This is a genomic window from Allobosea sp. LC85 (genome assembly GCF_000735605.1).
GTDB lineage: Bacteria > Pseudomonadota > Alphaproteobacteria > Rhizobiales > Beijerinckiaceae > Allobosea.
The window spans coordinates 1-55,486 of sequence record NZ_JPKG01000053.1 but is presented as its reverse complement, the minus strand read 5'-3'; the positions used below and the strand labels follow the sequence as shown (position 1 = coordinate 55,486).

Genomic DNA, 55,486 nt, shown 5'->3' with positions numbered 1-55,486 from the left:
CGGCAATCGCGGCTCACGAGAGCTTCATTCTGACCCTCAAGACACCGCTCTGGAGCGGCTATCTCGATCTGGCCAAGGAGAGCTGAGCCGCTTGGGCGGCTCAGCTTCGGGCTGGCTAGAGCATCGGACCGAAAAGTGGAATCCGGTTTTCGGAAAAATCCGATGCTCAAACAAAGAGCTAGATCGCCGCTTCTGCGTCCGAACGGACGCACGGCGATCTAGCCGCGGCGGCGATTGGCGCGCCGCGACATCATGTTGAGGCCTTCGATCAGTGCCGAGAAGGCCATGGCAGCGTAGATGTAGCCCTTCGGGATATGGGCGCCGAAACCCTCGCCGATCAGCGTGCCGCCGATCATCAGCAGGAAGCCGAGCGCCAGCATCACGATCGTCGGATTCTTCTCGATGAACTTCGCCAGCGGGTCGGCGGCAAGCAGCATCACCAGTACGGCGACGATCACCGCAATCATCATCACCGGCACATGCTCGGTCATGCCGACGGCCGTGATGATGCTGTCGATCGAGAAGACGAGATCAAGCAGCAGGATCTGGAAGATCGCGGCGCCGAAGGTCACGGTTGCCGCGCGGCCGCCGTCGAACACATCGGGCCCGTGATTGACGTCGACCTTGTGATGGATCTCGGTCGTTGCCTTCCAGACCAGGAAGAGGCCGCCGGCGATCAGGATGAAATCGCGCCAGGAGAAGGCCTTGCCGAAGAGCGAGAGGATCGGCTCCGTCAATTGCACGATGAAGGCGACGGTGCCGAGCAGGGCAAGCCGCATGAACAGCGCGAGCCCGATGCCGATCTTGCGGCCGAGCGAGCGTTGTTCCTCAGGCAGCTTGTTGGTCAGGATCGAGATGAAGATCAGATTGTCGATGCCGAGGACAACCTCCATGGCGATCAGTGCCCCGAGAGCCGCCCAGACGGCGGGGTCGGCAGCAAGCGTCATCAGATGGTCCATCGGGTCTCCATATAACAAAATGCGGACGCCGGATTGGCGCCCGCTTCAATGAATGTCGGAGATGGAGGTCGCCCTGCCGATGCGCAAGGCATGGCGAAATGCGCGCGATTATTGATTGAAATGCAAGAAAGGGCCCGTGAGGGCCCTTTCGATGTGGTCGGCTTCAGAGGCGGCAGGCTCGCTCAGGCGTTGGGCGCCTGCTGCTGCTGGGCCTGAAGCTCCTGCATGCGCTGCTGATAGAGCATCGCAAAATCGATCTGCGGAACATAGAAGGGCGGGAAGCCGCCGGTCTGGACCGCCTCCGCGATGATCTGCCGGGCGAACGGGAACAGCAGCCGTGCACAGTCGATCACCAGAACGGGGTGAATATGCTCCTGCGGGATGTTCTGCAGCCGGAACACGCCGGCATAGCTGAGATCGAACGCAAACAGCGTCTCGTTGTTCAGGACCGCCTTGCCCTCGAGCTGGAGCACGGTCTCGTAATCGGTCTCTGACAGCGCGGTGGTCGAGACATTGACCTGCAGGGACATCTGCGGGCCCTGTTCGTTCTGCTGGCCGAGCGCGCGGGGCGCTTTCGGATTCTCGAAGGAGAAGTCCTTGGTGTACTGGATCAGGGCATTCATGCTCGGCTGAGCGTTCGCCTCGCTCGCGCCGTTGCCGTTGGGGATGTCGTTGGCCATCGGTCCCATCATCGTCTGGCAGGCTTTAATCGGGAAATCCCACGCCTTGCCGGCGCCCGGGACTGCGCACCGCTCCCCGGTGCAATGCTTTCGTCGGCTATCATGGAGCTTCCTCAGGCACAAGAAGCCGCCTTCACAAGCTCGGGGGTGGATGTTACGAGCCTTGATCACCATATCGCATGCGGCGGCCGGCCGACCGCCGCCGTCGATGCGAGGCGGTCACTGGGGTTCCGGATCAGCGTTCGATGCAAAATTCCTTCGACATGACGACTTTGGTCTTCCTGGCTCTGGCCGTTTTCGTCGCCTGGAAGCTTAGCTCCGTCCTTGGTCAGAAGACCGGGAGCGAGCAGCCGCCAAAGGATCCCTTCGCCCGGCGCGAGACACCGCCGATGCGGCCCGATCAGGCCGGCGCTCCCGAGGCCAAGCGCGACAATGTCATTCGCCTGCCGGGTGCCGCCAACGATCCTGCTGCGACGGTCGCTCCGGAGGCCGAGCGCTGGAAGGACATTGCGCCCGCCGATTCGCCGATCATCGCCGGCATCGAGGCCATCGTTCGCCAGGAGCAGGATTTCGACCCGAAGGGTTTCCTGCAGGGTGCGAAATCCGCTTACGAGACCATCGTCACGGCCTTCGCCCGCGGTGACCGCAAGGCCCTGAAGGGCCTCCTCGCCAAGGAAGTCTATGATGGCTTCGAGCAGGCGATAACCGACCGCGAGAAGCGTGGCGAGAGGGCGGAATCCTCCTTCGTCTCGATCGACAAGGCCGATATCGCCGCCGTGGATGTCAAGGGCAAGACGGCTCAGGTGACGATCGCTTTCGTCTCGCAGCTGATCAGTGTTGTCCGTGATGCGCAGGGCGTCGTTGTGGACGGCAGCGCCGAGACGGTCTCGGAGGTCAACGATATCTGGACCTTCTCGCGCCAGCTCGGCAGCCGCGACCCGAATTGGCTTTTGGTCGCGACCGAAGCCGGCGCGTGACCCGTGGCCCCGGGCGCATCGCGCTGGTGGCCGCCATGGTGTCCGCTGCAATGACACAGGCGCCCGCCGCCGGTCCGACCTTGCCGCCCGGCGCCCGTTCAGAAGCCATCTCTCCTGCCGCAATACCGGGATGGCGCGATGATGATCACCGCATCGCGCTTGGGATTTTCGCGGCTGGCTGCGCCGCTGATCCGCCGCTTCGGCAAGGCGCGCCGATTCCCGCTGCGCTCGCCGGTATCTGCGCGGAAGCCGGCAGGCTGACGGCCCGTAGGCCGGTCGATCGGACGGTGGCGCGTCGCTTCTTCGAGGATCGTTTCAGTTTCTGGCGCATCCGGCCCAGCGGCGCCGAGCGCGGCTTCATGACCGGTTATTTCGAGCCGGAGTTCGAAGGCTCGCTCACCCCCTCTGCCCGGTTTCCGACTCCGCTCTACGCCCGCCCTGCCGATCTGGTGACACGGCTTGCAGGCGACGACTGGCCTGGGCTGGAGCCTGCCTTGTCCGCTGCCCGCCGCACCTCCAGGGGCCTTGAGCCCTATCCCGACCGAACGGCGATCGAGAGCGGCGCGCTCGACGGGCAGGGCCTGGAAATCGCGTGGCTGCGCGATCCGGTCGACCGCTTCGTGTTGCAGGTGCAGGGCTCCGGCCGGGTCCGGTTGCCGAACGGCAAGGTCGTGCGGCTGGTTTATTCCGGCCGTAACGGCCACACCTATACCTCGCTCGGCCGCGTGCTGAGCGAGCGCGAAAACATCCCACCGGCCGAGATGACCATGGACAAGCTGGTCGCTCGGTTGAAGGCGGATGCCGGTTTCGCCCGGGACCTGATCCGGCTTAACCGCTCCTTCGTCTTCTTCGCCCGCAAGGATGACTTGCCGGCCGATTCGGGGCCGATTGGTGGTGCGGGCCTGCCCCTGACGCCGCTGCGCAGTCTTGCCGTCGACCGCGCCATCTGGCCCTACGGGTTGCCGGCCTGGATTGATGCGACAATTCCCACCGGCAACGGCGAAATGGAGCGGCTGTCACGCCTGATGATTGCGCAGGACACGGGATCCGCCATCGTCGGACCATCGCGGGTCGATCTGTTTGTCGGTTCGGGCCAAGCGGCGGGTCATCGCGCCGGGCTGGTGCGCCATTCCTTTGACTTCACGGTGCTCTGGCCGCGGGCGGAGGCACGCTGAGGGATGCGTCGCCGCCGCGAGAAGACCCTGTCGGAGGCCGACATTGCCCTGTGGCGGCAGGTTGCTCGCTCAGTGACGCCACTGCCGGGGCGGGCCGCGCCGCCCCCTGAGGAGGCTGCAGCGGCATCTGTGCCACCTCCTGCCGAAGCTGCCGCCCCGGTTCTGGTCGCCGCCGTCAAACCCGCCAGGACCACCCCGCCGCCGCTGGCGCCGCTCGAGCGCCGCCTGCGCACTCAGCTGCGCCGGGGAACGCAATCCGTCGAGGCGGTGATCGACCTGCACGGGCTGCGGCAGGATGCTGCGCATGCAGCGCTATGCGCCTTTCTGCGCCGCGAGCAAGCCCGCGGCACCAGGCTGGCTCTGGTCGTCACGGGCAAGGGCGCGGCGGGCGATGCCATCTTCGGGGAAGAGCGTGGCGTCCTGCGCCGCAGCGTGCCGCACTGGCTGCGGCTACCGGATCTGCGTCCGTTCGTTGTCGGCTTCGAGGAGGCAGAGCAGCGCCATGGCGGCGCCGGCGCGCTCTATATCCGCCTGCGCCGGCACCGCGAGAGCGGCGCGTGACACCCTTCGGCCAGCGCGTCCGGGAATTGCGCGCAGCGCGCGGCGTGACGCTGGCCAAAATGGCGACAGCACTGGGCGTTACGCCGGCCTATCTCTCGGCCCTGGAACATGGCAAGCGCGGCCAGCCGACTTTCGCGTTGATCCAGGGCGTGATCCATCTGCTCGGCGTGATCTGGGACGAGGCTGACGAACTCGTTCGTCTCGCCGAGCTGTCCCACCCGCGCATCACGGTTGATACCGCGGGGCTCGCACCGGAGGCGACGTTGGTTGCCAACCGGCTCGCCCTTGAGATCGCCGAGCTCGGTCCCGACGAACTCGCCGCGCTGCGCGCCGTGCTTGATCAGGCGAGTCGCCGGCGCGGCCGCGCTTGACCGCGCCCGGTCCTGATGCGAAACGCCCGTCATTCGTCCCATCCTCGCCAACCCTCGGAACTCCTTCATGAAAAATGCCCGTTACGATGTCCTGGCGCTCGGCAACGCCATCGTCGATGTCATCGCTCGCGCAGAAGAGGATTTTCTGGTCGCGCATGAGCTGACCAAGGGCGCGATGATGCTGATCGACGAGCCCCGTGCCGAGACGCTCTACGCGGCGATGGGCCCGGCCAAGGTCATCTCGGGCGGTTCTGCTGCCAATACCATTGCGGGCCTTGCCTCCTTTGGCGGCAAGGGCGCCTTCATCGGCAAGGTGAAGCAGGACGAGCTCGGCAAGCTCTACCGGCACGATCTGACCTCGCAGGGCGTCAGCTTCGACACCGCCTTCGCCGCCGAAGGGCCGGCGACCGCCCGTTCCTTCATCTTCGTCACGCCTGATGGCGAGCGCACGATGAATACCTATCTCGGTGCCTGCCAGGGCCTCACTGTCGCGGATGTCGACAAGGCTACGGTCCAGAACGCCGACATCATCTATCTCGAAGGCTATCTCTGGGATCCGCCGGCGGCGAAGGAAGCCTTCCGCAAGGCCTCGGAGTTTGCTCATGCAGCTGGAGGCCGTGTCGCGATCACCCTGTCGGATTCCTTCTGCGTGGATCGTTATCGCGACGAGTTCCTCGGGCTGATCCGCAACCGGCTGGTCGATATCGTCTTCGCCAATGAGCACGAGCTGAAGAGCCTCTACCAGACCGGCGACTTCGACAGCGCGCTCAGCGCCCTGCGCGCCGAGAATATCATTGCGGCCGTGACGCGCTCGGAGAAGGGCGCCCTTGCGGTGACGCCGGACGGCATCGTCGCCGAACCGGTCTTCCCGGTGGAGCGGATCGTCGATTCGACCGGTGCTGGTGACCTCTTCGCCGCGGGTTTCCTCTTCGGTCTGACCTCGGGCCGCGAGGTGCGGGACTCGCTGCGGCTCGGCGCGCTCGCGGCCGCCGAAATCATCAGCCATGTCGGTGCAAGGCCGGATGTGAACCTGAAGGTGCTGGCGAGCGACAACGGCCTGCTGTGAGCCGATCGGATTTCAGGCTCGGCGTGTCGTGGTTGGGCCTGTCCCGATCGTGACACGCCTTTCCACGGACCGCGTCGCAAGGCGCGGCTGCTCGGCTGGGACCGAGCACGACGGTTTCAATACAGCGTTGCCTTCACGCGCTCCGGCAGCGCCTTGTCATAGGCAGCACCGTCAAAGGTTTCGATCGACTCATTCCGCGCGGTGATGTCGCGCAGGATCTGCCCGGCGCTTGGCAACTCGCGCCTGTCGGCATGATTGGCCGGGTTCCAAAGGTCGGCCCGGACCACCGCGCGTGAGCACTGGAAGTAGACCTGTTCCACATGGACCACGATCACGCAGGCCGGCAGCTTTCCGGCCATCTCGAAGCGCGCGCAGAGCGCCGGGTTGGTCGAAAGCGTCGCTGTGCCGTTCACCCGCAGGGTTTCGCCGTAACCCGGGATCAGAAAGAGCATTCCGATTCGCGGATCGAACAGGATATTTCTTAACGAATCCAGACGGTTATTGCCTTTTCTGTCGGGAATGAGGAGCGTTTTCGCGTCCCGGACCGTGACAAAGCCCGGCAGATCCCCGCGCGGCGAACAATCCAGGCCCTCCGGACCGCTGGTCGCGAGCACCATGAAGGGCGAGGCAGCGATCAGCGCAGCATAGTTCTCGTCGACATGGTCGATCTGCTTGGCGATCGAGGCCGGCGCGACCGGGTTGGGATACCGGGCGGCGAGCGTCTCGAGCGACGTGATGCTGTGGTCTGTCATGCCGATCTCCAAGAGCCAATAAGTCTAGACTATTGACAGGCGAGCGTGAGCGCCAGTCCTAAGCACCGCAAAAAGGAAAACGCCCCGCATCGTCAGATGCAGGGCGTCCTGTCGTCAGGCAATGAAGCCGGAGCTTACTCGCTGGCGGACTGCTTCTCGCGGGCCTTCTCGGCGTCGCGGGCAGCCTTGAGCTTCTCGGTCAGATCCTCGCCGGTCTCCTGATCGACGACCTTCATCGAGAGGCGGATCTTGCCGCGCTCGTCCTGGCCGAGGAACTTCACCTTGACCTTGTCGCCTTCCTTGACGACGTCCGAGACCTTCTGGACGCGCTGGGCGGCCAGCTCGGAGATATGGACGAGGCCGTCCTTGGCGCCGAAGAAGTTCACGAAGGCGCCGAACTCCATGATCTTCACCACGGTGCCGTCATAGATCATGCCCGGCTCGGCTTCCGAGACGATCGACTTGATCCACTTGATCGCGGCTTCGATCGACTTGCCGTCGGCCGACGCGATCTTGATGGTGCCATCGTCCTCGATGTTCACCTTGGCGCCGGTCTTCTCGACGATCTCGCGAATGACCTTGCCGCCCGAACCGATGACTTCGCGGATCTTGTCGACCGGGATCTTCATCGTCTCGATGCGCGGAGCATACTCGCCGAGCTGTGCGCGCGAGGTGGAGAGCGCCTTGGACATCTCGCCGAGGATGTGGTCACGACCGCCCTTGGCCTGGCCAAGCGCGACCTGCATGATCTCCTCGGTGATGCCGGCGATCTTGATGTCCATCTGCAGCGAGGTAATGCCCGCAGCGGTGCCGGCCACCTTGAAGTCCATGTCGCCGAGATGATCCTCGTCGCCGAGGATGTCGGAGAGCACCGCGAAGCGCTCGCCTTCCAGGATCAGGCCCATGGCGATGCCCGCAACCGGAGCCTTCAGCGGCACGCCGGCATCCATCAGCGCCAGCGAGGTGCCGCAGACGGTGGCCATCGAGGAGGAACCGTTCGACTCGGTGATCTCCGAGACGACGCGGATCGTATAGGGGAACTCGCCCTTGGCCGGCAGCATCGGACGGATGGCGCGCCAGGCGAGCTTGCCATGGCCGATCTCGCGGCGGCCGGGCGAACCCATCCGGCCGGTTTCGCCGACGGAGTAGGGAGGGAAGTTGTAATGCAGCAGGAAGGTTTCCTTGTAGGTGCCTTCCAGCGAGTCGATGAACTGCTCGTCATCGCCGGTGCCGAGCGTGGTCACGACCAGCGCCTGGGTTTCGCCGCGGGTGAACAGCGACGAGCCGTGGGTGCGCGGCAGGATGCCCGCTTCGGCCACGATCTTGCGGACCGTCTTGACGTCGCGACCGTCGATGCGGATGCCGTCGTCAAGGATGTTCCAGCGCACGATCTTGGCCTGGGCTTCCTTGAACTGGCCGGCGACCTGCTCCTTGGTGAAGGTCTTCACGCCATCCGGCTCGGCCGAGACCAGCGCCTCGACGACCTTCGCCTTGACGGCGTCGACGGCCTTATAGCGCTCGGCTTTGGCGGTGATCTTGTAGGCGGCGCGGAGCTCCGCTTCGCCAACCTTGAGCACGGCGTCGAGGATCGCCGACTGGTCGGCCGGCTGGAAGTCGCGCGGCTCCTTGGCAGCCTTTTCGGCCAGGCGGATGATGGCGTCGATCACCGGCTGGAAATGCTTGTGGCCGAACATCACGGCGCCGAGCATGATCTCCTCGGAGAGCTCCTTGGCCTCCGACTCGACCATCAGGACGGCGTCCTGGGTACCGGCAACGACGAGGTCGAGGCTCGATTCCTTGATCTCGTCGACCAGCGGGTTGAGCTTGTAGGCGCCGTCGAAATAGCCGACGCGGGCGGCGCCGACCGGGCCCATGAAGGGCACGCCGGACAGGGTCAGCGCGGCCGAAGCGGCGACCATCGCGACGATGTCGGGATCGTTCTCCAGGTCATGCTGGAGCACGGTGCAGACCACCTGCGTGTCGTTCTTGTAGCCGTCGGCAAAAAGCGGGCGGATCGGGCGGTCGATCAGGCGGGAGACCAAGGTCTCCTTCTCGCTCGGGCGGCCTTCGCGCTTGAAGTAGCCGCCCGGGATACGGCCGGCGGCGAAGGTCTTTTCCTGGTAATTCACGGTCAGCGGGAAGAAGTCGAAGCCTGGCTTCGGCTCCTTGGCCGAGACCACAGTGGCGAGCACGACAGTCTCGCCGTAGGTGGCGAGCACGGCGCCGTCGGCCTGGCGGGCGACCTTGCCGGTTTCGAGCACGAGCTTGCGCCCGCCCCAGATCAGCTCTTCGGTTTGGATGTCGAACATGGTTCTCTTTCGGATCGGATGTGGCACCCGTCCGGACGTCTCAAGCCCATGGGCAAGACGGCGGAAAGCTCGGGAGACGGTGAGCGTTGCGCCCGAGCGCTCGGCGATCCTGCCATGGACGTCGGGGCGTCCGGCGGAAGCCTGCGGCTAAGCCACCCATGCGGCCGCCGCGTTGGAGTCAGGGCGCCGCACCATTGCGGCCAGACCCTGGAGTATGAGCATCATGTCGTCCAAAAAGTGGTTTCCACTTTTCGGCATCATGCTCTTGAAAAGCCGCCCGGAACCGATCGGTGCCGGGCGGGAAGCTCTTGCGATCGATCAGCGGCGGATGCCGAGCTTCTCGATCAGCGTCCTGTAGCGCGCCTCGCTCTTGCCCTTCAGATAGTCGAGCAACGAACGGCGCTGCGAAACCAGCTTGAGCAGGCCGCGACGCGAGTGGTTGTCCTTGACATGCGACTTGAAGTGACCGGTCAGGTTGTTGATGCGCTCCGTCAGGATCGCGACCTGGACCTCCGGCGAACCGGTGTCATTCGGCTTGGTGGCATGTTCCTTCACGAGCGCGGTCTTGCGCTCCGGCGTAATCGACATCGTGTGATCCTTCGGTTGGATGTTGATCTGGCGGGCCAGGCCGGGATGTCGTCCAGCAAGGTCCGAAACCCGCAATCCACCTCATCAGTGGAGGAGATGCGCAGCCAGCCGCAAGGCTGGTTGGCGCGGGATATACACGAAACTGGGCAAAACGCTAGCGCGGCGACGAGGCAGGCCGGGGCAGGCCGCGGTCGTAGCGCCTCTGCGCTTCCTCGACCTCGCCGATATGGGTCTCGGCCCAGCGCGTCAGTTCGTTCACGGTCGCTGCAAGCGTGCGGCCGAGGTCGGTCAGCGAATACTCGACAGTCACGGGCACGGTGGGGAAGGCCTCGCGGCTGATCAGCCCATCGCGCTCCAGGCTCCGCAATGTCTGCGAGAGCATCTTTTGCGAGATGTTGTCGATGCGTCGGCGCAGCTCGTTGAAGCGCAGCGTCCCCTCTCCGAGCAGGATCAGGATCAGCACCGCCCATTTGTCGCCGATGCGGTCGAGGACCTGGCGCGTCGGGCATTGCGCGTTGAAGGCGTCCGGGCGTTGCAGCATCGTGGTTTCCTTGAGGTGACCATGTCGCGTGAAAGTGCCTTCTTTACGAGGCTCCACGCTACCGCCATCTAGTATCACACAGGATGTTGGTTCCTGAAAGATACTTGGCCAAAGGCAGATCTCATGAAAATCGCTCTCATCGGCGCCACCGGCTTCATCGGCTCGCGCCTGCTGGCCGAACTGACCCTCCGCGGACATGCGGTTTCGGCGATCACCCGCAACCCTGAAAAGGTCGCAGCGGCGGCCGGCGTGACCGCGCTCAAGGGCGATGTCTTCGATCGCGACGGGCTGGCCGCCTTGCTCGCCGGCCATGACGCAGTGATCAGCGCCGTGCATTTCACCGCGAGCGACCCGGCGGTCCTGCTGGCCGCCGTCACCCAGTCCGGCGTGAAGCGCTATCTTGTCGTCGGTGGCGCAGGCAGTCTCGAGGTCGCGCCTGGCAAGCAGCTGTTCGACACGCCGGAGTTCCCGGCGATTTATCTGGCCGAGGCGAAGAAGGGCGGCGCCTTCCTCGATCTGCTCAAGGCTGAGAGCGAACTGGACTGGACGTTCCTGTCACCCTCTGCCCTGATCCAGCCCGGCGAGCGCACCGGCAGGTTCCGCCTCGGCAAGGATCAGCTTCTGGTCGATGCGCAGGGCAAGAGTGCGATTTCGGCCGAGGACTACGCGATCGCACTGGTCGACGAGCTGGAGAAGCCCGCCCATTCGCGCCAGCGCTTCACCGTCGGTTACTGAGCCATCGCGTGCCTTCAGGCTTTCTGGTAGCGGCGGCCGCCGAGATGCAGGCCGCTGCGGCGCAGTTCGCCCAGGGCAACGAGGCCGGTATCGTCTTCGAAATAGAGGCGCGACCGGTCGATTTCGTAGCGACCGCTAAAGGCATGAGGCGCGGTGTCCCGCCGCTTGCCGTAGCGGCCGCCGCGGCGCAGATCGAGCCGGACCGCGCCATCCTCAGTGACCCATAGCCCGACCACGGCCCGCTCGGCCGGACTTAGCGGCTCGGGGAGGTCGAGATCGATTTCGAGCGGTCGCGCGGGCTTCATGGGCGGCACGATGCTGGCGGCAATGGCGCCAATGGCTTGGAAAAGGGCGAAGGACATGGTCCTGGCTCCGTGAAAATGAGTGGGGTCGCCGCTCAGTAGGGGCTGGCCGCAGGCCGCACGATGATCTCGCTGACATCGACCTCGCCGGGCTCCGCGATCGCGAAGGCGATAGCGCGTGCGATCGCCTCGGGCTCGATCGCGGTCTTTCGGAAGCCGACCATGGCATCGCGGGCGCCTTCATCGGTAATGGTATCGGCGAGTTCCGAGCGCGTGACACCAGGCGAGATCACCGTGACGCGGATATCATCGTGTTCCTGACGCAGCCCCTCGGAGATGGCGAGAACCGCGAACTTCGTGGCGCAATCGACCGCAGCGGTCGGGTAGACGCTGTGCCCGCCGATCGAGGAGAGATTGATGAAGTGGCCAAACCCCTGGCGCTTCATCATCGGCAGCCCGGCGGCGATGCCATGCAGCACACCCCGGATATTCACGTCGATCATCCGGTTCCACTCGTCGAGTTTGAGCGCGGCGAGCGGCGAGAGCGGCATCACGCCGGCATTGTTGACGACGACGTCCACCCGCCCGAATTCGACCTGCGCGAAGGCAAGGAATGCTTCCACGCTGGCGGCGTCGGTCACATCGAGCGTGGCGTAGCGGGCGCTCCCGCCTTCCGCGCTGATCGCCTTGGCGAGCGCCGCCAGGCGCTCTGTCCGGCGGGCCCCGAGGACAACCTGCGCCCCTCTTTGGGCGAGGAGCCGAGCCGTCGCCTCGCCGATACCGCTGCTGGCTCCGGTAATGACGACAACCTTGTTCGTGAGTTCCGACATGATGATCTCCCGCTCTTGAAGCCGGTGGCGTCGTGCCGTCCGGTGTGAGCGGACCATGCCGCGTCAGCCTCCCGGGGTGGTAGATCATTGCGCCGGAAGGATTGCCTGATTCTCCTGGAACGGAACTCACACCTCGCCCCATTGGCCGCTTTCATTATATGAAAGCCCAAGGCGCGCCTGGATCGCCGTCGCCGGAGGATAGGGCATGGAAGGACAGCTGCAGGAACTGACGGAACTCCTCGCCCGTTTGATGCCTGCGGATGGCGTGCACCAGAGCGCGATGCCGCGCCTGACCCTCATCCGTGCGTCGCAACCGACAGAGCCCTTGCATGCCTTGCACGAGCCGGCTGTCTGCATCGTCATCCAGGGCCGCAAGCAGGTGATGTTGGGCGACCGCGTCTACCACTATGACGCTTCCCGCTATCTCGTGGTCTCGGTGGATCTGCCGGTGACCGGGCAGGTGATCGAGGCCACGACCGAAAAGCCCTATCTTTGCATTCGCCTGGATCTCGACCCGGCGGTGCTCGGCGCCCTCATGCTCGAGATGTCGGTTTCCGACGCCAACAGCACGGTTCCGCCTGGCTCCGGCATGATGCTGGACCCGGTCACCCCGGAGTTGCTCGATGCTGTGGCGCGGCTGGTTCGGCTTCAGGAAAGGCCGGTCGACATCGCGATCCTCGCCCCGCTCGTCGAGCGCGAGATTCTCTATCGCCTGCTCAGCGGCGAAGCCGGCGCGCGGCTGCGCCAGATCGCCCATGGCGAAGGCAAGCTGCAGCAGGTCAACCGGGCGATCGGCTGGATCAAGCTCAACTACGACAAGGCGTTCAGTCTGGAGAGGGTTGCGGCGGAGGCGTGCATGAGCGCTTCGGCCTTGCACCAGCACTTCAAGGCGGTGACCGCGATGAGCCCGCTGCAGTACCAGAAGCAACTCCGCCTTCAGGAGGCACGGCGACTGATCCTCGGAGCGGCGCTCGATGCCGCTTCAGCAGGCTTCAGGGTGGGCTATGAAAGCCCGTCGCAGTTCAGCCGGGAATACAGCCGCCTGTTCGGCGCGCCGCCCTTGCGTGACGCTGCACGTTTGCGCGCCACGCAGTTCAGTCTCGTCCCGGCCTAAAGCATCGGCCCGAAAAGTGGATCGCGGCTTTCGGGAAAACCGATGCAAACGCAGAAGGTTGGATCATCGGGCCGGGTACGATATCCGGTCCGATGATCTAGAGATTGAAGACCCGGTGCGGCACCAGCTCGCCATTGCTGATCGAGCCAGTGGCGATCAGCACGCCGCCGCTGGTGGCATAGACAGCTTCCGCCTCGATCGGTGCGTCGCGACCGCGCAGTAGTGCGCTCTGGCCACGCTTCAGCCGCAGGGCCGCGTCGCGATGGACCACGATCTCCGGAATGAGCTCAAGCGCCGCCGCGACCGGCCGGAGCGCGCCCTCGGCCTCTTCCTGACTGCTGCGCAGCGTCTCGACGGTCGTCGCATCGGTCACCGCGAAGGGTCCGACGCGGGTGCGCCTGAGATGCGCGACATGCCCGAGACAGCCGAGCGCAACGCCGAGATCGCGCGCGATCGCGCGCACATAGGTGCCCTTGCCGCATTCGGCCTCGAAAGTCGTCGTCGCGCCGTCATGGCTGACGATCGACAGCGCATCGATCTCCACCGGGCGCGGCTCCAGCACCACCTCTTCACCGTCCCGGGCGAGGTCATAAGCGCGTTCGCCGGCGATCTTGATGGCCGAGTATTTGGGAGGCGTTTGCAGGATCGTGCCTGTGAAGCGCGGCAGCAAGGCCGCGATGGCGTCTTCCTCCGGCCGCAGCTCCGAGGTCGCGATCACGCGGCCTTCGGTATCGTCGGTCTCGGTCTGCGAGCCCCAGGCGACGGTGAACTGATAGGCCTTCCGACCATCCATGACGAAGGGCACGGTCTTGGTGGCCTCGCCCAGCGCGATCGGCAGCAGGCCTGAAGCGAGCGGGTCGAGCGTGCCGGCATGGCCGGCCTTCTTGGCGCTGAAGGCGCGTTTCACCACGCTGACCGCATGGGTCGAGGTCATGCCGACGGGCTTGTCGAGCACCACCCAGCCATGCACGTCGCGCTTCTTCGGGCGCGGCTGCTGCGCGTGCTGAGGCGCCACGGTCTCGCTATTCGTCGTCATGATGGTCGTCTTGGTCGATCTTCAGGGGCTGGCGCAGCGTGTCACGGCGCACCGTCTCGGAATCGAGCAGCGCATCGATACGCTCGGCTTCCGAGAAGCTCTCATCCTGCCGGAAGCGGATATCGGGCGCGTATTTCAGGTTCACCCGATGGGCGATCTCGCCCCGGATATAGCGCTTGTGGCCGTCGAGCGCCTTCAGAACCGGTGCGATGTCATTGCCGCCGAGCGGCATGATATAGGCCGTCGCGAGCTTGAGATCGGGCGAGAGGCGGACCTCCGGCACGGTGATGACATGTTTCGCCAACACATCGTCGTGAATGTCGCCACGTGCGAGCATCTCGGCCAGTGCGTGACGGATGAGCTCGCCGACGCGCAATTGTCGCTGCGAGGGGCCGCTGGGTTTTGCTGGTCTTGCCATGGTTCTCGTTCTCCGGACTCGGACCGGATGAGCGTGGATCGTAGAAACGTCATGGCCGGGCTTGGCCCGGCCATGACGTCAAGGTTCTGCGAAGGAGCGCGCGCTCGTCATCGTGAGGTGGTCGGGACAAACCCGGCCACGACGGATCACAGCGTCCGCTTGATCTCCTCGACGCGATAGCACTCGATCACGTCACCAGCGCGCATGTCCTGATAGTTCTCGAAGGACATGCCGCATTCCTGGCCTGCAACCACTTCCTTGGCGTCGTCCTTGAAGCGCTTCAGCTGCGAGAGCTTGCCTTCGTGGACCACGACATTGTCGCGGATCAGGCGGACATTGGCGCCGCGTTCGATCGTGCCGTCGGTGACGCGGCAGCCGGCGATCTTGCCGACCTTCGAGACGTTGAAGATCTCGAGGATCTGGGCATTGCCGAGCATCGTCTCGCGCAGGGTCGGAGCCAGCAGGCCCGACATCGCCGCCTTCACGTCATCCACGAGGTTGTAGATGATGTTGTAGTAGCGGATTTCGACGCCCGCCCGTTCGGCCGCCTCGCGCGCTTCCTTGTGGGCACGCACGTTGAAGCCGATGACCGCGGCGCCCGAAGCCTGGGCGAGCGTGATATCGGACTCGGTGATGCCGCCGACGCCCGACTGCAGCACGCGTGCACGCACCTCGTCGTTGCCGACCTTCTCGAGCGTACCGACGATGGCCTCGACCGAACCCTGCACGTCGCCCTTGACGACGAGGGGGAATTCCTTGCGGCCGGCGCCTTCCTTGAGGTCGCGCATCATTTCGGCGAGCGAGCGGCCCGCACCTGATCCGCCGCCGCGCGCGGCGATACGGTCGCGCTTCTGGCGCTCACGGTAATCGGTGACCTCACGGGCACGTGCCTCGGATTCGACCACCGCAACCCGGTCGCCGGCCTCTGGCGTGCCATTGAAGCCGAGAACCTCGACCGGGAGCGACGGAGGCGCTTCCTTGATCTGAGCACCGGTGTCGCCGATCAGAGCGCGCACGCGGCCCCATTCCGAGCCTGCCACGACAATGTCGCCGGTGCGCAGCGTGCCGCGCTGGACGAGCACGGTCGCGACCGGGCCGCGGCCGCGATCGAGCTTCGCCTCGATCACGGTGCCTTCGGCAGCGCGGTCGGGATTGGCCTTGAGATCGAGCAGTTCAGCCTGCAGGGAGATGGCCTCGAGAAGCTTGTCGAGGTTCTTGCCGGTCTTGGCCGAAACCTCGATTTCCAGCGTCTCGCCGCCCAGCGTCTCGACCTGGATCTCGTATTGCAGCAGCTCGGAACGCACGCGGTCCGGGTTGGCGTCGGCCTTGTCGATCTTGTTGATCGCCACGATCAGCGGCACCTTGGCGGCCTTGGCGTGGTTGATGGCCTCGACCGTCTGGGGCATTACGCCGTCATCAGCCGCCACCACGAGAACCACGATATCCGTCACCTTGGCGCCGCGCGCACGCATTGCCGTGAAGGCGGCGTGACCGGGGGTATCGATGAAGGTCACCTTCGAGCCGGCCGGCGTCGTCACCTGATAGGCGCCGATATGCTGGGTGATGCCGCCAGCTTCGCCGGTCACGACATGGGTCTGGCGGATCGCGTCGAGCAGCGAGGTCTTGCCGTGGTCGACATGGCCCATGATGGTCACGACCGGCGGACGCTGCGTCAGCATCTCATCGGTGTCGGGCGTATCGAACAGGCCCTCTTCAACGTCGGATTCGGCGACGCGCTTGACGGTGTGGCCCATTTCCTCGGCCACGAGCTGAGCGGTGTCGGCGTCGATCACGTCGGTGATCTTGTGCATCGCACCCTGCTTCATCAGCAGGCGGATGACGTCGACGCCACGCTCGGTCATGCGGTTGGCGAGTTCCTGGATCGTGATCGTCTCGGGGATGATCACCTCACGCATCACGCGTTCCTTGGCGACGTCCGAGGCACGGTGCCCGGTCATGCGCTGGACGCGGCGGCGGAAGGCTGCAACCGACCGTGTCCGCTCGTCATCACCGCCGGTGGCGGTCGAGAGCGTCAGGCGGCCACGCGGCTTCTCGCCAGCCTTGGGTGTCTTCGGTGCAGGGGTCGGGGCACCGCGATTGGCAGCACCGGGAGCGCCGCCAGGGCGACGGAACGCCGGCCGGGCTTCACCGTCATCGGGGCGGCTGCGCGGGGCTCCGGCCGAAGGAGCCTGACGGGTCGGGCGGACCACGGCCGGCTCTGCGGCAGCGCTCGGATCACCGGCACGCGGCGGACGCGGCGCGTCGACCCGCGGAGGACGCGAGTCCAGCCGCGGCGGACGTGCGCCGACATCGCGCATCTGCGGACGGGCACCACCGAACTCGCGCGGGCCGGATGCGGGCCGTGCGGCGGGAGCATAGGTTGAGGGCTGGGGCGGCTGCGACTGCTGCTGCGGCGGCGCGGAAGGAGCCGGGGTCGACACCTGCTCACGCGGCTGCTGGGGAGCTGCCGGACGGGCGGACTGCGCATCGTCGCGCTGACGTGCAGCGACCTCGGCGCGGCGCTTCAGCTCGTCTTCCTGACGACGGCGCTCTTCTTCCTCGCGCTGGCGGGCAAGTGCTGCCTCGCGCTCGGCTCGCTCGCGTTCAGCAACAAGCGCACGCTGGCGAGCTTCCTCCTCGGCCTGACGGCGCTCGTCGAGCTCACGGGCTCGCGAGTCGGACAGGGCGCGCTGACGCGCATCCTTCTCGTCGTCCGAGAGCGTACGCAGCAGCATGCCGCCTGGCTTCGGAGCCGCGGGGGCCGGTTGTGGCACGACCGGGCGCGGGGCAGCAGGCTGCACGGCCGGCTGCGGCGCGCGAACCACCGGCGTTTCCTTGACTTCGGGCCCACCGACGCGGCGCTTGACCTCGACGACGACCTGCTTCGAGCGCCCATGCGAGAAGCTTTGCCGAACCGTGCTCTGCTCGATCGGCCGCTTCAGCGTCAGGGTCTTCGGAGGGCTGACCGTCAAAGTCTTGTCGCCCGGGTTTTTGGTATCGCTCATTCCGCTTTCGGTCCTGCCGGTTCGGTCGTGTGTTCGTCTGTCTCGTCGAAATCCGTCGGGCTTTCCGGGCCCAACGCACCGGCATCGCCCGTCCGGTAACGGACGAGCCGACGCCAGCGGGAGAGGAAACCCTCGGCCGCCGGTCCCGGAGCAAGGGCCGCATGTATCACATGTGACCGCCCCAACGCCAATTCCAAATCAGCCGCCGCGAATTCCGCGACAACCGGTGTCTCTCGGAGCTTCAGCCCATCCTCGGCTCGCGCTGCCGCGACCCGCCTGAGAGCCTGTCCTATCTTGCGTCGGCCATCCTCGGCGCCATCGCTGGCTTCGATGACCGCGGCGAGCCGCCCCGATCCGATAGAAGCCTCGACCTTGGCAAAACCGGACGAAACCAGTCCCGCCTTGTTGGCCATGGCCAACGCCTGGACTGCGTCGCGATGCATCAAGCCATCAATCATAACCGCAAGATTAGGCGGTATCGTGACCTTGGTCTTGAGCGAGCGCTCGAAGGCCTTGCGTTTGATCGCCTCGGCGACCGTGGCCGCACTGAGGCTCGTCCAGACGCCGCGGCCCGGAAGCTTGCGGCGCAAATCCGGCGTGAGAACCCCGTCGGGGCTGACCACGAACCGGATCAGATCCTCCGGCGCCTTGACCGCGCGGGTCACGACGCAGCTGCGCTCAGGGCCGTCCTTGTGCGCGGGCCGCGCCGCTTCCGGCCTTTTCATGACGCGCGCCCTGGCTCAGGCCTCGGCCGCTTCGCTGTCGGCCTCGGGCTCCTCGGCCGGAGCTTCGACCCAGCCCGCCTTGATGCGCGCGGCCATGATGATGGCTTCGGCATCCTGGCGCGACAGGTCGAACCCGTCGAGATAGCCGGAATGGCGGGTGCTCTCGCCATCCTTGCGTTCGGTCCAGCCGACGAGATCGTCGGTCGCGCAACCCGCCAGATCCTCGACGGACTTCACATCGTTCTCGCCGAGCGCGACCATCATGGATGTGGTGATGCCCTCGACCTCGCGCAATGCGTCCTCGACACCCAGAGCACGACGCTTGTCGTCGAGCTCGGCTTCGACCGTCGCCAGGTATTCCTGGGCACGCGACTGGATCTCGCCCGCCGTTTCCTCGTCGAAGCCTTCGATCGAGGCCAGTTCGGCGAGGTCGACATAGGCGACCTCCTCGACCGAGCGGAAGCCTTCCGAGGCCAGCAGCTGGCCGACGGTCTCGTCGACATTCAGCGCGTTCATGAAGGTCTCGGTGCGCTGCAGGAATTCCTTCTGGCGGCGTTCCGATTCCTCGGCCTCGGTCAGGATGTCGATGTCCCATCCGGTGAGCTGCGAGGCGAGGCGGACATTCTGGCCGCGGCGGCCGATGGCGAGCGAGAGCTGCTCGTCGGGAACCACGACCTCGATCTTGTCGGCTTCTTCGTCGAGCACCACCTTCGCGACTTCAGCCGGCTGCAGCGCATTGACGACAAAGGTCGCGACATCCGGCGACCACGGGATGATGTCGATCTTCTCGCCCTGCAGCTCGCCGACGACGGCCTGCACGCGCGAGCCCCTCATGCCGACGCAGGCGCCGACCGGATCGATCGAGGAATCGCGGCTGATCACGGCGATCTTGGCGCGCGAGCCGGGGTCGCGGGCGACAGCCTTCACCTCGACGATGCCGTCATAGATCTCCGGCACTTCCTGGCCGAACAGCTTGGCCATGAACTGCGGATGCGTGCGCGACAGGAAGATCTGCGGGCCACGTGGCTCGCGGCGCACGTCGTAGACATAGGCGCGGGCGCGGTCACCGACCTTGAAGGTCTCGCGCGGGATCATCTCGTCGCGACGGATGATGGCCTCACCGCGGCCGAGATCGACGAAGACATTGCCGTACTCGACGCGCTTCACGGCGCCGTTAACGATTTCGCCGATGCGATCCTTGTACTCGTCATACTGACGATCGCGTTCGGCCTCGCGCACCTTCTGCACGATGACCTGCTTGGCCGATTGTGCGGCGATGCGGCCGAAGTCGAAGGGCGGCAGGGGATCGGAGATGACGTCGCCGACCTGCGCCGCCGGATTGTGACGCTTGGCCTCGGCCAGGGTGATCTCGGTCGAGGTGTTCTCGACCTGCTCAACGACCTGGAGGTGGCGCGCCAGGCGAAGTTCGCCCGACTTCGTGTTGATCTCGGCATGGACGTCGGTCTCGGCGCCGTAGCGCGAGCGAGCGGCCTTGGCGATCGCGTCCTGCATCGCGTCGACGACGATCTGCCGGTCGATCGATTTTTCGCGGGCGACGGCATCCGCGATCTGCAGCAGTTCGAGCCTGTTGGCGCTGACAGCCATGACGCTCACTCCTCTTCGTTGTCGTTCTGCGGAGCCGGCTTGGGCTGCTTGCCCGGGCGCGGTCCCAGTGATTTGCCCCTGCCCTTCTTCGGGCTGGCGATCTCGTCCGCCTGCGGCATCTCGGGCGGCAGGCCAGATTTGCCCCGCCGCAGCGATTCGGTGACCAGGGCGTCGGTCAGGACAAGCCGCGCCTCGCCAATGGCGTTCATCGGAATCGCGACGTCGCGCTCTTCCTCGGTCTTGGCATCGTCGCGCGAGAGCAGAGCGGTGTCGCCCTCGACGCCACGCAGGATGCCGCGGAAGCGCTTGCGGCCGCCGACCGGCTCGTGCGTGTCGATCTTGGCAAGGTGGCCGGCCCAGCGCGCGAAATCGCTCGGGCGCACCAGCGGCCGGTCGATCCCCGGCGACGACACCTCGAGATGATACGCGGCCTGGATCGGATCGTCGACGTCGAGCGCCGGCGAAACCGCCTGGCTCACCGCCTCGCAACCTTCGACGGTCATCGTGCCGTCCGGGAGTTCGGCCATGATCTGCACGGTGCAACCGTTCTGGCCGGAGACGCGCACGCGCACCAGCCTGTAGCCGAGGTCGATGATCGCCGGTTCGATGATGGCGGCGACACGCGCGGCCACACCGCTTTCGGTCACCACGCGCCTGTCCTGATCTGCTGCTGTCGGCTCGTTCATGTTCGGACTGCCTGCCTTCGCTCCGGCAGGGCTTGCGGCCAACAAAAAAGAGCGGGCCGGCCGGCCCGCTCTTGATCATCGGCTTACACCGAAACCAGAGCTGTTGCGTCGCTATTTAGTCCGCAACGGCCGGGCATGCAAGATCAAAGCTGCCCTGGCAGGAAGCAGGGTGTCGATGGGAACGCCATGTGACGGCAATGGTGCTTCCTTTCTGCGCCCGGCTTTATGCAATTGCGCTAACCGGCTGGTCATTCTTCTCGTCTAGCGTCGGCTGATGGTGCGTAAAGAGGTTGCGTAATGAGTTCGGTCAGCGCGCTGTTGCGTGATCTTGAAGCGACGATGTCGCGTGGCTCGGGCGATGAGCGCGTCCAGATCCTGATGCGTCTGACCGATCTCTTCGTCAGCACGGCCGCAACGATGGGCGATGACCAGATCAGCGTCTTCGACGTGGTGATCGGCAGGCTTGCCCGCGCCATCGAAACCCGCGCGCGTGTCGAATTGTCCGAGCGGCTGTCCATCGTGCCCAATGCGCCAGGTGGTGTGGTACGGCAGCTTGCGCTTGACGAGATCGCGGTTGCGCGTCCGGTTCTGGTCGGCTCGCCCGTGCTGTCCGATCAGGATCTGGTCGCGATCTCCGCCGCAAAGGGGCGCGACCATATGCTCGCGATCACCGAGCGTCCGGATCTCGCCGAACCGGTCACGGACTTCCTCATCCTGCGGGGCGGCCGTGTCGTGACCCACGCGGTTGCGGCCAACCAGACCGCCCGCTTCTCGCGACATGGCATGGGCGTGCTGGTGATGCGTGCAGTTCAGGATGACGGCCTGCAGGCGACGCTGGGAACCCGCAGCGACATCCCGCCGGAGCTGGTCGAGCAACTGACGCTGGCGGCGAAGAATTCGGCTCGCCGCAGGCTCGCCGCGACGTTCGAGCCGGCAATGGGCAGTGCCGTCGACCGCGCTGTCGAGCGCAGCGCCGACGCGGTCGCCGCGCAAGACCAGCTTCAGGATGACCTCGGCAAATTCAGCGCTGCGCTGGCCGACATCAAGGCCTTCCATGACCAGGGCAAGCTGGACGAGGCCAAGGTCGCCGAACTCGCCACCTCGGGTGCGACCGAACACGCCATCTGCGGCGTCGCTATCCTGGCGAGGCTTGGCCTGCAGGCAACAGAGCAGATCATCCTTGGTCCGGATCGCGATGCGGTGCTGCTCGTCGGCCGGGGACTTGGCTGGTCCTGGGAGACGACCCGCGCCCTGATCACCCTGCGCAAGGGCGATGGCAAATCGGCACCTGGGGTCGAGCGGGCCCGCCAGAACTTCCGTAACCTGACGCCGGTGACGGCGCAACGCGTGCTCGGCTTCCTCAGGATGCGCGACGGCGTGCAGTGAGATAGCTCGGCACGCGCCCGGCAGCGATGGCCTTGGCCTCGTATCGCGTGCGATTCCAGCCCGGATAGGGTTGGCGCCAGTCGTCGGCGCGCTCGTCTGTCCAGTCGAAATCCGGCGAGTGCAGCAACCGCGACAAGGTCCAGCCGATATAGTCGTCGATGTCGCTGGCGAAGCGGAAACGCCCCCCCTTCCTCAGCGCCCGTGCGAACAGGGCGAGGGTCCGCTCCGAGACGAAACGGCGTTTGCGTTGCCTGCGCTTCGGCCAAGGGTCGGGATAGAGCAGGTCGATCGCATCGAGGCCGCCTTCCGGCAGGCGCGGCAGCATCAGCGCGGCGTCACCATCCCAGAGCCGGATGTTGGTGAGACCTTCCCGCTCGATCACCGCCAGGAACTTCGCCATGCCGTTGACGAAGGGCTCGCAGCCGATGAAGCCGATCTCGGGACTCTCCCGCATACGGGACAGCAGATGCTCGCCGCCGCCAAAGCCGATTTCGAGCCGTACCGCCTCGACGGGTTTGGGAAACAACGCCTTCAGATCGAGGATCTCGCCTTCGGGCAGGCGCAGCCGCGGCAGGGTGCCCTCGATCAGCGCGCTTTGACCTTCCCGCAGTGGCTTGCCCTTGCGCCGGCCAAAGAAGGCTCGTTCGAGATCTCTCTCCAGGTCTCGTTCTTCGCTCATGATCCCAAAACCCCGTCGTCACCGGCGAAAGCAAAAGGCCGGAGCGAGAACGCTCCGGCCTTTCCGGGATCCGGTAGACCGAATCCCGTCATAACATCCGCGCTGGATCAGGCTACGGCCTTCTTCAGCGTGTCGATCAGGTCGGTCTTCTCCCAGGAGAAGCTGCCGTCGCGGCCAGCCTTCCGGCCAAAATGGCCATAGGAGGCAGACTTCGCGTAGATCGGCTTGTTGAGGTTGAGATGGGTGCGGATGCCGCGCGGGCTGAGATCCATCACCTCGCCCAGAGCCTTCTCGAGCTTGGCTTCCTCGACCTTGCCGGTGCCATGCAGGTCGACATAGATCGAGAGCGGCTTGGCAACGCCGATGGCGTAGGAGAGCTGGATCGTGCAGCGCTCGGCGAGCTTGGCGGCAACCACGTTCTTGGCGAGGTAGCGCGCAGCATAGGCAGCCGAACGATCGACCTTGGTCGGATCCTTGCCAGAGAACGCACCACCGCCATGCGGGGCGGCGCCGCCATAGGTGTCGACGATGATCTTGCGACCAGTGAGGCCGGCATCGCCATCAGGGCCGCCGATCACGAACTTGCCCGTCGGATTGACGTGCCAGACGGTGTCCTTCGAGATCCAGCCCTCGGGCAGCGTCTCGCGGATATGCGGCTCGACGATCTTGCGGACATCCGCAGAGGTCAGCGCGCCGTCGAGATGCTGGGTCGAGAGCACGATCTGCGTGACACCGACCGGCTTGCCATTCTCGTATTTGACGGTGACCTGGCTCTTGGCATCGGGGCCGAGCTTGGCAGCCGGACCTTCGCCCGCGTGGCGGGCCTTGGCCAGGACTTCGAGGATTTTGTGGGCGTAGAAGATCGGCGCCGGCATCAACTCGGGCGTCTCGCGGCAGGCGTAGCCGAACATGATGCCCTGATCGCCCGCGCCTTCTTCCTTGTTGCCGGCGGCATCGACGCCCTGGGCAATGTCGGCCGACTGCGAGTGCAGCAGCACGTCGATCTTGCACTTCTTCCAGTGGAAGCCGTCCTGCTCGTAGCCGATCGCGCGGATCGCCTTCCGGGCCGCCGACTTGACCTTGCTCTTCAGCGCCTTCTCGTCGAGCGAGGTGCGGACCTCACCGGCGATGACGACGCGGTTCGTCGTGGCCAGGGTCTCGCAGGCGACGCGTACCTGGGCCGGATCCATCCCGGCCTTGACGGCTTCCTTGAAGAACAGATCGACGACCTCGTCGGAAATCCGGTCGCAAACCTTGTCAGGATGACCTTCAGAAACGGACTCGCTGGTGAAGAGATAGTTCTGGCGTGACACGGACGAAGGATCCTTCATGCACGGGCAAGCTGGTGGCCGCCAGCACGGGCCCTGCCGGTGCGGGGCGCAGCGTTCTTGCAGCGAACGTGTTCGCCGTCAAGCGCTCTAATCCGTTTATCGGGAGAAACGTTCGTCAAGACGAACGTTGAGACGCTTCAATCAAGGCTTTTCAGCGTGTTCCTCGGCAATGGCCTCAACCAGATCGATAACCCGGCGCCGCACCTGCCCACTTTTTATGCGTACGAAGGCCTTGGTGAGCTGCACGCCTTCGCTGGTCGCCAGGAAATCCGAAATATAGGTCGTCGAGGCGGCGTCCGAGAAGCCTCCCGATGGCATGTCGCCGGATGGGGCGCCCTCGAAGAAGAAGGAGACCGGCACATCCAGCATCTTGGCGATCTGCTGCAAGCGGCTGGCGCTGATGCGGTTTGCGCCCTTCTCGTATTTCTGAACCTGCTGGAAGGTCAGCCCAAGTGCTTCTCCAAGCTTTTCCTGGCTGACGCCGGCAAGCATCCGGCGCATCCGGACGCGGCTGCCGACATGGCGATCGATCGGATTGGGGATTTTCTTCAGCATGGATCGACGGGCCTCGGATCAGGGGCATTCTGCCGAAGCCGCAATCCGGCAGTGTCCTATGGTCAACTACAATACACTGGATTCAACTAAATTGCTTCTTAACCGACATCTTTCGCGCTGGGAATAGTTCCAGTTGGAATTATTATGAACGGCGTAACCGCGAGATAAGCAAGAATGTTACAACAAGGCCTGCAAAAAAGACATCCCCGAGTTGCGCGTAAGGCGTAACTGAGGCGCGGCTGGGTAGCGCCGAGTCGAGCACCCCCTCGGTCCCGAGCGGAAGGCTGCCGGTGACCCTGCCATAGGCGTCAATGACGGCGGATATGCCGGTATTGGCGACGCGCACCAGGGGTAATCCTTGCTCCACGGCCCGTAACCGGGCCTGGGCGAGGTGCTGGTAGGGGCCGCTCGTCTGACCGAACCAGCCGTCATTGGTGAGATTGAGCATGAAGCCGGGCCTCGGGCCCTGCGGCATCACCTCACCGGGAAACACCGCCTCATAGCAGATCAGGGACGCGACTGGCGGCAAGCCACGCACCGCGAGCGGTGTCCGGCGTGCGCCGGCCGTGAAGCCGCCCGGCACCGCGACAAACTCGGACAGTCCGACACTCCGGATCAGGGTCTCGAGGAAGGCGGGCAGATACTCCCCGAACGGCACGAGATGGACCTTGTCATAGCTCGCGACGATCATGCCCTCATCGTCGACAACCTGGACCGAATTGAAGATCGGTGGCTGGCTTTCACCCGGCAGCATTTCGCCGGCGCGGGCCGCGCCCGTGATCAAGGTCGTGTTCGGCGGCAGCAGCGCCGCGATTCGCGAAAGCGCTCCGGGGGTGTGGCCGAGCAGGAAGGGAAAGGCCGATTCCGGCCAGATCAGATGGGTGACGTCCTGGACGCCAAGAGACGTGGGACTCGTCGCCCGGTCGCTGAGTGCAAGATAGCGGTTGAGGATCGCTTCGCCATTGCGCGGACTGAACTTGGCGTCCTGCGGCAGATTGGGCTGCATCAGGCGGAGTTTCACGCCGGGAACAGTGGGCGATGGTGCGGAGGGAATGCGCCACGCACCGAAGCCGAGCAGCCCGCACAGAACTGCGAGCGCCAGAACTGGCGCCTGCCAGCGCTCCGGGCCCGGTTTGCCGGTGCCTAGCGTGGCTGGTGCGGCGCCGAGTGCGACAGCCACCAAGGTCAGGCCATAGAGGCCGACGACCGAGGCAAACTGGGCAATCCATGACTGTCCGGCCAGCATCATGCCGTAGACGTTCCAGGGAAAGCCTGTCAGCACATGCCCGCGCAGCCACTCGCTCAAGGCGAGCGCGACGGCGAGGATGAGGATGCGGCCGCTGCCATGCGGCCAGACCAGGCGGGCGGCGCCGAAGGCCAGCGCCGGAAAGACGGCGAGGAAGGCGGGCAGGGCGATGACCCCGAGCGGCATGGCCCAGGCGAATTTATCGGCCTCGACGAGAAAGGCCGCACCAAGCCACCACAGGCCCGCGAGAAAGAAGCCAAATCCCCACCACCAGCCGGCCGCCATGGCAGCCCGGAATCGCGTCCCGCGGCTTGTGCCGACCGCACCGTCGATCAGCCAGACCGCAATGGTCATCGGCACGATGATCAGTGGCCAGAGATCGAGCGGCGGCAGGGCGAGGGCGCCGCTGGCGCCGGCGACGAGCGCGATCAGGCGCTTCGGCCAGCCCCAGGCGAGGATGACCCTGTCGGCCAGTGCAGCAAGGCGCATCAGCCGGGATCCGTCGTCGCTGGAGCTTCCGGAGTGGTCGGAACATTCCGATGGATGCGCAGCCGCTTGATGCGGCGCGGATCGGCGTCGAGAATCTCGAAGGCGAGCCCCTCCGGTCCCTGGATCAGCTCGCCCCGTGCCGGCACGTGCCCGGCAAGCGTGACGATGAGCCCGCCGAGCGTGTCGACGTCTTCGGCGACGTCCGTCTCGGAGAGGTCGATTCCAGTTGCGTCCTTCAGGTCTTCGAGTGTCGCACGGGCATCGGCGGTGAAACGGTTCTCGCCAGCCACCGCGATCGTCGGCGCGGTGTCGAGATCATGCTCGTCCTCGATATCGCCGACCACGATCTCGACCAGATCCTCGATCGAGACCAGGCCATCGGTGCCGCCATATTCATCGATGACGAGCGCGATATGCGTACGGGTGGCCTGCATCCTGACCAGCAGATCGACGGCAGGCATCGACGGCGGGACATAGAGCACGGGCCGCAGGATCTTGGCCGAAGCCAACGTTACGGAGAGATCGATGGCGCCGAGATTGGGGCCAGCCGTTCCGGGCTGCGGGCCGCGGCGACCGGGTTTGGCCCGGGCAGCGATGAAGTCGAGAAAATCGCGGATATGGACCATGCCGCGGGGGTCATCGAGCGTCTCGCCATAGACCGGGAGGCGCGAATGGCCGGCGGTGCGGAACAGGGCCAGCAATTCGCCGAGTGTTGCCTCGGACTGGACGGCGATGATGTCGGCGCGCGGCACCATGACATCGGCGATGCGGCGCTCGCGCAGGCTCAGAACATTTGAGAGCATGGCCCGCTCCTGCGGGCTCAGATCGGCGAGCTGCCCGCTCCCCTGGGCGAGTGCTTCGGTGATGTCCTCGCGAATCGTTGCCCCGTTCCGCAGGCCCAGCCGGTCGAGGAAATGGCTCAGCCATTGTGCCAGGCCGCGACTGGGAGGTTCGCTCTGGGAGGGTCTACTGTCGTCGCTCATGGTACGGGGTGATCTGCCTTGGTCTGTTCCGCGGGAGCGGCTTCTGGTTCGGTGCCGGCATAGGGATTGGCGATGCCAAGGCCCGCGAGCGCGGCGATCTCGAGCCCTTCCATCCGCGCCGCTTCGGCCTCGGTCTCGTGATCCTCGCCCAGCAGGTGCAGGAGGCCGTGGATGACGAGATGGCTGAGATGATCACCCATGCTCTTGCCTTCGCTCTCGGCTTCGCGCGCCACGGTCTCATAGGCCAGCACAATATCGCCGAGGACGGGGCTCGACCCGATCCGCTCCGGCGTCGCGGCTGGAAAGGAGAGCACATTCGTCGCCTTGTCGAAGCCACGCCAGTCGCGGTTGACGATGCGGATGCGCTTGTCGTCGGTGAAGAGCAGGCTGAGCTCTGCTTCGGCCAGCGGCTTGATGGCGGCGACGGTGAGCGCGGCTTCTGTTGCCCGGGCGACGCGCTCGCGCAGATCCGCGAGCGCGCGCCAACGACGCGACTGCAGGCGGATATCGATCGCAAGGCTTTGCGTTCGCGGCGCCGCGCGCCGCGAACGAGGTCGGTCGTTCATCGCGGCCTCTCCCGCGACAATGTGCGCCGCAGACCTTCGCCGTGGTCTTCATGCGGCGCCTCGGCGATGACGGAACGGGCGCGCTCCTCGCGCTCATCCCGCTCGCGACGAGAAGCATCCTCGTAGGCCATCACGATACGGCGCACGAGATCGTGCCGGACCACGTCGCCTTCCTCGAAATGGGCATGGCCGACGCCTTCGACGCCGGACAAGAGCTTCACGGCCTCGACCAACCCCGAGCGCTGTCCCGGCGGCAAGTCGATCTGGCTCGGGTCGCCGGTAATGATCATGCGCGAGCCCTCGCCGAGCCGGGTCAGGAACATCTTCATCTGCACGGAGGTCGCATTCTGCGCCTCGTCGAGCAGCACGACCGCATTGGTCAGGGTCCGTCCGCGCATGAAGGCGAGCGGAGCAATCTCGATCATGCCGGTCTGCAGGGCGCGCTCGACATGTCGCGCCTCCATGAAGTCGTTGAGCGCGTCATAGATCGGGCGCAGATAGGGATCGACCTTCTCGCGCATGTCGCCGGGCAGGAAGCCGAGGCGCTCGCCCGCCTCGACCGCCGGACGCGACAGGACCATGCGCTCGACCACACCTTGCTCGATCAGCGAGACCGCATGACCGACCGCGAGCCAGGTCTTGCCGGTGCCGGCCGGCCCCTCCGCGAGCACGAGCTCGTGGCGCTTGAGCTGGCGCAGATACGCATCCTGCGCCGCATTGCGGGCTCGCACGGGGCCGCGCTTGCGGGTGACGATCGCCTCGAACGAGGCCTTGCCGGTGTTCTCCGCCGGGAACAGCGAACGCTGGACGTTGCTTTCCTCGATGGCTCCATCGACCTCGCCGAGATTGAGCGGAGCGCCTGCCTTGGCGCGGGTATAGAGCGTCTTCAGCACGCGCCCGGCCTGCTCGGCCGTCTCGCGCGGGCCTTTGACGGTGACATGGTTGCCGTTCGGGCTGATCACGACACCGAGCCGGCGCTCAAGATGCGCCAGATTCTGGTCGTACTGACCGAAGACCAGACTGGCCAGTCGGTTATCCTCGAAGGATAACACGACTTCCGTGGCGGGGACCCCGTCGCGCGTCAGGCTCTCGACACGCGGCGATGCGCCCTCGCGGCGCGGCTCTCGATCGGATCTCGGGGTCACCTGGTCAGTCTGTGCCAATAGAGTCGTCTCCCTGGCGCGCGTGCCCGGCCGAACAGGGGCGTGAGGCCGGGTAGTCCTTCGGCATATCCGGACGCGTCGATCTCATCCTGATGACAGGCATTGAGAGCTGGCACGAAAGCTGGGCTTGGTGATCTGGCGCTCACGCGGCGAGCTCCTCTGGCCCGGCCTCTCGGCCGAACAGCGAATTGGAGCCAGCCCGTTCGATCAGCACCTTCACCATGTCGCCGATCTGATTCGCCTTGGTGTCGATCTGCACAGCCTGAAGGTATGGCGATTTCCCTGCAAGCTGTCCGGGGTGGCGTCCGGCACGTTCCAACAGGACATCGACGGTGCGGCCGACCATGGCGTGGTTGAAAGCCTGGCGGTGATGCTCGACGCGCTCCTGCAGGCGCAGCAGGCGCTCGCTCATCTCCTCCGGAGCGATCTGGTGGTCCAGCTCGGCCGCGGGCGTGCCCGGACGGGGCGAATATTTGAAGGTGTAGCTCGAAGCGAAGCCGATATCCTCGACCAGCCGCAGCGTCTCCGCGAAATCCGCTTCAGTCTCACCGGGGAAGCCGACGATGAAGTCGGAGGACAGCGCGATATCGGGCCGCGCCTTGCGCACGCGCTCGATCAGCCGGCGATACTCATCCGCGGTGTGCTTGCGGTTCATGGCTGCAAGGATGCGGTCCGAGCCGGCCTGCACCGGCAGATGCAGGAACGGCATCACCTGCGGCAGGTCGCGATGGGCGGCGATCAGCTCGTCATCCATGTCGCGCGGGTGGCTTGTCGTATAGCGAATGCGGGCGATGCCTGCGATCTCGGCGACGCGATGCATCAACCGCGCCAGGCCCCAGATCTGTCCGTCAGGGCCTTCGCCATGATAGGCATTGACGTTCTGGCCGATCAGCGTGACGTCGCGCACGCCGGCATCCGCCAGCCGCTCGATCTCGCTCACGAGTGCCGTGACCGGCCGCGAAAACTCGGCGCCGCGCGTATAGGGCACGACGCAGAACGCGCAGAACTTGTCGCAGCCTTCCTGGATGGTGACGAAGGCGGAGATGCCGCGGCCCCGGATGGCCGCAGGTTTTGGCGCGGGCAGAAAGCCAAACTTGTCGTCGATCGGCAGGTCCGTGTCGACGACGCGCTTGCGCTTCGCCTCCGCCAGCAGCTCCGGCAGCCGGTGATAGGCTTGCGGGCCGACGACGAGGTCCACGGCGGGCTGCCGGCGTTGGATTTCCGCGCCTTCAGCCTGGGCGACGCAGCCGGCGACGACGATTCTCGTCTCCTGGCCGGCGGCGTTCTGGCCATTCTTCAGGTCGCGCAGCTTGCCGAGCTCGGTATAGACCTTTTGCACCGCGCGCTCGCGGATATGACAGGTGTTGAGCAGGATGAGGTCCGCGCCTTCCGGCGCCGCCGTCTCCTCGTAGCCCTGCGCCGCCAGGATGTCGGCCATGCGCTGCCCGTCATAGACGTTCATCTGGCAGCCGAAGGACTTGATGTGGACTTTCTTCATCGTTTCGGATCGGGTCTCCAAACCGTCTCCTTACTCTGGATCGTGCGCCGTGAAAATGACCTCGCGCTATGCGTCCTTCACAAAGCAACATCCGCGCCAATACGCGCAATGACCTTCACGAAACCGGCCGTCCCGTTACCGCCTCGCGGCGAGCGCGCCGGATTGCCCGCTCCGCCCGCCGGGTCGCGACCTTCCGCGAAGTCTCGTGGCCCATCCGGATCGGCTCGCCCCATGCGAGTTCGACATCGATCGCACCGGCATTGAGCATGGCTTTAAGATGGGGTGCGAGTTCCGTATCGCCATACCAAGCCAGCGACGAACGCTCGACGCGTCCGCCCGCCATCCCGTGAAAGCCGGTATAGGTGATCGAAAGCGGATAGACGGTGATGTCGCCGTTGTTGTCGTTGTGGCCGAGCGCTTCGTGAACAGCGCCGAGCAAGGAGGAGCGTAGCGGCAGCGTTCTCGTGCCGTCGCCCGTGGTGCCTTCGGCAAAGAGCACGACAGCCTGCCCGTCGGATATTCGCTTTCCCATCTCTGCGGTGATGCCGGCAGTCGCGGTCCTGCGCGTGCGGTCGATGAACAGCGTACGCTGCACCGAGGCCAGGAAACCAATCACGGGCCAGGTCGCAACTTCGGCCTTGGCAACAAAGGAAAGCGGTTGCGCGGCGCCGATCACCGGAATGTCGAGCCAGGAGACATGGTTCGCGACGATCAGTCCGCCTGCGCCCTCGGGCGGCGGGGTACCGCGGACACGACGTCGGACGCCGAGGCAGGTGCAGGCCAGCCGATGAAACCACAGCGGCAGGGTCCAGCCATGTCGTGGCCCAAGGCGCAATGCGACGAGCTGCGCAGGAACAAGCGCGGCGGTGCCGAGACCAAGCAGGACGAGCCGCAGGATCGCGCCGGGGCGTAGACCATTCATGCGGGGCGTGGCTCCCGTCGCGCGGATCGCGAAAGAGTGAAGGACAGAAATCCGGTGCGCTTCATGGACTAGGTGGCTGTCACTGTCACGCGAGATCGAGTCGCATGGTGACAGCGGTGGCGCGCGTGCCGTCGGCCTTGGGATAGTAGCCCTTGCGCCGCCCAACCTCGCGAAAGCCGAAATGCCGGTAGAGCCGGTCGGCAGCAGCGTTGCCGTCCTCGACCTCGAGATAGACATGGGCGATGCCCATGCCGGCAAGTTGGCTGAGATGGGCCGAAAGCAATGCGCGACCCAGGCCGCTGCCGCGCTGCCGGGGCGAGACGACGATGCTCAGGATCTCGGCCTCGTCCACCGCCCGCCGCGACATCACGAAGCCGGCGGGATTGGGCTCATTGCCGGCGAACACGCCGTCGGCGACGACGGCGCCATCCACCAGAAGCCCCGCGCATTCACCGGGCTCCCAACCACGGGCAAAGCCGCCGAGATGATGAAGTGCCGCAACATGGCGGGCATGACGCACATCGAGGCGCGCTGTCCGCGCCGGCGCAGCGTGAGGGTGCAGAAGTTTACGCAGCCAATCCATGCCGCTTGATCGCATGTTCCCGGGAGCCGGCAAAAGGTCGAAACGGATGCCGTCAGCGCCGCGGCAAGCGGGCGCGATCCTGCGGTGTCGTCTCCGGCTCCTTGAGATAGAGCGGGCGCGGCGGCGCGGCGGCAGGATCGGCGAGAAGCCCGAGTCGGGCGATCCAGGTCACATCCGGAGCCTTGGCATCGTCGATGACCAGCGCGTCGAGCCCGATCGCCCAGGCCTCATTCGCAACGGCGAGCGCGGAGGAGCCGACGAGACTCACCGGGCCGGCACCGATCGCGCGCGCAGCGTCCCGATAATTGACCTGCCGTATCGAAACGAGCTGCTTGCCCTGTGAGCTCAGCGCCTGGAACCAGACCTGGCCATGCTTGGCGTCGAGCGCGGCGGCGATGACTCGGCCCGACTCCTTTCCGATGAGTGGCGCGGCGGTTGCCGCCAGCGTCGTGACGCCAACGGCGGGAATCCCCGCGGCCAGCGCGATGGCGCGAGCGGCGCTGATACCGACGCGAAGGCCGGTGTAACTGCCAGGCCCAATGGTGACGGCAACGCGGTCAAGCGAGGAGAACCCGCCTTCGACGGCGTTCATCACCCGCTCGATCAGCGGCATCAATGCCTCGGCATGACCACGATCCATCGCAACCTGTTCGCGTGCGAGGGGCGTGGTTTCGCCCATGTCGAGGACGCAGGCGGAGCACGCGCCAAGCGCGGTGTCGATGGCGAGAATGCGCATCAGGTCACGATCCCGAGGAATGCAAAACGGCGTTCGGACAAGATCATGCCCAGGCGAATGATGTCAGACGGCCTCGACTTCGCGCACATCCGGAAGGAAGTGGCGCAGCAGATTCTGGATGCCGTGCTTCAGCGTTGCGGTCGAGGACGGGCAGCCCGAGCACGAACCCTTCATCGCAAGATAGACGACGCCGTCCTTGAACCCGCGGAAGGTGATGTCTCCGCCGTCGCCGGCAACCGCCGGACGGATGCGCGTCTCCAGCAGGTCCTTGATCGTCTCGACCGTCGCGGCGTCCTCCGGCGCGAAGAATTCGCCTTCATCCGTGACATCGGCCTTCGAACCGTCCGAGAGGACCGGCGCGCCCGACATGAAGTGCTCCATGATCGCGCCGAGGATCGCGGGCTTGAGATGCGGCCATTCGCCGCCCGACTTGGTAACCGTGATGAAATCGGAACCGAGGAAGACGCCGGAGACGCCGGAGACGGCGAAGAGGCGCGAGGCCAGCGGCGAGCGGTCGGCCTGCTCGGCGTCGCGCAAATCCAAGGTGCCGTCCGGCATGACGGTGCGTCCGGGCAGGAATTTCAATGTCGCCGGATTCGGCGTGGCTTCAGTCTGGATGAACATGGTGGCCTCCGGTGCCAGCGGGTCAAGGCCGCCGTTCCTGAGCCCGATATAGGCGCGTTGCTGGAATCATTCCAGCGCCAACCCAGCCTTGCGGCTCAGGCCAGCGCATCGATCTCTTCATCCTCGAGATGGCCGGGCACGATTGCAACCGGGATCGGGAAGGTGCCGGCCGATTTGCCGGCAAGCGCGCTGACCAGCGGGCCGGGACCATCGCGGCCGGTGCCGGCGGCGAGCACCAGCAGCGAGATGTCCTCGTCGGCCTCGATCAGCTTGACGAGTTCGTCCGACTTCACGCCGGTGCGGACAACCTTCTCGGGCTCGAGCCCGGCGAGCGCGCGCACGGTCGCCGCAGCGTCGTCCAGCAGCTTTTCGGCTTCCGCTTCAGCCTCGGCCTGCATCACCTCGCCGACACCCAGCCAGGTCTCGTGCTCTGGCGGGGTGATGACGCCGAGCAGCACGATCGAGGCGCCGATGCGCGCGCAACGCCGCGCGGCGAAGCGCACGGCCTTGGCGCATTCTTCGCTATCGTCGACCACTGCGAGGAATTTCGGGCGATGGCCCGTTTCATAGGACCGCCGTCGCGTCACCATTGATTCAAACCTGCCGCCGCTTCCGGAGAGACCATGGTGGCCTGCGCCGCAACGTCAGCGCAAGCCCAGGCACGTCACCGGGCGCGGACGAAGCCGACCACGTCCTTGACGTCGCGCATGATCGGGGCGGCAATCTCTGCTGCCCGCTCGGCGCCTTGCCCGAGAATACCGTCGATATGCGAGGGCTCAGCGAGCAGACGGCGCATCTCGCCGGCGATCGGCGCGAGCTTGGCCACGGCGAGATCGACAAGCGCGGTCTTGAAGGCAGAGAACTGTCCCCCGCCAAACTGTCCGAGCACCTGCGCCCTGCTTTCGCCGCTCAGGCCGGCATAGATGCCGACGAGATTCTCGGCCTCGGGCCGGCCTTCAAGCCCCTTCTCCTCGGACGGCAAAGCCTCGGGATCCGTCTTCGCCTTGCGCACCTTCTGCGCGATGGTCTCGGCGTCGTCGGTCAGGTTGATTCGGGAATAGTCGGATGCGTCCGATTTGGACATCTTCTTGGTGCCGTCGCGCAGGCTCATCACGCGCGGGGCCGGGCCCTGGATCATCGGCTCGGGCAGCGGGAAGAAGCCGAGCTCGCCCGTGCCGACGCTGCGAGCTGCGATCTGCTCGGCGAAGTCATTGTTGAATTTCTGCGCGATATCGCGCGCCAGCTCGAGATGCTGCTTCTGGTCCTCGCCGACCGGCACATGCGTTGCCTTGTAGAGCAGGATGTCGGCTGCCATCAGATTCGGATAGGCGTAGAGCCCGACCGAGGCGTTCTCGCGGTCCTTGCCGGCCTTCTCCTTGAACTGGGTCATGCGATTGAGCCAGCCGAGGCGGGCAACGCAGTTGAACACCCAGGCGAGCTCGGCGTGCTGAGCGACCTGGCTCTGGTTGAAGATGATGCTCTTCTTCGGGTCGACGCCGGCGGCGAGATAGGCCGCCGTGACCTCGCGGATGGCGCGCGTCAGCTCGGCAGGGTCCTGCCAGACAGTGATGGCGTGCATGTCGACGACGCAATAGACGCAGTCATAGCTCTCCTGCATCGCGACCCAGTTCGTGAGCGCGCCGAGATAATTGCCGAGGTGAAGCGTCGAGGTCGGCTGCATGCCGGAAAAGACGCGCTGGGAAAATTCGGCCATCAGGCGCTCCATGGTCGCGAGCGGGTATCAGGAACGCGGCGTTCTGGCGGAAGCGCGGGCAAGGCGCAAGTGCGGCAGGTCGAAAGCGCCGAAGAGGGCCCCAGTAAGGCCATAGGCCGCAAGGCCGCCGAAACAGAGCGCGACCAGCGCGGTGATGCGCAACAGCATGGGCTCGCCTGGGGCGAGCGAGGCCGTCAGCGCCGGCAGAAGCTGGAGGAGCGCGCCCAGCATGATGGCGCTGGCGCCCATTATGGCGATGATCGGCCGCAGGCTTGCAAGGCTCGGCTGCCACAGGCCTTGGCGTCGCAGATCGAGCGACAGCAGAACCGCCTGGGCAACAAAGGCAAGGCTTGCTGCGAGCGCAGCGACGGTCGCAGCATCCTGGCCGCGCGCGGCGCCATAGCCGGAACAAGCGGCCACCAGGACGGCAGCTATCCCGGCAAGCAGCGGGATACGTGGCATGCGCCGGACGAAATAGACCTGACCGAAGACCTTTGCCATCACCGCGAACGGAAGACCGAGGGCAAAGGCTGCCAGTGCCGCCGCCGTGCGCGCCCGATCCTCGGCGCCGAAACGGCCATGCTCGAACAGCACCGATACGATCGGCTCGGCCAGCGTGGCCAACGCGACTGCCGCAGGGACGGCAAGCGCGAGCCCGAGCGCCAGCGCGCGACCGAGCATGGCATCGTCCTGCGCGTTCTCACGGCTCGCCGCCATTTCGGAGAGCACGACGGTGCCCATCGCGACTCCGACGAAGCCAAGCGGCAGCTGGAAGATGCGGTCGGCGTAATAGAGCGCCGCGACCGCTCCGCCTTCTGTCGAGGCGATCTGCATCGCGACGAGCAGGACAAGCTGCGCACTCGATGCCGCCAGCAGGGTCGCACCGCCGGTGCGCACGAGGCGGCTCATGTCAGGCGACCAGCGCAGGCTGAGGCGCGGCAGCCCGATCTTGCGCAATCGGAGCAGGATCAGGCCGAGATGGGTGAACCCGGTCAGGCTGACGAATATCGCGAGCAGGCTCGCACTCGCCATGGCTTCCGCGCCTCGCGAGAGCTGGATCAGCAGCACGCCGAGCAGGACGGCGTTCATCAATGCTGGCGCGAGAGCCGCCGTCGTGAACCGGCGCTCGGCATTGAGCAGCGCCGCCAGCAACGCCGCGAGCGTCGTCAGCAGCAGGAAGGGCAGCATCAGCCGGGTATACTGGGTGGCCAGCGCAAGCGTTTCGGGCTCGTTCGCAAAGCCACTGACCAGCCCCAGCACCAGCCAGGGCGTGAAAATCTCGCCGAATGCGATCAGGACCAGCAGCAGCAGGCCGAGATGCGCCGTAGCCTCTCCGGCGAAGCGACGTGCCGCCGCTTCGCCGCGCGAACCCTTGATGTCGAGATAGAGCGGTACGAAGGGTGCGTTCAGCCCGCCTTCGCCGAGCACGCGCCGGACCAGATTGGGCAGGCGCAGGGCTGCCAGGAAGGCATCAGCGACCGGGCCGGCACCGAGCAGTCGCGCGATCAGCACATCTCGGGCGAAGCCGAGCAGGCGCGACAGCATTGTGGCAGCGCCGACCACTGCCGAATCACGCGCAAGGCGCGACCCGGACGGACTTGGCTCCGCCGGCGGCTGCATCATAGGATGAACCGGCTCAGATCCGCATTCTTGGCGAGATCGCCGATCCGGGCTTCGACGTAAGGCGCGTCGATCGTCACGGACTCGCCCGAGCGGTCCGTGGCCGTGAAGGAGATCTCGTCCAGAATCCGCTCGATCACGGTCTGGAGCCGGCGCGCGCCGATATTCTCGACCGTGGAGTTCACCGCCACGGCGATGCGGGCAATGGCGTCGATCGCGTCCAGGGTGAAGTCGACCGTGACCTCCTCCGTCGCCATCAGCGCGACCGTCTGCTTGATCAGGCTCGCCTCGGTCTCGGTCAGGATGCGCTTGAAATCCTCGACATCGAGCGGCTGCAATTCGACGCGGATCGGCAGGCGCCCCTGCAACTCGGGCAGCAGGTCGGACGGGCGCGAAACATGGAAGGCGCCCGATGCGATGAACAGGATGTGGTCGCTCTTCACCGGCCCGTGCTTGGTTGCAACCGTGGTGCCCTCGATCAGCGGCAGCAGGTCGCGCTGCACGCCTTCCCGCGAGACATCGGCGCCGGCCCGGCCCTCACGGGCGCAGATCTTGTCGATCTCGTCGAGGAAGACGATGCCGTTGTTCTCGACCTCGCGGATGGCATCCTGGACGATCGCGTCCTGGTCGATCAGCTTGTCGCTCTCGTCGGCGATCAGCGGACCATAGGCATCCTTGACGAGGACGCGCCGCGGCTTGCCCTTCTGGCCGAAAGCCTTGCCGAACATGTCGCCGAGCGAGATCGCGCCGATCGAGGCGCCGGGCATGCCGGGCAGTTCGAACATCGGGGTCGAGCTGGCGCCAGAGGCGATCTCGACCTCGATTTCCTTCTCGTCGAGTTCGTTCGCACGCAGCTTGCGACGGAAGGAATCGCGGGTCGCCTGGCTTGCCGTCGACCCCACCAGCGCGTCGAGCACGCGCTCCTCGGCGGCAAGATGCGCCTTGGCCTGGACATCCTTGCGCCGCGCTTCGCGGACCAGGCTGATGCCGATCTCGACGAGATCGCGAATGATCGATTCGACGTCGCGGCCGACATAGCCGACCTCCGTGAACTTGGTCGCCTCGACCTTGAGGAAGGGCGCATTGGCGAGGCGCGCCAGCCGGCGCGCGATCTCGGTCTTGCCGCAGCCGGTCGGTCCGATCATCAGAATGTTCTTGGGCGCAACCTCTTCGCGCAGCGGCCCCTCGAGCTGCTGACGGCGCCAGCGGTTGCGCAGTGCGATGGCGACGGCGCGCTTGGCGTCCTTCTGGCCGACGATGAAGCGGTCGAGCTCGGAAACGATCTCGCGGGGGGAAAAAGAGGTCATGGATACTTCCGATTGGGCGTCAGCGGACATCAGGCGATGTCGAGGCTCTCGATGACGAGGCTGTGGTTGGTGTAGACGCAGATGTCTCCGGCGATCTTCATCGATTTGCGCACGATCGACTCGGCATCCGGCTCGACATCGACCAGCGCGCGCGCCGCAGCCAGAGCGAAATTGCCGCCGGAGCCGATGGCCATCACCGAGCCGTGCTCGCTCGCTTCCGGCTCCAATACGTCGCCCGTGCCGGAGATCAACAGGCTGACGTCCTTGTCGGCGACCAGCAGCATCGCCTCCAGCCGGCGCAGATAGCGGTCGGTGCGCCAGTCCTTGGCAAGCTCGACGCAGGCGCGCAGCAATTGCGTCGGGTACTGCTCGAGTTTGGTCTCCAGCCGTTCGAACAGGGTGAAGGCATCGGCGGTCGCGCCCGCGAAGCCGGCGATCACCGCGCCCTTGGCGAGACGGCGCACCTTCTTGGCGTTGCCCTTCATGATCGTCTGGCCGAGCGAGACCTGTCCGTCGCCGCCGATCACGACCCGCCCGCCCTTGCGGACCATCAGGATTGTGGTGGCGTGCATCACGGGGGCCTTGTTGTCGTTATCCATCAAAACGTCTTCCGGTGTTTCTGTCCGTCCGCCAGATGTAGGGCTTTTCGGGCGCTGCACAATCGGCCGGGTGGCGTGAGCGTCAACGCGCTGCTAGAGCATGTTCTCGTCGCAAAAGTGGGATGCACTTTTGCGACGAGAACATGCTCTAGCAGCCACTTTGGCGCGAATTCTTGTCGCTCGACTGATTTCAGTCGAGCGGAAGGCGCGCTAAAGCACCGGCCAGCAAGGTCACAAGGGCTTTTCAAATGCGTTCGGGCGAAGTGAAGCGCCGCACCAATGAAACCGATATCTCGGTCAAGCTCTCGCTCGACGGCACGGGCAAGGCCGAGATCGCGACAGGCGTCGGCTTCTTCGACCATATGCTCGATCTCTTTGCCCGCCATTCGCTGATCGATCTTGCGGTCACGGTGAAAGGCGACACCCATATCGATGATCACCACACGGTTGAGGATGCGGGCATCGCACTTGGCGAGGCGCTGAAACAGGCGCTCGGCGACAAGAAGGGCATCCGCCGCTATGCCGACGTGCATCTGCCGATGGATGAGACGCTGACCCGCGTCGCCGTCGATGTCTCCGGTCGGCCGTTCCTGGTATTCCGCACGAGCTTCAAGGCCGAGAAGATCGGCACGTTCGATACCGAGCTGGTGCGCGAGTTCTTCCAGGCCTTTGCGATCAATGCGGGCCTGACCCTGCATGTCGAGACACTCTACGGCGACAACGCGCATCATATCGCCGAGAGCTGCTTCAAGGGGTTGGCGCGGGCGCTGCGCCACGCACTCGAGGTCGATCCGCGGGAAGGCGGCCGGGTGCCGTCCACCAAGGGCGCGCTATAAGGGGCCCTGACATGGCGTTCTATACGGTCCTGATCCCGCCGCCCGGCTCCGGCAGCGAGCGCGACGATATCGAGCAGGCGCGACTCCTGCCCGAGACCTTCGCTTGGGCAGCCCTCTTCTTCACTGGCTTCTGGCTGCTGGCGAAGCGGCTCTGGCTGGCGACGCTCGTCTTCGCGCTGGTCTGGACCGCCGTGTTCTACGCGCAGCGTGATCTCGGGCTCGCCAGCAGCGCGGCGCTGTTGGCACAATTCGCCATCGGGCTCTTCCTCGGGCTCGAAGGTCAGAACCTGATCGCGCGCAAGCTGCTGCGGAAAGGCTGGCGGCTTGCCGATGTAATCGAGGCCCCTGATCTCGCCAGCGCCGAACGGCGCTATTTCGAGCGGGCTCTCGAAAGCCGGCCCGCGCCGACTCCACGCGAAGCCGTGCCGGTTCCTCCGCGTTTCCAGTCTTCAAGCGCAGTTCCGGTGATCGGACTCTTTCCTGAGGCGCAAGGCCGATGACCCAATCCGTCGCCATCATCGATTACGGATCCGGCAATCTGCACTCGGCCGCCAAGGCGTTTGAGCGCGCGGCAGCCGAAGCCGGCATCGCCTCCACCATTCGCGTCACCAGTGATCCCGCGATCGTGCGAGCGGCCGATCGCATCGTGCTGCCGGGCGTCGGCGCCTTCGCCGATTGTCGTCGCGGGCTCGATGCCGTCACCGGCATGGTCGAGGTTCTCGAGGACGTCGTCCGCGACAAGCAGCGCCCTTTTCTCGGCATCTGCGTCGGCATGCAGCTCCTCGCAAGCCGTGGGCTCGAATACACGGTGACGAACGGCCTCGGCTGGATTCCGGGTGATGTCGCCCTGATTCGGCCGACCGACGAGAGTCTCAAGATCCCGCATATGGGCTGGAACAATCTCCATGCGCAGGACGAGCATCCGTTGCTGGCTGGCATCGAAACAGGCCCAGGCGGTCTCCACGCCTATTTCGTCCATTCCTATGCGTTGACGCCGGAGCGCGCCGAGGACGTGCTGGCGCTGACCGAGTATGGCGGGCCCGTCACCGCCATGGTGGCGCGCGGCAACATTGCCGGCACGCAGTTCCACCCCGAGAAGAGCCAGAAGCTCGGATTGAAGCTGATTACCAATTTCCTCGGATGGAAACCGTGATTCTGTTCCCCGCCATCGATCTCAAGGACGGTCGCTGCGTCCGCCTGAAGCAGGGCGACATGGCCCAGGCGACCGTCTTCAATGACGATCCGGCCGCGCAAGCCGCGGAATTCGAAACGCAGGGCTTCCACTGGCTCCACGTCGTCGATCTCGACGGCGCCTTTGCGGGCAAGCCGATGAATGCCGCAGCTGTCGAGGCCATCCTCGGCCGGGTCGCGTTTCCGGTGCAGCTCGGCGGCGGCATTCGCGACATCGCGACTGTCGAGGGCTGGCTCACCAAGGGCGTGCGCCGCGTCATCATCGGCACGGCCGCAGTGCGCGATCCCGCTTTCGTGCGCGAGGCGGCGAAGGCCTTTCCGGGCCAGGTCGCCGTCGGCATCGATGCGCGCGACGGTTTCGTCGCGGTCGAAGGCTGGGCCGAAACCTCTTCGCTCTCCGCCGTGGATCTCGGCCGCCGCTTCGAGGACGCAGGTGTCGCTGCGATCATCTATACCGACATCGCGCGCGACGGCATGCTCCAGGGCATCAACTGGGACGGCACGATCGCGCTCGCCGGGGCGCTGACCATTCCGGTGATCGCGTCGGGCGGGCTCGCCTCGATGGCCGATATCGAGCGCCTCTGTGCGCCGGACGCCGCCATCCTGGAAGGCGCGATCACCGGACGCGCCCTCTATGACGGGCGCATCGACCCCGCCGCCGCGCTGGCGCGGATCGCCCGTTCGGCAGGCGAAGCGGCCGCCTAGCAGGTCAAACCAGGCTCACCTTGCCGGTCGCCAGATCGTAGATGCCGCCGACGACGAGAAGCTTCTTCTCGGCGACGCGCTGCAACAGGACCGGCGCGGCATTCTTGAGCTTTTCGACATTGAGCTTGACGTTGGCGATGGTGGCGGCCTTCAGCAGATCAGCCGCCTCCTCCTTTTGCGCCGCGAGCACGGCAGGCCGGATCGCGTCGATCAGCGAAGGCAGATGCCCCGGCAATTGCGTGTTGTTCTTGACCACATTGATGGTGGATGAGACGGCACCGCAATTGGTGTGGCCGAGCACCATGATGAGCTGGGAACCGAGCACCAGGGAGCCATATTCGAGGCTCGCCAGCCCATCCTCATTGACGAAATTTCCGGCGACGCGGACCACGAAGAGCTCGCCGGCGCCCTGGTCGAAGGCGAGCTCCGGGGCGAGACGTGAATCGGCGCAGCTCACGATCGAGGCGAAAGGATATTGGGAACCGACGCGCGCCGCGCGCCCGGCCGAGAAGTCGCGTTCGTTCGGCTGATTGGCGGCATAGCGGGCATTGCCTTCGACCAGGCGCTTGAGCGCGTCCTCGCCGCTCACCGATTGCGGGGCGGCTGTTCCCTGGGCGCTCGCCGGCAATGCGCCCTGCGCGGCTAGGTAGCTCGCGAGCGCAAAGCCGCCGCCGGCTTTCAGAAAGGCCCTCCGCGAGCGGAAGGAAACCGAGGCATTCAGGCAGGTCTCACACATCGTCATCCTCCGGATGCGGGGCCGTCCCGCGCGGAGCATGATATGGAAGAAGCGGCAGGTGCAGAGTCCAAACTCTGCAGCGATCGGGCCAGGGTTGCCCGATCGTTAAGGGGTTGCTTCAGATTGATGCGCAGGGCCAGGGCGCATGGGCTGGGGCTGTCGCCGCGTTTCCTCGCGGAGACCCAGGCCTGGTTTCTTCTGTTCTGGGGGCTGGCCGAAGTGGCGGCGAACTGGTGAGGCGTGGTGAGGTGTCGGTATCGCCTTTGCCAAGGACTTCGCCGGCTCGATATCGATACCCTCGTAGCCGTCGCCTTTCGCCAGTGTGGAGGGCTTGTAGTCGCCGGTCGTGCAGATCTGCAGGCTGCCGCGGCTCTGGATCGTATCGAGTTGGCTCGCCGGAGCTTGCGCCAGGGTTGCGGCGGTCAAGCCTGGCGCGGCCGCGGCGCTCAACGCTGCAAGCTTCAAGCCTCTGAATGTCGGTGCATTGTCATGGAAAACCCCTCGTTGACGTTTATCTTGCGCAGCACAGCAGGAATCGGTGCGCCGATCAATCTTTCGCACGCGGCGAAGTTTGCGTGTCGTGCCGGGGCGGCGCTATATGCCGTCGACTGTCTTGCTTTCCGATTTCGTCCTGGCCAGCCCCCTGCCGATGACCTTAAAAACCCGCATCATCCCCTGCCTCGACGTCAAGGACGGCCGTGTCGTCAAGGGCGTGAAATTCGTCGATCTCGTCGATGCCGGCGATCCGGTCGAGGCCGCCAAGGCCTATGACGCGGCCGGCGCGGACGAGCTCTGCTTCCTAGACATCACTGCGAGCCATGAGGATCGCGGCATCCTGTTTGATGTGGTGACGCGCACCGCAGAGGCCTGCTTCATGCCGCTCACCGTCGGTGGCGGTGTCCGGACGATCGACGACATCCGCAAGCTGCTCTTGGCCGGGGCCGACAAGGTCGCGATCATGACGGCGGCCGTACAACGGCGTGCCTTCGTCAAGGAGGCGGCGGAAAAGTTCGGCGATCAATGCATCGTCGTCGCCATCGACGCCAAGAAGGTCGCGCCGGAACGCTGGGAGATCTTCACCCATGGCGGCCGCAATGCGACCGGGATCGATGCAGTCGCCTATGCCCGCGAGGTGGTCTCGCTCGGCGCTGGCGAACTGCTGCTGACATCGATGGACCGCGACGGCACCGGGGCAGGCTTCGATCTCGACCTGACAAGCCGGATTGCCGATGCGGTTTCCGTGCCCGTCATCGCGTCCGGCGGTGTCGGCACCCTCGACCATCTCGTCGACGGCGTGCGGGAGGGCCATGCCAGTGCCGTGCTGGCGGCCTCGATCTTCCATTTCGGTACTTTCACCATTCCCCAGGCCAAGGCCCATATGGCGGCGGCAGGGCTGGCGATGCGGCTGGATTGAGCGATGAGCGGCTTTACTCTTTCCGATCTCGAAAGGATCGTCGCGGAACGCGGAAAGGCCTCGCCCGAAGAGTCCTGGACTGCCAAGCTCCTGGCTGCCGGGCCGGAACGCGCGGCCAAGAAGCTCGGCGAAGAGGCTGTCGAAACCGTGATTGCAGCCGTGCAAGGCGACAAGCAGGCTCTGATCGCCGAAAGTGCCGATTTGCTTTATCATCTCTTGGTCGTGCTTTCATCACGCGATGTTGCATTGCAAGATGTGTTGAGCCAGCTTGAGGCCCGTACCGCCCGGTCCGGTCTGGCTGAGAAGGCGGCGAGGAAACCCTGAGGCATGGTGCCGAAGGCCAGACCCGGCTTTCGAAGGGCAGCATGTTCAGAGTCCAGTCGAGGATGTCCGAGCCTTGAATCTCGAAGTCTGGAATGCGGATCGCGGCAGCATGGACCAACGTCTGATCCCGGCCGCGGCCGATCCCGATCTGGTTTCGCCCTATCGGACCTTCACCCGGGACGAATGGGCACATTTGCGCGCCGATACGCCGCTGACACTCTCGGTCGACGATCTGACCAAGCTGCAATCGATCAATGACCCGATCTCGCTGGACGAGATCGTCGCGATCTACCTGCCGCTGTCGCGGTTGCTGTCGCTTTATGTCGCCGCCACGCAGGGCCTGTTCAAGGCGACACAGCGCTTTCTGCTGGCGGAAGCCGAGGTCAAGGTGCCTTATATCATCGGCGTCGCCGGCTCGGTCGCGGTCGGCAAGTCGACCACGGCGCGCGTATTGAAGGCGCTGCTCTCGCGCTGGCCGAACACGCCCAAGGTCGAGCTCGTCACCACCGACGGCTTCCTGCTGCCCAATGCCGAGCTCGAGCGGCGCGGGTTGATGCAACGCAAGGGTTTTCCTGAGAGCTACGACAGCTCCGCCATCCTGCGCTTCCTCTCGGATGTGAAGGCGGGCAGGCCAGCGGTCTCGGCGCCGGTCTATTCACACCTTGTCTACGACGTTGTTCCGGGTGAGCAGGTCACGGTCGAGCGGCCGGACATCCTGATCCTCGAAGGCCTCAACGTCCTGCAGCCGAGCCGGATGCCGAAGGATGGCAAGGTCATCCCCTTCGTCTCCGATTATTTCGATTTCTCGGTCTACCTCGACGCGCATGAGGACGACCTGCACCGCTGGTACGTCAACCGCTTCATGACGCTGCGCCAGACCGCATTCCGCGATCCACGCTCCTTCTTCCGCAAATATGCCGAGATCGGCGAGGAGGAGGCCTTATCGATCGCCGAAGGCCTGTGGACCGGGATCAACATGCCGAACCTGCAGGAGAACATCCTGCCGACGCGCCAGCGCGCCAGCCTGATCCTGACCAAGGGCGCGAGCCATCGCATCCAGCAGGTCGCGCTGCGCCGCCTCTGAGAAACCGGTATGGAGGCTTTGTCCGCGCTCGCGGCCATGGCGGGCGCCGCCTTCGTCGCGGCCTCGATCCTGCCGGCGCAGTCGGAGGCCGTCTTTGTCGGCCTGCTCGCGGCAGGGAGCGCCGAGCCGCTGTCGCTGTTCCTGGTCGCGAGCCTCGCGAACACCGCGGGCTCGGTTCTCAACTGGTGGATCGGCCGGCTGATCACGCAAGGCGGGCTGGAGAGATTGCCGGCCAGGCTTCGCCCGGACCCTGCGAAGCTCGGCCGCGCCCAGGCCTGGTTCGGTCGCTTTGGCTGGCCGTCCTTGCTTCTCGCCTGGCTGCCGATTGTCGGCGACCCGCTGACCGTCGTCGCCGGAACCATGAATTATCCGCTCGGCCGCTTTGCGCTGCTCGTGTTCATCGGCAAGGCGGCTCGCTACGCTGCGCTCTGGGGGGGCTGGGTAGCTGCGTCATAGCGTTGGGCTTAGGCAAGGCGAGTACTGGTCTTCTGCGAGAAACCTGCTTCAACTTTTTGGCTTTGGATATTTGCGTATGCGGATGTCTCGGGCTACCAGCAAGCCCCTTACTTCAGGAGATCTGATCATGAGCATCCAGCGCATTGGTATCGGCCCCCGCATGTCCAAGGCCGTCGTGCATGGCAACACCGTCTATCTCGCCGGTCAGGTCGCCGATAAGGCTGCCGGCAAGAGCGTTGCCGAGCAGACTGCCGACATTCTCGGCATCATCGACGGCCTTCTGGCCGAAGCCGGCACCGACAAGACCAAGCTGCTGATGGTCAATATCTGGCTCTCCGACATGTCGACCTTCGCCGAGATGAACAGCGTCTGGGACAAGTGGGTCGTCGCCGGCCAGACCCCGGGCCGCGCCACCGTCGAGGCCAAGCTCGCCGCGCCGCAGTTCACGGTCGAGATCGCGGTCATCGCCGCGAAGTGAGGCGCCAGAGCTGATCCGGAACGGGAGGATGCCATCAGCGGGTCAGAGGAGATCGCGCCGCTTCTAGTGCGCGTCACCGTGCGCTACGGCCTGCCGCCAGTGGCGTTGCCGGCCATGGTCGCCGATTGGCTGCGCCGACCCGGCGCAGCGCTTCCCGAGGAAGCGCTGCTTGGCCGCAAGGCGCAGGATTTCCTCGCAGTGGCAGGTCGACTCGGCGATCCACTTGGCGACGAGGCAACCCGACACCTGCGAAGCGAGGCGGCGGCAGCGCTTGCCGCCGGCCGCTTCGTCGATGCGGACAAGGCCCTGGCGCAGGCCGAGCTCCGTGGGATGGGCGGCTCGACCGACCTCTCGGCGCTGACGGTCGCCCAGCGGCTCACGGCCGGCGGGAACCGCGCCGACCGGGCGGCGATCAGCTTTCTGCGCATGACGCAGGAGGCCTATCGCGAGGCCGCTGCCCGCTATGGCGAAGCTTCTGCGCTCATCGGTCTGGCCGATCTCGATCGCAGTCGGGACCTGGCTCTCGCCCAGGCGAAGGCGCTGGCGCGGATCAGCGAGGATTTCGGAGGGCGGGACGGCTATGACGCGGCCACTGGCTTGCTGCGCCGTTTGCTCGAGGGGTTCGACAGCCTCGAGGATCCGGTCGCCTTTGCCAGTGCTCAGGACGCATTCGCCGCCGTGCTTGAAGGCCTCGCGGAGCTGTCCGGCGATGGCAAACTTCGCGTCGAGGCGCTCGGCAGTTGCCGGGCGGCGTTGGAGGACCTCCGCCGGGATGAGGCGCCGGCCCTCTGGCATGGATTGAAGGTCCGCTTTGGCCGACTTGCCTCGATGCTCGGCGAGGCCAGCGCGGACGATGATCTGCTGGAAGAAGCGGTTGCAGCGTTTGCCGATGTCCTTGCTCGCTGGGATCGAAGTCGCGACGAGGCGCGTTGGCTCGAGGCCGAGCACATGATCTCTCGTGCGCGCGCCGATCTCGGTTCGCGCCGGAAGGACCTCGCCCTGCTCGAGCGGGCTTTCAACGGCTTCAACAGGGTTGCCAAGACCGTCGACAGGGCGCGGGAGCCTTTGCGCTGGGCAGAGTTGCAGCATCAGATGGGTGGGGTGCTTGCGGCCATGGGCGAACGCTATAGCGAGCCCGTCGTGCTCGAAGAGGCCATCGCCTTGTTCTCCGCCGCGCTTGAGGAGCGCCGGCGCGAGACAGTTCCCTCGCTTTGGGCGGCAACCACGGCCAATCACGGACAGGCTGCGCTGCAGCTTGCCGAACGCCGCCGTGACCGGGGCCTGGCCGAGCAGGCCCTCGCTCAGATCCTGTCCGCGATCGAAGCCTTGCGGGCCGGTGGACTCGCCGCGAGTGCCAAGCGCCTCGAGGCGCCGCTAATCAAGGCCGGCAGGCTGGTCGAGGCACTGCGGAAAGCCTAAGAGCGGGGTTTCCGCAGCTCAGGCCGCTTTCCTCCAGGCCGCGAGTCGCTCCAGTGCCGCATCGAGCGTCGCGTCATGTTTGGCAAAGCAGAAGCGCACCACGGTCTTGACTGCGCCCTCCGCATAGAAGGCGCTGACCGGGATCGCAGCGACGCCGTTCTCGGTGACCAGTCGCTGACAGAACGCGATGTCGTCGGTCTCGCCGAGCGGGGTGATGTCGACATTGAGGAAATAGGTGCCGACGCTCGGCAGCACGTTGAAGCCGAGACCCTGCAACCCGCTGGCGAAGCGATCGCGCGAGCGCTGGAAATCGGCGCGCATCCCGTCGAAATAAGAATCATCCTTGCCGAGCCCATAGGCGACCGCGACCTGCAGGTTCGGCGGCGTGGTAAACGTGATGTATTGATGCGCCTTGGCGAGCACGCGCATCAGATTGGGCGCCGCCATCACCATTCCGACCTTCCAGCCAGTCAGCGAGAAGATCTTCCCGGCCGACGAAATCTTCACCGTGCGTTCGCGCATGCCTGGCCGCGCCATCAGCGGTACGTGCCTGCGGCCGTCGAAGACGACATGCTCCCAGACCTCGTCGCAGATCGCGACGGCGTCATGCCGGATGCAGAAATCGGCGAGCAGATCGAGATCGGCGGCGCTGAAGATCGTCGCGGTCGGATTCAGCGGGTTGTTGAACAGCACGACCCGGGTCTTTGGCGAAAAAGCCTTGGCCAACGCCTCCTCGCTCAGGCCGAAGGCCGGTGGAGTCAGGGTCACGAATTTCGGGATGCCGCCCGCCCGGCGCACCAGCGGCACATAGGCGTCGTACATCGGCTCGAACAGCACGACCTCGTCGCCGGGCGTGATCAGTGCCATCAGGGCACCAGCGATCGCCTCGGTTGCTCCAGAGGTGACCATCACTTCGCTGTCGGGATCGAGATCGAGGTCCTGCCAGCGCTTGTAATGCGTGGCGCAGGCCTGACGCAGCTCCGGCAGGCCCATCATCGGAGGGTACTGATTCCAGCCGTTCACCACCGCTTCGGCGGCCCTTCGCCGCACATCCTCGGGCCCCGGATCGTCGGGAAAGCCTTGGCCGAGATTCACGGCGCCGGTCTCGCGCGCGAGCCGCGACATCACTTCGAAGACGCTGGTCTGAAGGGCGGAGAAGATCGGGTTCATCGCAATCTTGTCGGGTTTGGGTGCGAGAGAGCTTGGCCCTCTAACATGTCCCGCGGTCGCGTGCACCGGCCCACCACGGCTTCACTGCTCCTGACAGAATATGGAATGATGAATGTTGACATTCATCAGAGGTCAGTGCTTATATCCGCCTCGCCGGTTCACGACGGGCGCCCGCGGTTTCTTCGCCCCTTTGGAGTTGCGGGATATTGGCGTGAACCGGTGACCCTCCCTCCCCATCGCCCGCTGCTTGCCCGCGCGCTGAGCGCCGCCTAAGCAAGCGCCATGGCTGCGTCCAAACAGACCCCCGCCCTGATGGTTCTCGGCACCGGCTCGAATGTCGGGAAGTCGCTGCTCGTCGCTGGATTATGTCGGCTCTTTGCTGATCGTGGCCTCAAGGTGCGGCCATTCAAGCCACAGAACATGTCGAACAATGCCGCAGCGACCGCTTCTGGCGAGATCGGCCGCGCCCAGGCGCTTCAGGCCCGCGCCGCTCGCGTGCAGCCGCATGTCGACATGAACCCGGTGCTTCTCAAGCCGGAGAGCGACACGGGCAGCCAGATCGTGCTGCAGGGCCGTGTCGCAGGCCACCTCGCTTCCGGCGATTTTGCGAGGCGCGGCGATTTCCTCCCGAAAGTGCTGGAGAGTTTTGAGCGGCTCAGTGCCGGGGCCGATCTCGTCCTCGTCGAGGGAGCCGGTTCGCCGGCCGAGACCAATTTGCGTGCGCGAGACATCGCCAATCTCGGCTTTGCGCGCACTGCCGGCGTTCCGGCGCTGCTGATCGGCGACATTGATCGCGGGGGTGTCGTCGCCAGTCTTGTCGGTACTCATGCCGTGCTCGATGCGGCTGATCGCGACATGATTCGAGCCTTTGCCATCAACCGCTTTCGCGGCGATGCCGCGCTCTTCAAGGACGGCATCACCACGATTTCGCAGGCGACGGGCTGGCCCTGCCTCGGTGTCGTGCCCTGGTTCGCCGAGGCAGGGCGTCTGCCGGCTGAGGATGGGCTCGATCTGAAATCCGGCGCGTGCAAGGCCGGAGCCGTGCTCAAGATTGTTGTGCCGGTGCTGCCGGGAATCGCCAATTTCGACGATCTCGACCCGCTGAAACTGGAGGCTGCCGTCGAGCTCGTCATGGTGACCCGTGGCACGCCGTTGCCGGGCGACGCCGATCTCGTCGTCCTGCCGGGCTCCAAGACGACGCTCCGTGATCTCGCGGCCCTGCGCGCGGAGGGCTGGGATATCGATCTCGCCGCCCATCGTCGACGCGGAGGCCATGTCATCGGCCTCTGCGGTGGCTACCAGATGCTTGGGCGTACCGTGCGGGATCCTCATGGTCTGGAGGGACCGGCAGGCGAGGCTCCAGGCCTTGGCATGCTCGAGGTCGAGACTGTTCTGGAGCCCGGCAAGACCGTGCGTGAGGTCGATTTCATCCATGCGCCCAGCGCATCGTCAGGTCGTGCCTATGAGATTCATCTCGGCCGCACTGACGGGCCCGACACGCAGCGCGCGCCCTTCCGGGTCGGTGAGCGGCGGGAGGGAGCAGCCTCGTCCGACGGGCGCGTGATGGGGACCTACCTGCATGGCGCCTTTGCCTCCGATGCCGTCCGTACCGCCTTTCTTGCCAGTCTCGCGGGCAGAATGCTGTCTTCCACCCTGAATTACGAGGATGAGGTCGAGGTGGCGCTCGACCGTCTGGCCGAGCATCTGGGTCGGCATCTCGACATCGACGCGATCTGGTCCCTCGCGCAGGAGCGGGCGCAGTCCGCCTGACGGGGCTGCACGGACTCAAGCGCGGCTTGGCCTGCGACACTTTCACCGCACCCAGGGCCACCCGGCCATGGCGGATTGACAAACAGGTCAGTTTTACCCTCTACCGGTCGGAGATGTCAGGAAGATCTGGCTAAAGTCTTTATTCGTCATGGAGTTGACGAATGATGAAATTCATCATAATGAACAATTCCCACCCGAAATCGCCGAGCAACTGAACGAGTAACCGAGTTGAGTCATCTTGAGCGGGATACGAGGCAGTGCATCGTCGATACGGCGGAGCGCTTCTTTCGTGACATCGGCTACCAGAAGACCACGGTGGCGGACATCGCCAAGGCACTGCGGATGAGTCCGGCCAATGTCTATCGGTTCTTCGACTCCAAGAAATCCATCAATGAGGCTGTCGCCGAGCGCTATATGGGCGAGATGGAGGCGGCCGTTACGGCGATCGCGCGGGAAAAGCGTTCCGCTGCAGAGCGGCTTCGGGATATCCTGATCACGAACAACCGCATCAACTCTCTGCGCTATCTCGACCACCACAAGGTGCACGAGATGGTTGCCGCTGCGATGGAGGAGAGCTGGGAGGTCGTCCAGGCTCATATCGGGCGCTATGACGGCATCTTGCGTGGCGTCGTGGCGGAAGGCATCGCCACGGGCGAATTCCGGCCGATGGACCCGCAGCTCGCCACCGCCTGCGTACGCTTTGCGATGACGCCCTTCTGCCATCCGATGCTGATCTCGCAATGCCTGACCTTGCCGGGGCCGAGCATCGAGGAAATGGTCGATTTCATTCTCGCCGGCCTCGGCTACTCGCGCGCCAAAGTCTCGCACGTGGAAGCCTGATCTGGCGCGCAGCGCGCTCCGTGGCTGCCGTCTCGCGTTGACAAGGCAGCACGGGAGCGGGATACCCCGCCGGCCATGGCCCTGATCATCAAACAGAACATCAAGAAGCTCGCCGTCATCGTCCATGACCTCCTGGTCACGGCGCTGGCGATCGTCTCTGTTTTCGTGGTGCGGTTCGAGGGTCCGCAGCTCAATGAGCATCTGCGCTATCTGCCGAGCTTCCTGCCGTTTTTCGTCGTCTATGCCGGCGCGGTCTACTGGTTTTTCTCGCTTTATCGCTCGAAATGGCGCTTCGCCTCGCTTCCGGACCTGTCGAACATCGTCAAGGCAGTGAGCGTCCTGTCGCTGTCGCTGTTGGTGATTGACTATATCCTGCTGTCGCCGAGCCTCTACGGCGCCTTCTATTTCGGCAAGATCACCATCGCACTCTATTGGCTTGTGCAGAACGCGCTGCTCGGCGGACCGCGCCTCGCCTATCGCTACTTCAAATATTCCCGTTCCAAGCAGCATGCAGTGCGCGACGCAGCGCTGCCTGCGCTGTTGCTCGGTCGTGGCGTCGAGGTCGAGATGGTCATTCGCGCCATGGAAGCCGGGACCATGCGCAAACTGAAGCCTGCTGGCATTCTGTCACCGCGCGCCGACGATCTCGGCCAGTCGATCCGGGGCGTTCCCGTGCTTGGTCTGCTGTCTCAGATCGAGACTGTGGCTGGCGACGCGGCCGAGCGCGGTGAGCCATTCCGCCGAATCGTCGCCACCTCGAGCGCATTGGCGCCGGAAGCGGAGCCGGACAAATGGCTCGCCCGGACGCGCAGGCTCGCCTTGCCGATCTCGCGGCTCGATTCCTTCGGTGAAGGCGGCGGCGAGACCGAGCTAGCGCCACTGGAGATCGAGGATTTGCTCGTCCGCCCTTCGGTCAGGATCGAACACGACCGGCTGGGTTCATTCCTGAAAGGCAAGCGCGTCATCGTCACCGGTGGTGGTGGCTCGATCGGCTCGGAGATCTGCCTGCGCTGCGCGACCTTCGGTGCTTCGGAGTTGCTGGTTGTCGAGAGCTCGGAGCCGGCGCTGTTCCAGATCACCGAGGAACTCGCGGCTCATCGGCTGGAGACGAAAATCTCGGGAGCGCTTGCCGATGTGCGCGACCGCGCCCGGATCACGCCGCTCTTCACCGCCTTTGCCCCTGACATCGTTATCCACGCCGCGGCGCTGAAGCATGTGCCTTATCTCGAGGCCGACTGGGCGGAGGGCATCAAGACCAATGTCTTCGGCTCGATGCATGTCATCGATGCCGCGATCGCGGCTGATGCCAAGATCTTCGTGATGATCTCGACCGACAAGGCGATCGAGCCCGTCTCGATGCTGGGAGCGACCAAGCGTTTCGCCGAGATGTATGCCCAGTCGCGCGATGCCGAGTTCGTCGCGGCAGCGTCCGGCATGCGGCTTGTTGCCGTGCGCTTCGGCAATGTGCTGGGCTCGGTCGGCTCGGTGGTTCCGAAGTTCAAGGCGCAGATCAAGCGCGGCGGCCCGTTGACCGTGACCAGCCCGGAGATGATCCGCTACTTCATGACGATTCGCGAAGCCTGCGATCTCGTCCTGACCGCAGCGTCGCATGCTCGCGCCGCAGGACCCGAGACCGAGCGCGCAGCCGTTTATGTACTCAAGATGGGCCAGCCGGTCAGGATCATGGATCTGGCCGAGCGCATGATTCGTCTCGCGGGCTACGAGCCCGGCGTCGATATCGAAATCGCGATCACCGGTGCGCGGCCCGGCGAGCGCCTGAACGAGATTCTCTTCGCGCATGACGAGCCGATGGCCGAGACCGGACTTGACGGTGTCATGGCGGCGAAGCCGAGCTTCGCGGGGCGCGCCCGCATGCAGGGCTGGTTCTCGCGCCTGGAAGCCGCCATCAAGGCCGAAGATCGCCTTGCGGCCGAGGCGGTGCTGGAGGAGGCGATCCCGGATTTCAAGCTGCGTCAGCAGCCGCAGCCAGTTGCGCCAGTGCCGGAAGCGTTGCTGCCGGTGGCCGCCAACCAGCCCTGATCAGCCCCTCGGGGCGCGCAATGAGCCCGCCGCAGAGCTTGGCGAAGGCCTGTTCCCTCCCGGCCAGCCGCGCCGCCTGCTTCAGGAGGGCCGCCGGTACGGGCAGGAGGCCAGGCTTGCGCCCGAGGCCGGAGCGCATCGCTGCGATCATCTCGGCCACGCTGACCGCCTCGGGGTCGGCAACCGTATAGCTACGCCGTGCCGGGCAAGCGGATGTCAGCGCAAAGAGAATCGCATCGACAAGGTTCTCGATGGCGAGCAGGGAGCGCGGAGCATCGAGACCGCCGAGGGGCAAGGGTATCGGCAAACGCGCCAGTTTCAGGAGCGACGCCATATTCGCTTTGACGCCGGGCCCATAGACCAGAACCGGCCTCAACGAGATCCAGTCGAGGCCGAGCGCGGCGAGCCCTTGCTCCGCCGCCAGCTTGGAGCGGCCATAGGCATCGCCCGGTGCTGGCGGGTCGCTCTCGCTAAAAGTGCCGTCAAAGGCTCCGGTGAGAGCTTTGATGGAGGAGACATAGACAAAACGCCCAGCGCCTGCTCCCTGAGCGGCTTCCGCCAATGCGAGTGTCGCCTCGGTGTTGATGCGGCGGTAGAGCGATTCGTCGAGACCCGACCCGGCATGGGCGAGGCCGGCGAGATGGACGACATGGCGGACGCCAGTGACAGCTGGGCGCCACTCCACCGGCCCGGAAAGATCGCCGATCACCACGCGCTCGATGCCCTCATCCACGGGACTCTCGCGCCGCTGGGCTACCCGGACGCTGTATCCCTTCGCGCGAAGGCCGGCGACGACATGCGGGCCGATGAAGCCGCTCGCTCCGGTAACGAGGACGCGCCCGCTCACGCCCCGCCCCGCTTGCTGGCGAAGCGGCGCAGCAGAAACCCGGTCAGCACCGCTGCAAGTGCAAGACAGATGAGCTGCTGCCAAAGCGCGGGAAAGGCGATGCTGAGCGCCGCAAGCGCGATCAGGGCAAGGTTGAGCAGCGCGATCTGCATCACGATCTCACGAACGCTGAAGCCATTGCCGGTGGCCTGCTGGTAGAAATGGCTGCGATGCGCCTCCCAGACCTTCTCGCCGCGCGCCAGCCGCCTGAACAACGTGATCGTCGAATCCGCGACATGATAGAGCGGCAGGATCAGAGCGGCCGCCAGCGCGCCGGTTCCGGCCAGCCGGTAAAGCAGATAGGCGCTGAGCAACCCGAGCGGCAGCGAGCCGACATCGCCGAGAAAGAGCCGCGCCACTGGCTTGTTGAATGGTGCGAAGCCGATGAGCCCGCCGAACAATGCGGCGGCGAGCAGGCCGCTGGCAGGATCAAACGTCCCGCTGGTGCCCGCCAGGGCAAGCGCACCCGCCAGCGGCGCGATGCCGGCAACGGTGATCCAGTCGATGCCGTCCATGAAATTGGTGAGATTGACGAACCAGAGTCCGGCGATCAGCGCGAGACCGCGCTCGAGCGCGAGCGGCATCAATTCCGGGAACAGCCTGAGCTCGGGTGCGGCGCAGAACAGCACGATCCCGACGCAAAGCGCCTGCAGGACGAGCCGCGTCGCGGCTGGAAGCGGGCGGATGTCATCCCAGGCTCCGACGGCGGCCAGCGCTGTTGCCGCCGCCATGACCCAGACCAGATCGGCGCGCGCCGCTGTCGGAAGGGGCAGGACCAGCAAAGCCAGGATCAGCGCGAGAAAGGTTCCGGCGAGAACCGCGATGCCGCCGCCCTGTGGGGTCGGTTGCGTATGGCTGGAACGGGCATTCGGCCGCGCCAGCGCATAGCGGATCAACAACGGCCGCAACAGCACGCAGAGTGCCGCCGAAGCAGCGGCGGCCGGAATGATGATCAGCAGGAGAGTAAGATGGGAGTTCAAAGCGCCGGGACCATAGCGGGACGGCGCAGGCCTGCAAGAGTCTTCTATTAGCATGAGGCAGTCTTCAACTAGCGTTGAGGCAGTCTTCGACTTGCATTGATGCGCACAAAGGGTGAACATGCGGTATGCCGCCTACCGATTCCGTGCTGAACCCGCCGCCAGCCCGCCCCGACATCACCCGTGCCGTCTGCCGCGGCGCGACCAGGCATTTGCGTGAGCGCGGCTATGCCATCGTCAAGGAGATGACCTTCGCCAATGGTCGGCGCGGCGATATCGTCGCCTTGTCGCCGACCGGCGAACTCCTGGTCATCGAGGTCAAGTCGGGCATCGAGGACTATCGCGTCGATGGCAAATGGCCGGATTATCGCGACTATTGCGATGGTTTCCTCTTCGCGGTCGCGCCGGAATTCCCACGCCAAATCCTGCCCGACGATGTCGGGCTAATCATTGCCGATAGCTATGGTGGGGAGCTCCTGCGCGATGCGCCGCGCCATCCGCTCGTGGCTGCGCGACGCAAGGCGCTCACGATCGCCTTCGCAAGACTCTCGGCCCAGCGCCTCGCATTGATTGAGGACCCGCCGCTTTAGAGCGTCGGACCTAAAATCGGAATCGGGCGATTCCCTTTTTGCAGCGTTTGTGATTCACCGTTTGCGGAGGTGGATCATGGGTCTGAGCTATTCGAAGGATCTTCGCGAGCGGGTTGTCGGCTTTGTCGAGGCCG

58 protein-coding genes (1 of these 58 cut by a window edge) are annotated in these 55,486 nt (G+C 65.4%); 23 read left to right on the top strand and 35 right to left on the bottom strand.

Annotated elements, in window-relative coordinates:
• A protein-coding gene (gene dnaQ / locus FG93_RS23325) for a DNA polymerase III subunit epsilon (protein WP_043239120.1) crosses the window boundary here: on the top strand, positions 1-86 show its 3' end. The gene continues 622 nt to the left of window position 1, outside the view; the window shows 86 of its 708 coding nt (coding positions 623-708); its start codon lies beyond the left edge, outside the window; its stop codon occupies positions 84-86.
• 132 nt (positions 87-218) lie between these two features.
• Here dnaQ and FG93_RS23320 read toward each other — a convergent pair whose 3' ends face one another.
• Together FG93_RS23320 and secB are read right to left on the bottom strand one after the other, a co-directional pair.
• Positions 219-959, bottom strand: a complete 741-nt coding sequence (locus tag FG93_RS23320) for a TerC family protein (RefSeq protein ID WP_043239118.1) — start codon at positions 957-959, stop codon at positions 219-221.
• Between the two features lie 182 nt (positions 960-1,141).
• On the bottom strand, positions 1,142-1,639 hold the full coding sequence (secB, locus tag FG93_RS23315) for a protein-export chaperone SecB (protein WP_043239116.1): 498 nt from the start codon (positions 1,637-1,639) through the stop codon (positions 1,142-1,144).
• 245 nt (positions 1,640-1,884) lie between these two features.
• On the opposite strand from secB, the gene FG93_RS23310 reads away from it, so the two are divergent.
• The 5 genes from FG93_RS23310 (at position 1,885) to FG93_RS23290 (ending at position 5,789) form a co-directional block, all read left to right on the top strand.
• Positions 1,885-2,616 carry a Tim44/TimA family putative adaptor protein gene (locus FG93_RS23310; RefSeq protein WP_043239115.1) on the top strand — a complete coding sequence of 244 codons (732 nt, stop codon included), beginning with the start codon at positions 1,885-1,887 and terminating at the stop codon, positions 2,614-2,616.
• Positions 2,613-3,791, top strand: coding sequence for a murein transglycosylase A (locus FG93_RS23305; RefSeq protein ID WP_043239113.1), 1,179 nt, complete (start codon positions 2,613-2,615; stop codon positions 3,789-3,791). Before FG93_RS23310 ends, FG93_RS23305 begins: the two co-directional genes overlap by 4 nt.
• 3 nt (positions 3,792-3,794) lie before the next feature.
• On the top strand, positions 3,795-4,352 hold the full coding sequence (locus tag FG93_RS23300; protein WP_043239110.1) for a Smr/MutS family protein: 558 nt from the start codon (positions 3,795-3,797) through the stop codon (positions 4,350-4,352).
• Positions 4,349-4,723: a helix-turn-helix domain-containing protein gene (locus FG93_RS23295; RefSeq protein ID WP_043239109.1), complete on the top strand. Its 375-nt coding sequence runs from the start codon at positions 4,349-4,351 to the stop codon at positions 4,721-4,723. The genes FG93_RS23300 and FG93_RS23295 overlap by 4 nt, the downstream gene beginning before the upstream one ends.
• A 67-nt stretch (positions 4,724-4,790) precedes the next feature.
• Entirely contained in the window at positions 4,791-5,789 is a 999-nt protein-coding gene (locus FG93_RS23290) for an adenosine kinase (protein WP_043239104.1), read from the top strand.
• 116 nt (positions 5,790-5,905) lie between these two features.
• On the opposite strand, the gene FG93_RS23285 is transcribed toward FG93_RS23290, so the two are convergent.
• The 4 genes from FG93_RS23285 to FG93_RS23270 form a co-directional block, all read right to left on the bottom strand.
• Positions 5,906-6,541 carry a pyridoxamine 5'-phosphate oxidase family protein gene (locus FG93_RS23285; RefSeq protein ID WP_043239193.1) on the bottom strand — a complete coding sequence of 212 codons (636 nt, stop codon included), beginning with the start codon at positions 6,539-6,541 and terminating at the stop codon, positions 5,906-5,908.
• A gap of 134 nt (positions 6,542-6,675) precedes the next feature.
• Positions 6,676-8,850: a polyribonucleotide nucleotidyltransferase gene (gene pnp, locus FG93_RS23280; RefSeq protein ID WP_043239101.1), complete on the bottom strand. Its 2,175-nt coding sequence runs from the start codon at positions 8,848-8,850 to the stop codon at positions 6,676-6,678.
• A gap of 318 nt (positions 8,851-9,168) precedes the next feature.
• A complete protein-coding gene (gene rpsO / locus FG93_RS23275) occupies positions 9,169-9,438 on the bottom strand; it encodes a 30S ribosomal protein S15 (protein ID WP_043239192.1) in 270 nt (89 codons plus the stop codon).
• Between the two features lie 154 nt (positions 9,439-9,592).
• Complete coding sequence (locus tag FG93_RS23270; RefSeq protein ID WP_200878147.1) at positions 9,593-9,979, bottom strand: helix-turn-helix domain-containing protein; 387 nt, start codon at positions 9,977-9,979, stop codon at positions 9,593-9,595.
• 123 nt (positions 9,980-10,102) lie between these two features.
• Here FG93_RS23270 and FG93_RS23265 point away from each other — a divergent pair, with 123 nt between their 5' ends.
• A complete protein-coding gene (locus FG93_RS23265) occupies positions 10,103-10,714 on the top strand; it encodes an NAD(P)-dependent oxidoreductase (RefSeq protein WP_043239099.1) in 612 nt (203 codons plus the stop codon).
• A 14-nt stretch (positions 10,715-10,728) separates the two neighbouring features.
• Here the strand turns inward: FG93_RS23265 and FG93_RS23260 are convergent, their stop codons facing one another.
• A complete protein-coding gene (locus FG93_RS23260) occupies positions 10,729-11,076 on the bottom strand; it encodes an Atu4866 domain-containing protein (protein WP_052514093.1) in 348 nt (115 codons plus the stop codon).
• Positions 11,077-11,111: 35 nt separating this feature from the next.
• The gene (locus tag FG93_RS23255) at positions 11,112-11,846 is read right to left on the bottom strand and encodes an SDR family oxidoreductase (RefSeq protein WP_043239097.1); all 735 of its coding nucleotides are present in this window, start codon (positions 11,844-11,846) and stop codon (positions 11,112-11,114) included.
• Between the two features lie 205 nt (positions 11,847-12,051).
• Here FG93_RS23255 and FG93_RS23250 point away from each other — a divergent pair, with 205 nt between their 5' ends.
• A complete protein-coding gene (locus FG93_RS23250; protein WP_043239095.1) occupies positions 12,052-12,960 on the top strand; it encodes an AraC family transcriptional regulator in 909 nt (302 codons plus the stop codon).
• A 97-nt stretch (positions 12,961-13,057) separates the two neighbouring features.
• On the opposite strand, the gene truB is transcribed toward FG93_RS23250, so the two are convergent.
• From truB to rimP, 6 genes are all read right to left on the bottom strand, one after another.
• Complete coding sequence (gene truB, locus FG93_RS23245; protein ID WP_052514092.1) at positions 13,058-13,996, bottom strand: tRNA pseudouridine(55) synthase TruB; 939 nt, start codon at positions 13,994-13,996, stop codon at positions 13,058-13,060.
• The gene (rbfA, locus tag FG93_RS23240) at positions 13,983-14,414 is read right to left on the bottom strand and encodes a 30S ribosome-binding factor RbfA (RefSeq protein WP_043239094.1); all 432 of its coding nucleotides are present in this window, start codon (positions 14,412-14,414) and stop codon (positions 13,983-13,985) included. Before rbfA ends, truB begins: the two co-directional genes overlap by 14 nt.
• Positions 14,415-14,560: 146 nt before the next feature.
• The gene (infB, locus tag FG93_RS23235) at positions 14,561-17,419 is read right to left on the bottom strand and encodes a translation initiation factor IF-2 (protein ID WP_043239092.1); all 2,859 of its coding nucleotides are present in this window, start codon (positions 17,417-17,419) and stop codon (positions 14,561-14,563) included.
• Positions 17,416-18,144: an RNA-binding protein gene (locus tag FG93_RS23230; protein ID WP_043239090.1), complete on the bottom strand. Its 729-nt coding sequence runs from the start codon at positions 18,142-18,144 to the stop codon at positions 17,416-17,418. The genes infB and FG93_RS23230 overlap by 4 nt, the downstream gene beginning before the upstream one ends.
• Before the next feature lie 15 nt (positions 18,145-18,159).
• The gene (gene nusA, locus FG93_RS23225; protein ID WP_043239088.1) at positions 18,160-19,749 is read right to left on the bottom strand and encodes a transcription termination factor NusA; all 1,590 of its coding nucleotides are present in this window, start codon (positions 19,747-19,749) and stop codon (positions 18,160-18,162) included.
• A 5-nt stretch (positions 19,750-19,754) separates the two neighbouring features.
• Positions 19,755-20,435, bottom strand: coding sequence for a ribosome maturation factor RimP (gene rimP, locus FG93_RS23220; RefSeq protein ID WP_052514097.1), 681 nt, complete (start codon positions 20,433-20,435; stop codon positions 19,755-19,757).
• Positions 20,436-20,732: 297 nt separating this feature from the next.
• On the opposite strand from rimP, the gene FG93_RS23215 reads away from it, so the two are divergent.
• Complete coding sequence (locus FG93_RS23215) at positions 20,733-21,821, top strand: DUF2336 domain-containing protein (protein WP_043239086.1); 1,089 nt, start codon at positions 20,733-20,735, stop codon at positions 21,819-21,821.
• Here FG93_RS23215 and FG93_RS23210 read toward each other — a convergent pair.
• From FG93_RS23210 to hslV, 17 genes are all read right to left on the bottom strand, one after another.
• Positions 21,796-22,500, bottom strand: coding sequence for a tRNA (guanosine(46)-N(7))-methyltransferase TrmB (locus FG93_RS23210; RefSeq protein WP_043239083.1), 705 nt, complete (start codon positions 22,498-22,500; stop codon positions 21,796-21,798). The genes FG93_RS23215 and FG93_RS23210 overlap by 26 nt on opposite strands.
• 107 nt (positions 22,501-22,607) lie before the next feature.
• The gene (gene metK / locus FG93_RS23205) at positions 22,608-23,813 is read right to left on the bottom strand and encodes a methionine adenosyltransferase (RefSeq protein WP_043239181.1); all 1,206 of its coding nucleotides are present in this window, start codon (positions 23,811-23,813) and stop codon (positions 22,608-22,610) included.
• Between the two features lie 159 nt (positions 23,814-23,972).
• Entirely contained in the window at positions 23,973-24,386 is a 414-nt protein-coding gene (locus FG93_RS23200; RefSeq protein ID WP_043239081.1) for a helix-turn-helix domain-containing protein, read from the bottom strand.
• 142 nt (positions 24,387-24,528) lie between these two features.
• Positions 24,529-26,121 carry an apolipoprotein N-acyltransferase gene (gene lnt / locus FG93_RS23195; protein ID WP_043239078.1) on the bottom strand — a complete coding sequence of 531 codons (1,593 nt, stop codon included), beginning with the start codon at positions 26,119-26,121 and terminating at the stop codon, positions 24,529-24,531.
• The gene (locus tag FG93_RS23190; protein WP_052514091.1) at positions 26,121-27,104 is read right to left on the bottom strand and encodes a hemolysin family protein; all 984 of its coding nucleotides are present in this window, start codon (positions 27,102-27,104) and stop codon (positions 26,121-26,123) included. The genes lnt and FG93_RS23190 overlap by 1 nt, the downstream gene beginning before the upstream one ends.
• Complete coding sequence (gene ybeY / locus FG93_RS23185; protein WP_052514090.1) at positions 27,101-27,670, bottom strand: rRNA maturation RNase YbeY; 570 nt, start codon at positions 27,668-27,670, stop codon at positions 27,101-27,103. The genes FG93_RS23190 and ybeY overlap by 4 nt, the downstream gene beginning before the upstream one ends.
• Complete coding sequence (locus FG93_RS23180; RefSeq protein WP_081881776.1) at positions 27,667-28,755, bottom strand: PhoH family protein; 1,089 nt, start codon at positions 28,753-28,755, stop codon at positions 27,667-27,669. Before FG93_RS23180 ends, ybeY begins: the two co-directional genes overlap by 4 nt.
• Before the next feature lie 220 nt (positions 28,756-28,975).
• Entirely contained in the window at positions 28,976-30,331 is a 1,356-nt protein-coding gene (miaB, locus tag FG93_RS23175) for a tRNA (N6-isopentenyl adenosine(37)-C2)-methylthiotransferase MiaB (RefSeq protein ID WP_043239075.1), read from the bottom strand.
• Positions 30,332-30,446: 115 nt separating this feature from the next.
• The gene (locus FG93_RS23170; protein WP_043239074.1) at positions 30,447-31,253 is read right to left on the bottom strand and encodes a 1-acyl-sn-glycerol-3-phosphate acyltransferase; all 807 of its coding nucleotides are present in this window, start codon (positions 31,251-31,253) and stop codon (positions 30,447-30,449) included.
• Positions 31,254-31,338: 85 nt separating this feature from the next.
• On the bottom strand, positions 31,339-31,836 hold the full coding sequence (locus FG93_RS23165; RefSeq protein WP_043239071.1) for a GNAT family N-acetyltransferase: 498 nt from the start codon (positions 31,834-31,836) through the stop codon (positions 31,339-31,341).
• Positions 31,837-31,888: 52 nt separating this feature from the next.
• Positions 31,889-32,572 (bottom strand): tRNA (adenosine(37)-N6)-threonylcarbamoyltransferase complex dimerization subunit type 1 TsaB, encoded by a 684-nt coding sequence (tsaB, locus tag FG93_RS23160; protein WP_043239068.1) that lies wholly within the window; start codon positions 32,570-32,572, stop codon positions 31,889-31,891.
• Positions 32,573-32,635: 63 nt separating this feature from the next.
• Complete coding sequence (locus FG93_RS23155) at positions 32,636-33,196, bottom strand: NifU family protein (RefSeq protein ID WP_043239066.1); 561 nt, start codon at positions 33,194-33,196, stop codon at positions 32,636-32,638.
• 95 nt (positions 33,197-33,291) lie between these two features.
• Complete coding sequence (locus tag FG93_RS23150) at positions 33,292-33,786, bottom strand: universal stress protein (protein WP_043239063.1); 495 nt, start codon at positions 33,784-33,786, stop codon at positions 33,292-33,294.
• Positions 33,787-33,860: 74 nt separating this feature from the next.
• The gene (trpS, locus tag FG93_RS23145; RefSeq protein WP_043239171.1) at positions 33,861-34,910 is read right to left on the bottom strand and encodes a tryptophan--tRNA ligase; all 1,050 of its coding nucleotides are present in this window, start codon (positions 34,908-34,910) and stop codon (positions 33,861-33,863) included.
• 27 nt (positions 34,911-34,937) lie between these two features.
• Positions 34,938-36,530: a murein biosynthesis integral membrane protein MurJ gene (murJ, locus tag FG93_RS23140; protein WP_280114156.1), complete on the bottom strand. Its 1,593-nt coding sequence runs from the start codon at positions 36,528-36,530 to the stop codon at positions 34,938-34,940.
• Positions 36,530-37,837 (bottom strand): ATP-dependent protease ATPase subunit HslU, encoded by a 1,308-nt coding sequence (gene hslU / locus FG93_RS23135; RefSeq protein ID WP_043239061.1) that lies wholly within the window; start codon positions 37,835-37,837, stop codon positions 36,530-36,532. Before hslU ends, murJ begins: the two co-directional genes overlap by 1 nt.
• 29 nt (positions 37,838-37,866) lie before the next feature.
• Positions 37,867-38,439 (bottom strand): ATP-dependent protease subunit HslV, encoded by a 573-nt coding sequence (gene hslV, locus FG93_RS23130; protein ID WP_244448706.1) that lies wholly within the window; start codon positions 38,437-38,439, stop codon positions 37,867-37,869.
• A gap of 245 nt (positions 38,440-38,684) precedes the next feature.
• On the opposite strand from hslV, the gene hisB reads away from it, so the two are divergent.
• The 4 genes from hisB to hisA are packed head-to-tail and all read left to right on the top strand — an operon-like array spanning position 38,685 to position 41,168.
• Positions 38,685-39,272, top strand: a complete 588-nt coding sequence (hisB, locus tag FG93_RS23125) for an imidazoleglycerol-phosphate dehydratase HisB (protein ID WP_043239056.1) — start codon at positions 38,685-38,687, stop codon at positions 39,270-39,272.
• Between the two features lie 11 nt (positions 39,273-39,283).
• Positions 39,284-39,772: a DUF2628 domain-containing protein gene (locus tag FG93_RS23120; protein ID WP_052514088.1), complete on the top strand. Its 489-nt coding sequence runs from the start codon at positions 39,284-39,286 to the stop codon at positions 39,770-39,772.
• Positions 39,769-40,425: an imidazole glycerol phosphate synthase subunit HisH gene (gene hisH, locus FG93_RS23115; protein WP_043239052.1), complete on the top strand. Its 657-nt coding sequence runs from the start codon at positions 39,769-39,771 to the stop codon at positions 40,423-40,425. Before FG93_RS23120 ends, hisH begins: the two co-directional genes overlap by 4 nt.
• Entirely contained in the window at positions 40,413-41,168 is a 756-nt protein-coding gene (gene hisA / locus FG93_RS23110; protein ID WP_081881771.1) for a 1-(5-phosphoribosyl)-5-[(5-phosphoribosylamino)methylideneamino]imidazole-4-carboxamide isomerase, read from the top strand. The genes hisH and hisA overlap by 13 nt, the downstream gene beginning before the upstream one ends.
• A 4-nt stretch (positions 41,169-41,172) precedes the next feature.
• On the opposite strand, the gene FG93_RS23105 is transcribed toward hisA, so the two are convergent.
• On the bottom strand, positions 41,173-41,904 hold the full coding sequence (locus tag FG93_RS23105; RefSeq protein WP_052514087.1) for a carbonic anhydrase: 732 nt from the start codon (positions 41,902-41,904) through the stop codon (positions 41,173-41,175).
• 649 nt (positions 41,905-42,553) lie between these two features.
• Between FG93_RS23105 and hisF the strand changes: the two genes are divergently transcribed.
• The 6 genes from hisF to FG93_RS23075 all read left to right on the top strand — a co-directional run bounded on the left by hisF (position 42,554) and on the right by FG93_RS23075 (position 47,079).
• Entirely contained in the window at positions 42,554-43,318 is a 765-nt protein-coding gene (hisF, locus tag FG93_RS23100; RefSeq protein ID WP_043239160.1) for an imidazole glycerol phosphate synthase subunit HisF, read from the top strand.
• A 3-nt stretch (positions 43,319-43,321) separates the two neighbouring features.
• Positions 43,322-43,642 (top strand): phosphoribosyl-ATP diphosphatase, encoded by a 321-nt coding sequence (locus FG93_RS23095; RefSeq protein WP_043239050.1) that lies wholly within the window; start codon positions 43,322-43,324, stop codon positions 43,640-43,642.
• Positions 43,643-43,751: 109 nt separating this feature from the next.
• Entirely contained in the window at positions 43,752-44,726 is a 975-nt protein-coding gene (gene coaA, locus FG93_RS23090; protein WP_043239157.1) for a type I pantothenate kinase, read from the top strand.
• A 9-nt stretch (positions 44,727-44,735) separates the two neighbouring features.
• On the top strand, positions 44,736-45,182 hold the full coding sequence (locus tag FG93_RS23085) for a YqaA family protein (protein WP_043239048.1): 447 nt from the start codon (positions 44,736-44,738) through the stop codon (positions 45,180-45,182).
• Between the two features lie 127 nt (positions 45,183-45,309).
• Positions 45,310-45,660, top strand: a complete 351-nt coding sequence (locus tag FG93_RS23080; protein WP_043239046.1) for a RidA family protein — start codon at positions 45,310-45,312, stop codon at positions 45,658-45,660.
• A gap of 66 nt (positions 45,661-45,726) precedes the next feature.
• Complete coding sequence (locus tag FG93_RS23075) at positions 45,727-47,079, top strand: hypothetical protein (RefSeq protein ID WP_043239044.1); 1,353 nt, start codon at positions 45,727-45,729, stop codon at positions 47,077-47,079.
• 18 nt (positions 47,080-47,097) lie between these two features.
• On the opposite strand, the gene FG93_RS23070 is transcribed toward FG93_RS23075, so the two are convergent.
• On the bottom strand, positions 47,098-48,249 hold the full coding sequence (locus FG93_RS23070) for an aminotransferase (protein ID WP_043239042.1): 1,152 nt from the start codon (positions 48,247-48,249) through the stop codon (positions 47,098-47,100).
• A 282-nt stretch (positions 48,250-48,531) separates the two neighbouring features.
• Between FG93_RS23070 and FG93_RS23065 the strand changes: the two genes are divergently transcribed.
• The 3 genes from FG93_RS23065 to FG93_RS23055 all read left to right on the top strand — a co-directional run bounded on the left by FG93_RS23065 (position 48,532) and on the right by FG93_RS23055 (position 52,899).
• Positions 48,532-50,019, top strand: a complete 1,488-nt coding sequence (locus FG93_RS23065) for a cobyric acid synthase (RefSeq protein WP_043239040.1) — start codon at positions 48,532-48,534, stop codon at positions 50,017-50,019.
• A 228-nt stretch (positions 50,020-50,247) separates the two neighbouring features.
• Positions 50,248-50,859 (top strand): TetR/AcrR family transcriptional regulator, encoded by a 612-nt coding sequence (locus tag FG93_RS23060; protein ID WP_043239037.1) that lies wholly within the window; start codon positions 50,248-50,250, stop codon positions 50,857-50,859.
• Between the two features lie 75 nt (positions 50,860-50,934).
• Positions 50,935-52,899 (top strand): SDR family NAD(P)-dependent oxidoreductase, encoded by a 1,965-nt coding sequence (locus FG93_RS23055; RefSeq protein WP_244448705.1) that lies wholly within the window; start codon positions 50,935-50,937, stop codon positions 52,897-52,899.
• On the opposite strand, the gene FG93_RS23050 is transcribed toward FG93_RS23055, so the two are convergent.
• Together FG93_RS23050 and FG93_RS23045 are read right to left on the bottom strand one after the other, a co-directional pair.
• Positions 52,823-53,746 carry an NAD-dependent epimerase/dehydratase family protein gene (locus FG93_RS23050; RefSeq protein ID WP_043239034.1) on the bottom strand — a complete coding sequence of 308 codons (924 nt, stop codon included), beginning with the start codon at positions 53,744-53,746 and terminating at the stop codon, positions 52,823-52,825. The genes FG93_RS23055 and FG93_RS23050 overlap by 77 nt on opposite strands.
• Positions 53,743-54,765, bottom strand: a complete 1,023-nt coding sequence (locus FG93_RS23045) for a glycosyl transferase (RefSeq protein WP_043239031.1) — start codon at positions 54,763-54,765, stop codon at positions 53,743-53,745. Before FG93_RS23045 ends, FG93_RS23050 begins: the two co-directional genes overlap by 4 nt.
• A gap of 125 nt (positions 54,766-54,890) precedes the next feature.
• On the opposite strand from FG93_RS23045, the gene FG93_RS23040 reads away from it, so the two are divergent.
• Positions 54,891-55,352 carry an MmcB family DNA repair protein gene (locus FG93_RS23040; RefSeq protein WP_043239028.1) on the top strand — a complete coding sequence of 154 codons (462 nt, stop codon included), beginning with the start codon at positions 54,891-54,893 and terminating at the stop codon, positions 55,350-55,352.
• Positions 55,353-55,486 lie beyond the last annotated feature (134 nt).

Coding starts and splice junctions, on each gene's coding strand:
- FG93_RS23120 (WP_052514088.1), top strand. CDS start 39,284: ATGGCGTTCTATACGGTCCTGATCCCGCCGCCCGGCTCCGGCAGCGAG.
- FG93_RS23040 (WP_043239028.1), top strand. CDS start 54,891: ATGCCGCCTACCGATTCCGTGCTGAACCCGCCGCCAGCCCGCCCCGAC.
- FG93_RS23210 (WP_043239083.1), bottom strand. CDS start 22,500: ATGAGCGAAGAACGAGACCTGGAGAGAGATCTCGAACGAGCCTTCTTT.
- rimP (WP_052514097.1), bottom strand. CDS start 20,435: ATGAACGAGCCGACAGCAGCAGATCAGGACAGGCGCGTGGTGACCGAA.
- nusA (WP_043239088.1), bottom strand. CDS start 19,749: ATGGCTGTCAGCGCCAACAGGCTCGAACTGCTGCAGATCGCGGATGCC.
- rpsO (WP_043239192.1), bottom strand. CDS start 9,438: ATGTCGATTACGCCGGAGCGCAAGACCGCGCTCGTGAAGGAACATGCC.
- FG93_RS23230 (WP_043239090.1), bottom strand. CDS start 18,144: ATGAAAAGGCCGGAAGCGGCGCGGCCCGCGCACAAGGACGGCCCTGAG.
- FG93_RS23310 (WP_043239115.1), top strand. CDS start 1,885: ATGCAAAATTCCTTCGACATGACGACTTTGGTCTTCCTGGCTCTGGCC.
- FG93_RS23290 (WP_043239104.1), top strand. CDS start 4,791: ATGAAAAATGCCCGTTACGATGTCCTGGCGCTCGGCAACGCCATCGTC.
- murJ (WP_280114156.1), bottom strand. CDS start 36,530: ATGCAGCCGCCGGCGGAGCCAAGTCCGTCCGGGTCGCGCCTTGCGCGT.
- FG93_RS23155 (WP_043239066.1), bottom strand. CDS start 33,196: ATGTTCATCCAGACTGAAGCCACGCCGAATCCGGCGACATTGAAATTC.
- FG93_RS23265 (WP_043239099.1), top strand. CDS start 10,103: ATGAAAATCGCTCTCATCGGCGCCACCGGCTTCATCGGCTCGCGCCTG.
- FG93_RS23055 (WP_244448705.1), top strand. CDS start 50,935: ATGGCCCTGATCATCAAACAGAACATCAAGAAGCTCGCCGTCATCGTC.
- hisH (WP_043239052.1), top strand. CDS start 39,769: ATGACCCAATCCGTCGCCATCATCGATTACGGATCCGGCAATCTGCAC.
- hisA (WP_081881771.1), top strand. CDS start 40,413: ATGGAAACCGTGATTCTGTTCCCCGCCATCGATCTCAAGGACGGTCGC.
- FG93_RS23255 (WP_043239097.1), bottom strand. CDS start 11,846: ATGTCGGAACTCACGAACAAGGTTGTCGTCATTACCGGAGCCAGCAGC.
- miaB (WP_043239075.1), bottom strand. CDS start 30,331: ATGAAGAAAGTCCACATCAAGTCCTTCGGCTGCCAGATGAACGTCTAT.
- truB (WP_052514092.1), bottom strand. CDS start 13,996: ATGACGACGAATAGCGAGACCGTGGCGCCTCAGCACGCGCAGCAGCCG.
- hslU (WP_043239061.1), bottom strand. CDS start 37,837: ATGACCTCTTTTTCCCCCCGCGAGATCGTTTCCGAGCTCGACCGCTTC.
- FG93_RS23200 (WP_043239081.1), bottom strand. CDS start 24,386: ATGCTGAAGAAAATCCCCAATCCGATCGATCGCCATGTCGGCAGCCGC.
- ybeY (WP_052514090.1), bottom strand. CDS start 27,670: ATGAACGACCGACCTCGTTCGCGGCGCGCGGCGCCGCGAACGCAAAGC.
- FG93_RS23095 (WP_043239050.1), top strand. CDS start 43,322: ATGAGCGGCTTTACTCTTTCCGATCTCGAAAGGATCGTCGCGGAACGC.
- lnt (WP_043239078.1), bottom strand. CDS start 26,121: ATGCGCCTTGCTGCACTGGCCGACAGGGTCATCCTCGCCTGGGGCTGG.
- hisF (WP_043239160.1), top strand. CDS start 42,554: ATGACCTTAAAAACCCGCATCATCCCCTGCCTCGACGTCAAGGACGGC.
- FG93_RS23150 (WP_043239063.1), bottom strand. CDS start 33,786: ATGGTGACGCGACGGCGGTCCTATGAAACGGGCCATCGCCCGAAATTC.
- FG93_RS23165 (WP_043239071.1), bottom strand. CDS start 31,836: ATGGATTGGCTGCGTAAACTTCTGCACCCTCACGCTGCGCCGGCGCGG.
- coaA (WP_043239157.1), top strand. CDS start 43,752: ATGGACCAACGTCTGATCCCGGCCGCGGCCGATCCCGATCTGGTTTCG.
- rbfA (WP_043239094.1), bottom strand. CDS start 14,414: ATGGCAAGACCAGCAAAACCCAGCGGCCCCTCGCAGCGACAATTGCGC.
- pnp (WP_043239101.1), bottom strand. CDS start 8,850: ATGTTCGACATCCAAACCGAAGAGCTGATCTGGGGCGGGCGCAAGCTC.
- secB (WP_043239116.1), bottom strand. CDS start 1,639: ATGGCCAACGACATCCCCAACGGCAACGGCGCGAGCGAGGCGAACGCT.
- FG93_RS23215 (WP_043239086.1), top strand. CDS start 20,733: ATGAGTTCGGTCAGCGCGCTGTTGCGTGATCTTGAAGCGACGATGTCG.
- FG93_RS23270 (WP_200878147.1), bottom strand. CDS start 9,979: ATGCTGCAACGCCCGGACGCCTTCAACGCGCAATGCCCGACGCGCCAG.
- FG93_RS23105 (WP_052514087.1), bottom strand. CDS start 41,904: ATGTGTGAGACCTGCCTGAATGCCTCGGTTTCCTTCCGCTCGCGGAGG.
- FG93_RS23300 (WP_043239110.1), top strand. CDS start 3,795: ATGCGTCGCCGCCGCGAGAAGACCCTGTCGGAGGCCGACATTGCCCTG.
- FG93_RS23080 (WP_043239046.1), top strand. CDS start 45,310: ATGAGCATCCAGCGCATTGGTATCGGCCCCCGCATGTCCAAGGCCGTC.
- FG93_RS23085 (WP_043239048.1), top strand. CDS start 44,736: ATGGAGGCTTTGTCCGCGCTCGCGGCCATGGCGGGCGCCGCCTTCGTC.
- infB (WP_043239092.1), bottom strand. CDS start 17,419: ATGAGCGATACCAAAAACCCGGGCGACAAGACTTTGACGGTCAGCCCT.
- FG93_RS23065 (WP_043239040.1), top strand. CDS start 48,532: ATGGCTGCGTCCAAACAGACCCCCGCCCTGATGGTTCTCGGCACCGGC.
- tsaB (WP_043239068.1), bottom strand. CDS start 32,572: ATGCGCATTCTCGCCATCGACACCGCGCTTGGCGCGTGCTCCGCCTGC.
- FG93_RS23320 (WP_043239118.1), bottom strand. CDS start 959: ATGGACCATCTGATGACGCTTGCTGCCGACCCCGCCGTCTGGGCGGCT.
- trpS (WP_043239171.1), bottom strand. CDS start 34,910: ATGGCCGAATTTTCCCAGCGCGTCTTTTCCGGCATGCAGCCGACCTCG.
- FG93_RS23170 (WP_043239074.1), bottom strand. CDS start 31,253: ATGAATGGTCTACGCCCCGGCGCGATCCTGCGGCTCGTCCTGCTTGGT.
- FG93_RS23190 (WP_052514091.1), bottom strand. CDS start 27,104: ATGAGCGACGACAGTAGACCCTCCCAGAGCGAACCTCCCAGTCGCGGC.
- FG93_RS23250 (WP_043239095.1), top strand. CDS start 12,052: ATGGAAGGACAGCTGCAGGAACTGACGGAACTCCTCGCCCGTTTGATG.
- FG93_RS23285 (WP_043239193.1), bottom strand. CDS start 6,541: ATGACAGACCACAGCATCACGTCGCTCGAGACGCTCGCCGCCCGGTAT.
- hisB (WP_043239056.1), top strand. CDS start 38,685: ATGCGTTCGGGCGAAGTGAAGCGCCGCACCAATGAAACCGATATCTCG.
- FG93_RS23070 (WP_043239042.1), bottom strand. CDS start 48,249: ATGAACCCGATCTTCTCCGCCCTTCAGACCAGCGTCTTCGAAGTGATG.
- FG93_RS23260 (WP_052514093.1), bottom strand. CDS start 11,076: ATGTCCTTCGCCCTTTTCCAAGCCATTGGCGCCATTGCCGCCAGCATC.